Origin of the sequence: Candidatus Protochlamydia naegleriophila, from assembly GCF_001499655.1 — a bacterium.
Lineage (GTDB): Bacteria > Chlamydiota > Chlamydiia > Chlamydiales > Parachlamydiaceae > Protochlamydia > Protochlamydia naegleriophila.
Genome location: NZ_LN879502.1, coordinates 1,557,127 through 1,614,797, shown reverse-complemented (window position 1 = coordinate 1,614,797; position 57,671 = coordinate 1,557,127). Strand labels below are relative to the sequence as shown.

General features: G+C 41.3%; 51 protein-coding genes and 4 tRNA genes (2 of these 55 only partly in view). 28 read left to right on the top strand and 27 right to left on the bottom strand.

Annotated elements, in window-relative coordinates:
• Positions 1-1,250, bottom strand: the 5' portion of a protein-coding gene (rpsA, locus tag PNK_RS06760; RefSeq protein ID WP_032125701.1) for a 30S ribosomal protein S1. Its footprint begins 490 nt before the window's first position; the window shows 1,250 of its 1,740 coding nt (coding positions 1-1,250); its start codon is at positions 1,248-1,250; the stop codon falls past the left edge of the window.
• A 470-nt stretch (positions 1,251-1,720) separates the two neighbouring features.
• Here rpsA and PNK_RS06755 point away from each other — a divergent pair, with 470 nt between their 5' ends.
• Together PNK_RS06755 and PNK_RS06750 are read left to right on the top strand one after the other, a co-directional pair.
• Entirely contained in the window at positions 1,721-2,500 is a 780-nt protein-coding gene (locus PNK_RS06755; RefSeq protein WP_032125700.1) for an aspartate kinase, read from the top strand.
• A 14-nt stretch (positions 2,501-2,514) separates the two neighbouring features.
• Entirely contained in the window at positions 2,515-4,485 is a 1,971-nt protein-coding gene (locus PNK_RS06750) for a hypothetical protein (RefSeq protein WP_051981992.1), read from the top strand.
• 58 nt (positions 4,486-4,543) lie between these two features.
• Here the strand turns inward: PNK_RS06750 and PNK_RS06745 are convergent, their stop codons facing one another.
• The gene (locus PNK_RS06745; RefSeq protein WP_059061135.1) at positions 4,544-6,040 is read right to left on the bottom strand and encodes an MORN repeat-containing protein; all 1,497 of its coding nucleotides are present in this window, start codon (positions 6,038-6,040) and stop codon (positions 4,544-4,546) included.
• A gap of 778 nt (positions 6,041-6,818) precedes the next feature.
• On the opposite strand from PNK_RS06745, the gene PNK_RS06740 reads away from it, so the two are divergent.
• Entirely contained in the window at positions 6,819-7,016 is a 198-nt protein-coding gene (locus PNK_RS06740) for a hypothetical protein (protein WP_059061131.1), read from the top strand.
• Positions 7,017-7,087: 71 nt separating this feature from the next.
• On the opposite strand, the gene brnQ is transcribed toward PNK_RS06740, so the two are convergent.
• Together brnQ and PNK_RS06730 are read right to left on the bottom strand one after the other, a co-directional pair.
• Positions 7,088-8,263 carry a branched-chain amino acid transport system II carrier protein gene (brnQ, locus tag PNK_RS06735; protein WP_079992848.1) on the bottom strand — a complete coding sequence of 392 codons (1,176 nt, stop codon included), beginning with the start codon at positions 8,261-8,263 and terminating at the stop codon, positions 7,088-7,090.
• Between the two features lie 163 nt (positions 8,264-8,426).
• On the bottom strand, positions 8,427-9,548 hold the full coding sequence (locus tag PNK_RS06730) for a branched-chain amino acid transport system II carrier protein (RefSeq protein WP_059062374.1): 1,122 nt from the start codon (positions 9,546-9,548) through the stop codon (positions 8,427-8,429).
• A 466-nt stretch (positions 9,549-10,014) separates the two neighbouring features.
• Between PNK_RS06730 and rpe the strand changes: the two genes are divergently transcribed.
• The 7 genes from rpe (at position 10,015) to PNK_RS06695 (ending at position 16,026) form a co-directional block, all read left to right on the top strand.
• Positions 10,015-10,746, top strand: coding sequence for a ribulose-phosphate 3-epimerase (gene rpe, locus PNK_RS06725; RefSeq protein WP_032125697.1), 732 nt, complete (start codon positions 10,015-10,017; stop codon positions 10,744-10,746).
• A gap of 115 nt (positions 10,747-10,861) precedes the next feature.
• Complete coding sequence (locus tag PNK_RS06720) at positions 10,862-11,416, top strand: elongation factor P (protein WP_059061129.1); 555 nt, start codon at positions 10,862-10,864, stop codon at positions 11,414-11,416.
• A gap of 37 nt (positions 11,417-11,453) precedes the next feature.
• Positions 11,454-12,281 (top strand): DUF924 family protein, encoded by an 828-nt coding sequence (locus tag PNK_RS06715; protein ID WP_158021735.1) that lies wholly within the window; start codon positions 11,454-11,456, stop codon positions 12,279-12,281.
• A 48-nt stretch (positions 12,282-12,329) separates the two neighbouring features.
• On the top strand, positions 12,330-12,839 hold the full coding sequence (gene accB, locus PNK_RS06710; RefSeq protein ID WP_059061126.1) for an acetyl-CoA carboxylase biotin carboxyl carrier protein: 510 nt from the start codon (positions 12,330-12,332) through the stop codon (positions 12,837-12,839).
• A gap of 7 nt (positions 12,840-12,846) precedes the next feature.
• Complete coding sequence (accC, locus tag PNK_RS06705) at positions 12,847-14,205, top strand: acetyl-CoA carboxylase biotin carboxylase subunit (protein ID WP_059061123.1); 1,359 nt, start codon at positions 12,847-12,849, stop codon at positions 14,203-14,205.
• 444 nt (positions 14,206-14,649) lie between these two features.
• The gene (locus tag PNK_RS06700) at positions 14,650-15,393 is read left to right on the top strand and encodes a hypothetical protein (RefSeq protein WP_059061122.1); all 744 of its coding nucleotides are present in this window, start codon (positions 14,650-14,652) and stop codon (positions 15,391-15,393) included.
• Between the two features lie 78 nt (positions 15,394-15,471).
• The gene (locus tag PNK_RS06695) at positions 15,472-16,026 is read left to right on the top strand and encodes a hypothetical protein (RefSeq protein WP_059061120.1); all 555 of its coding nucleotides are present in this window, start codon (positions 15,472-15,474) and stop codon (positions 16,024-16,026) included.
• A 100-nt stretch (positions 16,027-16,126) separates the two neighbouring features.
• Here PNK_RS06695 and PNK_RS06690 read toward each other — a convergent pair whose 3' ends face one another.
• The 4 genes from PNK_RS06690 to PNK_RS06675 form a co-directional block, all read right to left on the bottom strand.
• Positions 16,127-16,813, bottom strand: a complete 687-nt coding sequence (locus tag PNK_RS06690) for an LOG family protein (RefSeq protein ID WP_032125691.1) — start codon at positions 16,811-16,813, stop codon at positions 16,127-16,129.
• A gap of 397 nt (positions 16,814-17,210) precedes the next feature.
• Positions 17,211-18,161: a YitT family protein gene (locus tag PNK_RS06685; RefSeq protein ID WP_032125690.1), complete on the bottom strand. Its 951-nt coding sequence runs from the start codon at positions 18,159-18,161 to the stop codon at positions 17,211-17,213.
• 119 nt (positions 18,162-18,280) lie between these two features.
• A tRNA-Asp gene (locus PNK_RS06680) sits at positions 18,281-18,354 on the bottom strand.
• Positions 18,355-18,369: 15 nt separating this feature from the next.
• A tRNA-Val gene (locus PNK_RS06675) sits at positions 18,370-18,442 on the bottom strand.
• A 222-nt stretch (positions 18,443-18,664) separates the two neighbouring features.
• Between PNK_RS06675 and PNK_RS06670 the strand changes: the two genes are divergently transcribed.
• A complete protein-coding gene (locus tag PNK_RS06670; protein ID WP_158021734.1) occupies positions 18,665-19,075 on the top strand; it encodes a hypothetical protein in 411 nt (136 codons plus the stop codon).
• Between the two features lie 249 nt (positions 19,076-19,324).
• Here PNK_RS06670 and surE read toward each other — a convergent pair whose 3' ends face one another.
• Complete coding sequence (surE, locus tag PNK_RS06660) at positions 19,325-20,116, bottom strand: 5'/3'-nucleotidase SurE (RefSeq protein ID WP_059062373.1); 792 nt, start codon at positions 20,114-20,116, stop codon at positions 19,325-19,327.
• 151 nt (positions 20,117-20,267) lie between these two features.
• Here surE and PNK_RS06655 point away from each other — a divergent pair, with 151 nt between their 5' ends.
• The gene (locus PNK_RS06655) at positions 20,268-21,305 is read left to right on the top strand and encodes a hypothetical protein (RefSeq protein ID WP_059061118.1); all 1,038 of its coding nucleotides are present in this window, start codon (positions 20,268-20,270) and stop codon (positions 21,303-21,305) included.
• Between the two features lie 2 nt (positions 21,306-21,307).
• On the opposite strand, the gene PNK_RS06650 is transcribed toward PNK_RS06655, so the two are convergent.
• Genes PNK_RS06650 through PNK_RS06640 form a run of 3 tightly spaced genes read right to left on the bottom strand, consistent with a single transcriptional unit; the run spans position 21,308 to position 24,751 of the window.
• A complete protein-coding gene (locus PNK_RS06650; protein WP_059061116.1) occupies positions 21,308-23,134 on the bottom strand; it encodes a TraB/GumN family protein in 1,827 nt (608 codons plus the stop codon).
• Between the two features lie 9 nt (positions 23,135-23,143).
• Positions 23,144-23,998 carry an AAA family ATPase gene (locus PNK_RS06645; protein WP_032125685.1) on the bottom strand — a complete coding sequence of 285 codons (855 nt, stop codon included), beginning with the start codon at positions 23,996-23,998 and terminating at the stop codon, positions 23,144-23,146.
• A 12-nt stretch (positions 23,999-24,010) separates the two neighbouring features.
• Positions 24,011-24,751 carry a tRNA lysidine(34) synthetase gene (locus tag PNK_RS06640; protein ID WP_032125684.1) on the bottom strand — a complete coding sequence of 247 codons (741 nt, stop codon included), beginning with the start codon at positions 24,749-24,751 and terminating at the stop codon, positions 24,011-24,013.
• A gap of 178 nt (positions 24,752-24,929) precedes the next feature.
• Here PNK_RS06640 and PNK_RS06635 point away from each other — a divergent pair, with 178 nt between their 5' ends.
• The 6 genes from PNK_RS06635 to PNK_RS13890 all read left to right on the top strand — a co-directional run bounded on the left by PNK_RS06635 (position 24,930) and on the right by PNK_RS13890 (position 26,914).
• Positions 24,930-25,259, top strand: a complete 330-nt coding sequence (locus PNK_RS06635; protein ID WP_059061114.1) for an SEC-C metal-binding domain-containing protein — start codon at positions 24,930-24,932, stop codon at positions 25,257-25,259.
• A gap of 118 nt (positions 25,260-25,377) precedes the next feature.
• Positions 25,378-25,450: transfer RNA gene (locus PNK_RS06630), tRNA-Thr, on the top strand.
• Between the two features lie 14 nt (positions 25,451-25,464).
• Positions 25,465-25,546 (top strand) — tRNA-Tyr (locus PNK_RS06625).
• Between the two features lie 589 nt (positions 25,547-26,135).
• Entirely contained in the window at positions 26,136-26,255 is a 120-nt protein-coding gene (locus PNK_RS13760; RefSeq protein ID WP_079992949.1) for a GNAT family N-acetyltransferase, read from the top strand.
• A gap of 42 nt (positions 26,256-26,297) precedes the next feature.
• Positions 26,298-26,699: an NUDIX domain-containing protein gene (locus PNK_RS13755; protein ID WP_051981991.1), complete on the top strand. Its 402-nt coding sequence runs from the start codon at positions 26,298-26,300 to the stop codon at positions 26,697-26,699.
• Between the two features lie 89 nt (positions 26,700-26,788).
• Entirely contained in the window at positions 26,789-26,914 is a 126-nt protein-coding gene (locus PNK_RS13890) for an NUDIX hydrolase (RefSeq protein ID WP_269446510.1), read from the top strand.
• 655 nt (positions 26,915-27,569) lie between these two features.
• Here the strand turns inward: PNK_RS13890 and PNK_RS06605 are convergent.
• Complete coding sequence (locus PNK_RS06605) at positions 27,570-28,226, bottom strand: P-loop nucleotide/nucleoside kinase family protein (protein WP_032125681.1); 657 nt, start codon at positions 28,224-28,226, stop codon at positions 27,570-27,572.
• A gap of 667 nt (positions 28,227-28,893) precedes the next feature.
• On the opposite strand from PNK_RS06605, the gene PNK_RS06600 reads away from it, so the two are divergent.
• The gene (locus PNK_RS06600) at positions 28,894-29,931 is read left to right on the top strand and encodes an acyltransferase family protein (RefSeq protein ID WP_059061109.1); all 1,038 of its coding nucleotides are present in this window, start codon (positions 28,894-28,896) and stop codon (positions 29,929-29,931) included.
• A gap of 301 nt (positions 29,932-30,232) precedes the next feature.
• Here the strand turns inward: PNK_RS06600 and PNK_RS06595 are convergent, their stop codons facing one another.
• Together PNK_RS06595 and PNK_RS06590 are read right to left on the bottom strand one after the other, a co-directional pair.
• Positions 30,233-30,919: an outer membrane protein gene (locus PNK_RS06595; protein WP_079992845.1), complete on the bottom strand. Its 687-nt coding sequence runs from the start codon at positions 30,917-30,919 to the stop codon at positions 30,233-30,235.
• Entirely contained in the window at positions 30,903-32,645 is a 1,743-nt protein-coding gene (locus PNK_RS06590) for a GMC family oxidoreductase (protein ID WP_032125678.1), read from the bottom strand. Before PNK_RS06590 ends, PNK_RS06595 begins: the two co-directional genes overlap by 17 nt.
• Positions 32,646-33,277: 632 nt before the next feature.
• On the opposite strand from PNK_RS06590, the gene PNK_RS13885 reads away from it, so the two are divergent.
• A complete protein-coding gene (locus PNK_RS13885) occupies positions 33,278-34,375 on the top strand; it encodes an exosporium glycoprotein BclB-related protein (protein WP_079992844.1) in 1,098 nt (365 codons plus the stop codon).
• An 850-nt stretch (positions 34,376-35,225) separates the two neighbouring features.
• On the opposite strand, the gene PNK_RS06580 is transcribed toward PNK_RS13885, so the two are convergent.
• The 5 genes from PNK_RS06580 to PNK_RS06560 form a co-directional block, all read right to left on the bottom strand.
• Positions 35,226-35,693 (bottom strand): hypothetical protein, encoded by a 468-nt coding sequence (locus PNK_RS06580; protein ID WP_032125677.1) that lies wholly within the window; start codon positions 35,691-35,693, stop codon positions 35,226-35,228.
• Between the two features lie 439 nt (positions 35,694-36,132).
• Positions 36,133-36,720, bottom strand: coding sequence for a hypothetical protein (locus PNK_RS06575; RefSeq protein ID WP_059061105.1), 588 nt, complete (start codon positions 36,718-36,720; stop codon positions 36,133-36,135).
• 378 nt (positions 36,721-37,098) lie between these two features.
• On the bottom strand, positions 37,099-37,533 hold the full coding sequence (locus PNK_RS06570) for a hypothetical protein (protein ID WP_158021733.1): 435 nt from the start codon (positions 37,531-37,533) through the stop codon (positions 37,099-37,101).
• Between the two features lie 239 nt (positions 37,534-37,772).
• Positions 37,773-38,363, bottom strand: coding sequence for a hypothetical protein (locus tag PNK_RS06565; RefSeq protein WP_059061101.1), 591 nt, complete (start codon positions 38,361-38,363; stop codon positions 37,773-37,775).
• A gap of 255 nt (positions 38,364-38,618) precedes the next feature.
• Complete coding sequence (locus PNK_RS06560) at positions 38,619-39,656, bottom strand: threonine aldolase family protein (RefSeq protein ID WP_059061099.1); 1,038 nt, start codon at positions 39,654-39,656, stop codon at positions 38,619-38,621.
• 230 nt (positions 39,657-39,886) lie between these two features.
• On the opposite strand from PNK_RS06560, the gene PNK_RS06555 reads away from it, so the two are divergent.
• On the top strand, positions 39,887-40,636 hold the full coding sequence (locus PNK_RS06555; protein ID WP_059061097.1) for an SDR family oxidoreductase: 750 nt from the start codon (positions 39,887-39,889) through the stop codon (positions 40,634-40,636).
• A gap of 152 nt (positions 40,637-40,788) precedes the next feature.
• Here the strand turns inward: PNK_RS06555 and PNK_RS06550 are convergent, their stop codons facing one another.
• Positions 40,789-41,322, bottom strand: a complete 534-nt coding sequence (locus PNK_RS06550) for a hypothetical protein (RefSeq protein ID WP_032125671.1) — start codon at positions 41,320-41,322, stop codon at positions 40,789-40,791.
• A gap of 433 nt (positions 41,323-41,755) precedes the next feature.
• Here PNK_RS06550 and PNK_RS06545 point away from each other — a divergent pair, with 433 nt between their 5' ends.
• From PNK_RS06545 to PNK_RS06535, 3 genes are all read left to right on the top strand, one after another.
• The gene (locus PNK_RS06545) at positions 41,756-42,475 is read left to right on the top strand and encodes a hypothetical protein (protein ID WP_059061095.1); all 720 of its coding nucleotides are present in this window, start codon (positions 41,756-41,758) and stop codon (positions 42,473-42,475) included.
• Between the two features lie 151 nt (positions 42,476-42,626).
• Positions 42,627-43,784 (top strand): serine protease family protein, encoded by a 1,158-nt coding sequence (locus PNK_RS06540; protein WP_059061093.1) that lies wholly within the window; start codon positions 42,627-42,629, stop codon positions 43,782-43,784.
• A gap of 84 nt (positions 43,785-43,868) precedes the next feature.
• Positions 43,869-44,255, top strand: coding sequence for a nuclear transport factor 2 family protein (locus PNK_RS06535; RefSeq protein ID WP_032125668.1), 387 nt, complete (start codon positions 43,869-43,871; stop codon positions 44,253-44,255).
• Positions 44,256-44,597: 342 nt separating this feature from the next.
• On the opposite strand, the gene PNK_RS06530 is transcribed toward PNK_RS06535, so the two are convergent.
• Positions 44,598-45,143 carry a MepB family protein gene (locus tag PNK_RS06530; protein WP_059061091.1) on the bottom strand — a complete coding sequence of 182 codons (546 nt, stop codon included), beginning with the start codon at positions 45,141-45,143 and terminating at the stop codon, positions 44,598-44,600.
• Between the two features lie 261 nt (positions 45,144-45,404).
• On the opposite strand from PNK_RS06530, the gene PNK_RS06525 reads away from it, so the two are divergent.
• The 3 genes from PNK_RS06525 (at position 45,405) to PNK_RS06515 (ending at position 49,122) form a co-directional block, all read left to right on the top strand.
• The gene (locus PNK_RS06525; protein WP_032125666.1) at positions 45,405-45,827 is read left to right on the top strand and encodes a hypothetical protein; all 423 of its coding nucleotides are present in this window, start codon (positions 45,405-45,407) and stop codon (positions 45,825-45,827) included.
• Positions 45,828-46,033: 206 nt separating this feature from the next.
• Positions 46,034-47,788, top strand: a complete 1,755-nt coding sequence (locus PNK_RS06520; protein ID WP_059061090.1) for a hypothetical protein — start codon at positions 46,034-46,036, stop codon at positions 47,786-47,788.
• 143 nt (positions 47,789-47,931) lie between these two features.
• Positions 47,932-49,122 carry a hypothetical protein gene (locus PNK_RS06515; protein WP_059061088.1) on the top strand — a complete coding sequence of 397 codons (1,191 nt, stop codon included), beginning with the start codon at positions 47,932-47,934 and terminating at the stop codon, positions 49,120-49,122.
• Positions 49,123-49,165: 43 nt separating this feature from the next.
• Here PNK_RS06515 and PNK_RS06510 read toward each other — a convergent pair whose 3' ends face one another.
• Complete coding sequence (locus PNK_RS06510) at positions 49,166-50,095, bottom strand: hypothetical protein (protein WP_158021732.1); 930 nt, start codon at positions 50,093-50,095, stop codon at positions 49,166-49,168.
• Between the two features lie 579 nt (positions 50,096-50,674).
• Positions 50,675-50,908: a hypothetical protein gene (locus tag PNK_RS06505; RefSeq protein WP_158021731.1), complete on the bottom strand. Its 234-nt coding sequence runs from the start codon at positions 50,906-50,908 to the stop codon at positions 50,675-50,677.
• On the opposite strand from PNK_RS06505, the gene PNK_RS06500 reads away from it, so the two are divergent.
• On the top strand, positions 50,898-51,053 hold the full coding sequence (locus tag PNK_RS06500; protein WP_158021730.1) for a hypothetical protein: 156 nt from the start codon (positions 50,898-50,900) through the stop codon (positions 51,051-51,053). The two genes, PNK_RS06505 and PNK_RS06500, sit on opposite strands and share 11 nt — an antisense overlap.
• A 43-nt stretch (positions 51,054-51,096) precedes the next feature.
• On the opposite strand, the gene PNK_RS06495 is transcribed toward PNK_RS06500, so the two are convergent.
• The 3 genes from PNK_RS06495 to PNK_RS13125 form a co-directional block, all read right to left on the bottom strand.
• Positions 51,097-51,633 carry a hypothetical protein gene (locus PNK_RS06495; RefSeq protein ID WP_059061078.1) on the bottom strand — a complete coding sequence of 179 codons (537 nt, stop codon included), beginning with the start codon at positions 51,631-51,633 and terminating at the stop codon, positions 51,097-51,099.
• On the bottom strand, positions 51,633-57,218 hold the full coding sequence (locus PNK_RS06490) for an RHS repeat-associated core domain-containing protein (protein WP_059061076.1): 5,586 nt from the start codon (positions 57,216-57,218) through the stop codon (positions 51,633-51,635). Before PNK_RS06490 ends, PNK_RS06495 begins: the two co-directional genes overlap by 1 nt.
• A gap of 348 nt (positions 57,219-57,566) precedes the next feature.
• Positions 57,567-57,671, bottom strand: the 3' portion of a protein-coding gene (locus PNK_RS13125; RefSeq protein WP_079992843.1) for an amino acid permease. 1,119 nt of this gene lie beyond the right edge of the window; 105 of the gene's 1,224 nt are visible here — the last part of the coding sequence; the start codon falls outside the window, past its right edge — the gene reads right to left on this strand; the stop codon is at positions 57,567-57,569.

Below are 57,671 nucleotides of genomic sequence, written 5' to 3'. Positions count from 1 at the left end.
ATGTGGATCAAGCCTTCAACACCTGGCTCTAACTCGACGAATGCGCCGTAATTGGTTAACGTGCGGATTTCAGCCTTAACGTTGTGTCCAACTGGGTACTTTCTTTCAACGTCATCCCATGGATTGTGCTCAGTTTGCTTAATTCCTAAAGAGATTTTACCTTCTTCTTTCTGAACAGACAAGACGATCGCTTCAACTTCATCACCTTTCTTGACAACTTCGCTTGGATCAGTAATGTTTTTTACCCAAGACATTTCAGAAACGTGAATGAGCCCTTCGATGCCTGGTTCGATTTCGATAAATGCACCATAAGGAAGCAGGTTGACGATCTTGCCGTGAACGCGTGTTCCAGGTGGGTATTTCTGCTCGATTTGATCCCAAGGGTTTGGTCCTTTTTGCTTGAGTCCCAATGCAACGCGGCCTTTATCTTTATCCACGCTCAAGATCATGACTTCAAGTTTTTGACCTAATTGAACCATCTCAGAAGGATGCTTAATACGCTTCCATGTCATGTCTGTAATGTGCAAGAGACCGTCAATGCCATCTAAGTCTAAGAACACACCGAAGTCTGTAATGTTTTTCACAACGCCTTCACGAATGTCGCCTGGCTGGATATGCTCAAGCACTTCAGCTTTCTTGGAAATGCGCTCAGCTTCCAACAGTTCACGACGAGAAACAACAACGTTCTTGCGTTCGATATTGATCTTCAAGATTTTGAATTCGTAAGTCTTGCCGAGGTAGTCATCTAGATTCTTGATACGCTTGTTGTCGATCTGTGATCCAGGTAGGAAGGCCTCCATACCGATATCAACCATCAAGCCGCCTTTAACTTTGCGGATAACACGACCTTTAACGATAGAACCTTCTTCACAATGCTCGAGAATGTATTCCCATTGACGGAGACGTTCAGCTTTCTCTCTAGACAAGACAATCTGTCCATTATCATCTTCTGCTTGGTCGAGTAAAACTTCAACTTCTGCATCTAAGTAAACTTGAGATGGATCAGAAAATTCTTCAATAGGTACTAATCCTTCAGACTTCAAACCAACATCAACAACGACGTGATCTTTCGTAATTTCAACGATACGTCCTTTGAGAATGCTACCAGGGCTCATTAAAGAATTTTCTTCAACGGGCTGTGACTCGATTTGAGTTAAAAGATTTTTAAATAATTCTGCATCTTTCTCTTGAAATTGAACGTCATCAACGATGTTGCTCTCGTTCCAAGTGTGTTGAGGGTGTTTAGACATTTAAAGGTTTCTCCTGTTTTCATATAATGGTGATAGATTAACAGATGCAAAAGAAAAAAAGCAATCAAAAGAGTTGACGAATGGGGTATAAAATTTTAAAGGGGGAAATGGTGGGAAAATAGAGAGGTTTTGAGATTATTAAAGTGGAGAGAAATGTAATAATTTAAAATTATTTATGACTAGTTTTGTGAAGTATTCATTAACTTTTTTCTTGACTATTGATAGTCTTCGAAATTTTCAAGACCTTCAAAACAACTTTCACAGGAATTAAATCGCGCGACAAAATCTTATTTTAATAAAAAATGTATCTTGAATAGAAAAATAAATAACTATTGTTTATAACAATCGCATCGATTTTTTGAAGCTTGTTCGGTGTTAGTGCCTATTTAGTGGGCAAGATTCTAAGTTAACTAAAAAACGGCCTCTAAGACTTTAAGGCTTGCAAGATTTAACAATTATTGAAGCGATTTATGAAAACACTAGTCATGAAATTTGGCGGAGCTTCGGTTGCCTCTCCCGATCATTTTTCGCATATTGCCGATCTCATTATTGAAAGACAGAATCATTTTGCTAGATTGGTCATTGTTGTAAGCGCGATGGGGCAGACAACGAATCAATTGATTGAATTGGCCAATCGCGTTCATCCCAATCCTCCTCAACGTGAGTACGACATGCTAATTAGTGCAGGAGAGCGGATTAGTATGTCATTATTAGCCATGGCTTTGTGCCGCAAAGGGAGAGAGGCCGTGAGCTTTACAGGAAGCCAATCAGGGATTTTAACGTGCGCCCAACACACCAATGCTCAAATTATCGACGTGAGGCCGCACCGTTTAACCCAAACCCTAGAGCAAGGAAAGATTGTGATTGTGGCAGGGTTCCAAGGGGTGAGCTTGCATAAAGAAATTACAACGCTTGGAAGAGGGGGATCTGACACTTCCGCAGTCGCTTTAGGGGTAGCGCTTGGGGCTGAAGAAATTGAATTTTTTAAAGACGTTCCAGGGGTTTTCGATCGAGATCCCAAATGCCATAAAGATGCTATCTTGTATTCGCACCTTTCTTATCAGGATGCTTTAGAGATTGTGAGTCAAGGAGCAAAAATTTTGCATCCCCGAGCAATTAGATTGGCTGCTAAAAATGCCTTGCCTTTACACGTAAGATCCTTTATGTGTTCGTATGAAGATAATCCTGGAACTCGGATTGCCGATGCAGCTCGTGAAAGATCCCAAACTCCTCTTTACGAGTTAGCTTAATTAAAGTTGGTAGCATGACAAACCGTTCAAACTTGACCATTTCCACCTTTTTTGAGTCTCCTGAAGGCGATGGAGTAATCAATCAGCATTATCACGATATTATTCTGCGGACTTTGAAAAAGATTTTGCCGGCGGATTTTTTCGATCAGAAAGAGAATGAGGAATCCACTAGATCCCATCAAAGGGAGATTTTTCAGCAATTGATCCCTCTTATCACGTGTTCAGATGCACGTCAATTCCCAGGAAACTTATCTTTTTTTGCAATTTCCAAATATCGGACCAATTCGTTTAAGTTTTTTTTTGAGATGGTTAGCCGCTGGTTATGTCCGGGCAAACGGTTGAACGTCGTCTTAGTCTATGCCTCAGATTTTCGCTTAGCTGAGTTAAGTGACGAAATCTACACCATTTGCGAAGTAATGGTTAGCGTCGAGAATGAGGCAGAATTTGAAGAGATTCAAAGGCATTTTCCGATCATTGGGGCAGAAATTGCTTTGGGAATGCATTCAGAGTTTTATGCTCAGCGCATTTTAGAAATTAAGGGGCTTTCAGCCGATGATAAGACAGCCTTGATTCAAGGCTTTATCGCTTACTTGGTCAAGCGCTTTCCTGCCGTATATGATGCAGACGTGTTTAGCGAAATGCAGCATATCTTGGTTACTTGCCGGGATGATTTCAAGGCTATCCGGCAGCCACGTCACTTAAGCCGCATCATTAGCATTCAGTATCTTTTTCGCAAGTCTCTTCGGGAATCCATCAAGAAAAATTCCCATCGCCGCCATCTAAGCCTAAAAATTTTCCGTTCCTATCTACGCACTCCAACTGGAAGAAAAAGAGTTTTGAGCTTGCTTGTAGGCGTTAATTTTTTTAGAGATCAAGAAACGTTTGGAGAAAAACACTTGTTGAAGGCTATCCAACACTATATTCCCTCTGTCCAGGCTGTTGATCAATCTTTCTTTCTGAATAAATTAGGATCAGAAAATATCTGCATTTCTTATTTGGAAATAGAAAAAAAAGATGGAAGCGATTTTTCAATTGCCGACATTCGCAAGCTGGCAAAAGAGCTGCCGACCCATTTAAAAAATCGCATCGAACACAAGCAGCACCCAGTTTTTATGCCTCGCAATGAAGAGGAAATTATGCGGAATATGCTTATTTTAACTAATCAGATTAAATATTTACGCGATATTCCGCAAGTTTTTATTACTTTTGACGAGCAGGCGTATTCGCATCTTTACTTTACCGTCATTTTGGCTCGCGTGTTAAAGCCAAATAGCCGGTCCTTGCCCGACTTATTTAAAAATCTGGAAACCTTTGCAGAATACATTCCTGATCGCACGAAGGTCATGGGATATATGCGCAAAAAGTATCCAAAAGAGGCTTCTGTCTTTCGCTTGAAGATCTTAAAAGATGCCTTTTTGCGAGGCGATCACTCCATTGATCTATATAAAGCCCGCCAAACAGTTGTTGGAGAGCTTTCTCGCATTATCGGCGAAGTAAGAGATTATAATGGCGGCATGATTTCTAAACAGCATGAGCTTTTATCTGCCATTCGGCGTTTATTAATCGATTGCCGCGATTATGACGAATTGATGCTTGAGAATTTTTTCTATTCTTTATCACCTGTCGTTGTGAGAGCTCTTTTAGATCCTAAGGCTTTCAAAACGCTTTTCTTGATGCTTTTAGAGGGGATACGTGAGTATAAGCAAGAGGGGTACTATCTAAAGCTGCATACAGAGCCATACAATATTTTTGTTTTAGTTATTATTGAAGATGCCCAAATCAAGGACGTTATTAATCGAGCTCTTCAGGAGTTGCATATTCCAGCTACTGAGCTGGCTTACGCTTATGCCAAAGCTGGTGGAAATATGTGCATCGGATACATTTGCTGCACACAGGATCCTAAAAAGAGGGAGCAGCTTTTTCAGATCATTGAGCAGAACTTAAATGCATGGGAAATCAACCGTCTAAAGAGTGTCTCTTATTGATAATAAGAGCAGGCTTAGCCTCAAAGTATTTTGGCAAATAAATGGTTTTGAAGGCCTCTCATACATTGGTGAGGATCATCAGTGTTATAAAAGGGCTTTTTTCCTCCGAATCGGTAGATAAATATTCTTTTGCTAGCCTGGAGAGGTCGAGAGTTGGAATTTCTGGGAGGGCAATGGATTCGGATGATGTAAGACTTCCGTTTGCGAAAAGGCCCTGTTTTAACTGCCCGGTTGGAGAGCCGATCTGTCCCGGTCCATTGAGCAAGCCTCCTTCGAACGATCCTGCGAAGAAAGTTCCGTCTGGGAGGGTGATTTGACCAAGGCCTTGAAGCGCACCATTTTTAAACAAGCCCTCATGAACAGCCCCATCCATCAGTTCAATTCGGCCAATTCCGTTCAGTTCTCCATCAATAAAAAAACCTTGTGCCGTTCTTTGATCGGCGTAGGTGATGGTTGCCGGGCCGTTTAACTCTCCTTGTTTAAAGAATCCTTCTAGCCGAGGCCCTCTTTTGTACGTAATTTGGCCAAGACCCTCAAGCATTCCAGCTTTAAATTCCCCTTCCAAGAAGATGTCATCATCACCGTAGGTGGTTGTGCAGCCGGGGCCCTCTAACAAATGATTCTTAAACGTTCCAGTTAGGGTGCGATCGGCATAAACCATCTCTCCTGAGATCAATTCGTCTGCTTTAAAGCAACCATTAAGATAATGAGGAGACTGAGTAGATGATTGGTGCCGGGGGACGATGATTTCTCCCTTACCTTCCAGCATGCCGTCTGCGAATAGTCCTTTTCTTATCATTCCATCTTTATAAGCCACTTTTCCAAAACCGTTCAATTTGTGGTTGTGAAAGGTTCCTTCAATTATTTCTCCATCCGCATATGAAGCTATTCCTTCGACTAGATTTCCATTGGTAAAATGACCGCTTGCTTCAGTTTGGCAATCGCCATAAAAGACAGATCCTTCCCCGTTCAACTCGCCTTTTTCAAACAGTCCTTTTATCGTGGTTCCATCAGGATAGAGAAGGCTGCCCTGAAAGCTGGAAGAAAGCTGGGAAGGTGAAAGAGGTGCGTTTTCTGTCGGCAAGATCGATCCTTCAAAAGAGATTCCTTCTGGAAGGGTTAGTTTGAGGGCGACTCGAGGCTCTGGAATGGCTTGCTCGCGATCGCTAATGCTTTCGATCACTGAAGTTGGGACTGGGATTTGAGGAAAGCATAGATTGGATGAGGCAGAGTCATCGGGTTCTCTTGGAAAGGCCGCTCGCGATTCGTTAGGATGTTCACTGAAGTTTTGATGAGATAGGCGAAGGGTGCCAGGGGGGGAAGAGATTATTTGAGTGAAAAGGGTTTGAGTAGTTGATGGCTCGCTTTGAGGGACTTTAGTAAATGTGCGGTATTTTAATGACTTACTATAGATCGCAAGAGTTAAAGATAAAAGCGCTAGGGTTGCGATTGACAGTAACAATAAAGCTCGTTCACTTGAGAAAAAAGATCGGGACGTTTTTTGAGCAATCTGTTGGGTAAAAGGAAGCAAGCTAAAAGGGGGGAGGACAATCATGCCTAGTCGTTTTTTTTAAATTTTTTACTTAGGATTTTAGGGGGTGTGGCCAATAAAGTCAAATGGGTTCTCCATTCTTTCGATTGCTTCTATTGATGTATGAAGGGATTAAGTGAAATTGATAACACAAAAAAAGCCCTATGCTAGGTTGAGACGATAGGTGTGGATTAATCATGTTTAACCGCGTATTCAATTGTATTTAGGCGATTGCTTAAATTCATCCAAAATAATTTTTTTAGAGGGGTTGTTAGGGTTGTTATAGTTAATAAGTTAGAAGGGCACATTTTATTTCTCACTGGGATTTAGAAAGGATGCATCTCATTGATGCATTGGATGTTTTAGCAGAGCTAAAGCCAAATGAGAAAATTCGAGTTGTTGATAAAATCTAGGGGAAAATCGCTTCAGATACGCGCCATAGCCATTCTCATTTAATAGCCGGATTGCGCTCATACTCTGCTGATTGCTGGGTGCCAACTCTTAGCGTCATTTCACAAGTCTTCGAAAAAAGTTTGTCGTACGCCTATCTATTATGTGAAATAGTTAGAGAGCCGGAACTTTCTCAGCATCACAAAGAAAGTCTAGAAGCAATGGCGAGGTTCCATTCTCTTTTGCCGCGGGCCTTGGAAAAATTTCAGCAGCTTGGAGACTTTGATGCGTATTAGGTCAAGGCTTATTGAAGGAAATAGATCTGAAGATAAGGACTCTTGTGCCTATAAGGAAGAGATTGCCGAGAGGGCAATAGAAGGCACTTCCACACTGCATTTGGTTTAAAATTTCTATGAATGTCGGTCGCTTGCAAGAGCAAGATCAAAGTTCCTGGAATGAGTTGGTTGATGAACGTGAATGGACAGTCATTCACTCGAGCTTGATGGGCTTGCCTGTTGAAGAAGCTGTGCGAAGTTTAAAGTTGCCAAGGCTGCTTTCATTTACTCCTTTTCTGCCAAGCATTGACGAGGAAAATGAAGATAATTATTAGATAGGCGGCCAGATTTGTTTAAGAATAAAAGCCTTCCCCAGGGCATTATGCCTTGGGGAAGAGAGGCATTTTTATAGGTGAAAAACGTAGTGAAAGAAGGAGAGAGCAAAAGCACCAAAAACGGGAGCTCGAACGGGTTTGAAGTGAAAGAGCTTGTAAGCGATGTTGACTATGCTGAGGACGATTAGCCCAGGATAGCATACCTCTAAGATCGGCGCCAGGAAAGCAATAATGCCAGTAAAGTCGAGCGTCGAAATCACAAATGATACGGCAAGCGTGATAAATAAAGAGGCATGATAAGAAAGTTTTTCTTGCGAGACATCAAGGTGAAGATATTCGGCGAATACAGCGGCCAAGGCAATGGCTGTTGTCAAGCAAGCCAAAGCAACGGCTATAGAGGCAATGATTCCGGCATAAGGACCCAATATCTGGTGCGAAAGTGTTGCTAAAATGAGATCTTTCGAGACTCCTGCCAATGTTTCACTATTGAAAGCAGCCACATAACTAAATCCAACGTAGATGAAGGCGAGTAAAGAAGCTCCAATGCAGCTAGCCTTGAGCGTTTGGATAATCATCTTTTTGTAGTTCACATGTTCGTGCTCGCTTGGCTCTGTTCCTCTTTTTAAGCATGCCAGTACGACGGAGCAAAAGAAAAAGGCACCTAAAAGATCCATTGTCTGATAGCCTTCCTGCAGCCCTTTAAAAAAAATCTCGGCTGGCTGGTGAGAAGTCGTTGGGAGAGTTGTTGCTTCTGAAAATCCTTTGACGATGATGAAGCATAAAGAGAATAATAGGAAGGGGGTTAAAACATATCCCAATACATCGATAATGTTATTTTTGCGCACTGTAAAAAAATAAATGAGCGCGCAAGAAATTAAACTAAAGGGAATTAAGCTGATATCCGGAAGATAAAGTTTGATCGTTGAAAATGAAAGGGCTATGCAGCGCGGCAGGGCGCCAAAAGGGCCAATGAGCCCCATAATCACCAACGCGATCAAAAATCCTGGCGTTTTCCCTAGCCGGCCAAAAAATAAACGGTAGTTTCCATCAAAAAGTGTCATGGCAACTAATCCTAAAAAAGGGACGCCAACAGCGGTTAATAAAAGTCCTAGAATGGCATAAATATTCTGATCTTGTGCATATTGGCCCAAAGCGAGAGGGAATACAACATTGCCAGCTCCAAAAAACATGGAGAACATCGCAAGCCCGGTTGCTAATGTATTGGATTTGGGCGAGGGTTTTTTCATAACCTTCCTTTGCTTTTTTTAAAAGTCGACTTGTTTAACTAATTGTTAAAAAATTATATATAACTAATTTTATTTAGGCAACCTGTTAATTTGTTTGGATTAAAAACAAACTAACAAGTTGGGTTAGGATTTGATTAGTTGACATAGTTGATTTGAACCATGTCTACCACTCGGAGGCTTTTAAATCGGCCGCTTTATACCAGCAATAGGCGATATTGGCGATGGTAAAGGCGATCAAGGCGGGATAGGCAACTTGGAGCAACGGGGCCAAGAGAGAGACGATGCCTGTAAATTCCAAAGTCGAGACGGTATATCCAGTCAGAAGGGTTAAAAGGAGTGCCTGGACATAGGAGATGCGGTTGTTTAAGGTTTTTTGCAGGAATTCGGCAAACACTGTTGCTAGAGCAATTGCTGTCGTTAAACAGGCCAAAGCAATTGTCATAGAGGCAACGATACCTGCATAAGGGCCTAATATGTTGAGAGTCAATGCTCCTAGTAGTTCACCCTGATTGTGTTGGCTTAGACTTGCTGAATGGTAAGCGGCAACGTAGCTAAAGCCAATATAAACGAGGGAGAGCAGGAGGCCGCCTATGCAGCTGGCTTTTAGGGCGATTTGGAAGAGGTAAGGTTCTTGCTTCGGATCGTTAGTCGCCAGATCTTGTTTTAATCCGCTAAAGATGATGGAAGAAAAGAAGAAGGAGGCTAAGAGGTCCATGGTATTGTAGCCTTCTATCAAGCCGTGCACGAACGCATCGCTTTTACTAAAAGTAGAAGCTTCGAGCGTTGAAGTCGAGGAGAGCCCCATGACGACGATGGTAAATAGGCTGAGGAGCAAAAGAGGGGTCAAAAAGTAGCCGAGCAGTCCTAAAATGCGATTTTTTTTCACTGTGCATGCAAAGATCAATAAGCAGGCTGCAACGCTAAAGGCTCCAAACGAAAGTGAAGGAATCGACAATTTTAAAGTCGCGTGGGAAAGGGCGATGCAGCGGGGGAGTCCGCCGAAAGGGCCGATGAGTAGCATGATGGCGGCAGAGAGTAAAAAGCCTGGTATGCGGCCTAAACGGGCAAAAAAGCGCTGATAGCTTCCCTGGAACAGGAAAATTGCTAATAAGCCGAGAAAGGGGACGCCAACAGCTGTTAATAAAAGGCCTGCGATTGCATAGGGAGTTTCCTGGCGGGCCACTTGGCCGATGACTAGAGGAAAGACGACATTGCCGGCGCCAAAAAACATTGAAAACATGGCCAGTCCGGTAGATAATACACGTGAATGGGAAACTGAAAACATAAAACTCTCAATTAATTCAAAATTTAATAAACATAATAATCTGATGGCCATGAACAATGTTCATGCTATAAAGCTTCAAGGTTCTATGGATTGGCCTCGATAGGCTTTTAAATTGGGAGGAGAAAAATGAAAGCAAGCAAAATGGAATGTGCGCTTAGCGCACAATAATAATTGCGACGAGGGTAGAGATATTAGTAAAACTAGGAATTTGATACATTTGAATTGACTATTAAGTTTTCTGCATCATAGCATAGATGCTATATTTTTTTTAGTCAAATCATATGAACAAAGTATGTGCAAAATTAATTGTTAATTTTTTATTTGCTTTGGATTTTAAAAAGGATGATCATCCCTGTTTTAGGTAATCGGTGAAGAACATGCTCAAGTTAAAGAAGAAAACCTAGCTTGACTTTTGATTTACTATCGCGGTATGAACTAAGGAAACTTGAGAGAAAACGGACAAATCATGAAAAAACAACCACAAGCTGTAAAAATTGCTCCTTCCATTTTAGCAGGAGACTTTGGACATTTAGCCGACGAGGCTAAGCGTGTCGAACAAGCAGGGGCCGATTCTTTACATCTTGATATCATGGATGGACACTTCGTTCCAAACCTGACGATGGGGTCACAAGCCGTTGCAGCGATCAATCGCGCGACCGATCTCTTTTTAGATGTCCACTTGATGATTTATAATCCCTTTGACTATATAGAAAGATTTGTTGAGGCTGGTGCTGATAGTATCACCTTTCACATCGAAGCGACAGAAGATGTTGAAGAGACTTTAGCTTATATACGTAAGTGCAATATCCGAGCTGGTTTAGCATTTAATCCAGAAACCTCCCTATCGTTGATTCCCAAATATTTGGATAAGTGTGATATGATTCTTTTGATGACCGTCAATCCAGGATTTGGTGGTCAGGAATTCATTGAAGAGGTGCTGGATAAGGTCAAGTTTACCCGCGATCTGTGTAATCGGCTCAATATCCGTGCCGGCGGAATAACTCCTAAGAGCGGCCATGCAGCTGAGAATCAATTGCCTCCTTTTGACATACAAGTGGACGGCGGGGTAACAAATCAGAATGTTAGACGATGTGTCGAAGCGGGTGCCAATGTGCTTGTAGCGGGAACGAGCCTTTTTAAAGCTCCAAACTTAAGTGATGCCGTGAAAGAGATGCGCTCAATTGCTGAGGGACATTAAAACCCTGCTTGCTACCTATGAATGGGAAGATTCGAATTATGGTTGACTATCCTTCATAGATTTTTGGCTTAAAAGCTGAAGAGTTTCTATTACATAACAGATAATTGTAGGAATTATGGCGACAAGTAATCAATTGACTCCTGGAATGACCCTTTCCCTCAACAACAAGTTGTATCGTGTTGAGTCGAGTGTGAAGGTGACGATTCCCAAAGGAACTCCGTTTATTAAAGCTAAGCTGAAAGATCTTAGCTCGAATGAAATCGTGGAGAAAAGTTTTAAGCTTAATCAGCCCATCAAAGATGTGTCTTTGATTGAAAGGCGTCTAGAGTTTCTTTATCCCGAAGGGGAAGAATTTCTTTTTTTAGATGTTGTCAATTTAGATCAAGTGCTTGTGCCATCCCAGATCGTTGGTACTAAAGTAAACTTTCTGAAAGAAGGGGTGGAGCTCAAAGCCTTTTTTTATGGGGATACCGTCTTTGCTGTTGAGCTGCCTCAATTTTTAGAGTTAATGGTTGCTAAGACTTTAACAGATGAAGAGAGCGATCTGACGAGTGGAGCTAAAATTGCTGTTTTGGAGACCGGAGCTAAAATAGAAGTGCCCCCCTTCATTGAGACGGGCGATATCATTAAAGTTGACACTAAAACAGATGAATATATTCAGCGCGTCTAAGGATTCCCTCAGTGAACTTTAACCTAGGAGAATGGTGATGAAAACAAACGTGTTATATCCACTATTCATGGGCATTTTATTGGGAGTCAATCCGGTGTTATTAGCGCTTCAGACAGATGTGCCGCATGCCTTACCTGCTAAGCAAGTCTCAGCGCAGCAGCTTGAGGCGCAGGCGCCCGCAACGGCGCCTGTGCAAAAAACGGCGACTGTGCCTTTAGAGGCGCCAACGCCTGTACAAGCGGTTGCCATAGCACAGCTTGTTCCAGAAAGGGCTCAACAGATTCTAGATTTTTGGTTTGGGACACTTGCTGATCCGAGTACTTATCCATCCGAAAAAGCAGCTACCTGGTCTGGAGTAAATGCCGAGACAGACCGTATCATCCGAGAGCAATTTTCTTTGGACGTGCAGCAAGCGGCAAGCGGAGAGCTCAATGATTGGAGGACGACTCCGAAGGGGCGCTTAGCTTTAATTATTCTACTCGATCAATTTCCTCGCCATCTTTTCCGCAATACTCCACAATCTATGGCATTGGATGCAATGGCACGAGGACTTGCGATGGAAGGTGTGCAAAAAGGAGATGATAAGAAGCTCTATCCACTTGAGCGAGCTTTTTTTTACCTTCCTTTTCAGCACGCTGAAGATGCAGGCTTTCAAACTCTTTCTGTTGCCTACTACAGTCAACTGGTTGAGCAGTCGCCAGATATCATCAAACCACATATGCAACAATTTTTAAATTTTGCCCTATTACATCAGCAAAATATAGCTCGCTTCGGTCGCTTCCCACATCGTAATGCTATTTTGGGACGCGACTCTACACCTGAAGAGCGAGTTTATTTAAGCCAGCGAGGATCGTCACTTTTTTAAGATGAGGTCCGTTGTCACAAACTTTGTCAATTATAGAGGAAAACTGAAGTGGAATTAAAACACATAAAAGAACTCATGACCGTCATGGGGCGTACAGGAACTAAAAGACTCGAATTAAAACAAAATGAATTCGAATTGATTTTAGAGCGCCAAGATAATGGACAGATACGTTTAATCGATCAATCTTTAATTGAATCTGAGGAGCAACTGAAGCCTCAGTATTTGCAAAATCGAACCGACCATGCCCTTTCTCGTGGAGCAGAAATGCCAACCTCTCGCTATCCATCAGCGCCGGCTGAAGCTCCAAAACCAGATGTCAATAACATCTATGTGACTTCTCCAATGGTTGGAACATTTTATCAGTCTCCTTCACCAGATGACCCAACATTCGTCAAGGTCGGCGATCGTATCGATAAAAACACGGTTGTTTGCATTATTGAAGCGATGAAGGTTATGAATGAAATTAAAGCAAATGTAACCGGAGTTGTGGCTGAGGTGTTAGTGGAATCTGGCCAGCCTGTTGAATTTGGTACTAAACTTTTCCGAATTGTTGAGTAGTCTATTTATGCAAAAAGTTCTGATTGCTAATCGAGGCGAAATTGCAGTTCGCATTATTCGTGCTTGCCATGATTTAGGTCTCCAAACAGTTGCCGTTTATTCTCAAGCTGATGCAGAAGCATTACATGTGTTGCATGCGGATGAGGCGATTTGTATTGGTGAGGCTCCTTCACATAAATCCTATCTCAAAATTCCAAATATTCTCTCCGCGTGTGAGATCACAGGAGCGGATGCGATCCATCCAGGTTATGGTTTTTTAAGCGAAAATGCCAATTTTGCTTCTATCTGCGAAAGCTGTGGGCTCAATTTTATTGGCCCGGCTCCTCAGTCTATCGGATTGCTTGGAGATAAAGCCAAAGCCAAAGCGACTGCCAAAAAAGCCGGCTGTCCTGTGATTCCAGGCTCTGACGGGGTTGTCATTGACATCAAAGACGCTTTGAAAGATGCAAAAAAATTGGGCTTTCCCATTTTTATCAAAGCTGTTGCAGGCGGCGGTGGAAAGGGGATCCGCATTGCGAATAATGAAGAAGAGTTTACCAAGCAGTTTGCTGCTGCCCGTGCAGAAGCTGAAGTGAGCTTTGGTAATCCAGATGTTTATCTTGAAAAGATGATTATGAATCCGCGCCATATCGAGGTGCAAGTCCTCGGTGATAAGCATGGCAATTACATTCACTTGGGAGAGCGTGACTGTACGACGCAAAGAAGGCGACAGAAGCTTATTGAAGAGTCTCCAAGCCCTTCTTTGACGCCCAAAATGAGGCAGAAAATTGGACAGGCGGCAGTCAATGTCGTGAAAGCGGCCAATTACTGCTCAGCCGGAACCGTGGAGTTCTTATTGGATAAGGATGGCAATTTTTATTTCATGGAAGTCAACACTCGCATCCAGGTTGAACATACTGTGACAGAAGAGTTGACAGGAGTTGATTTGGTCATGGAGCAACTGCGGATTGCTCGTGGCGAAAAGCTGATGCTCGATCAAAAGGATGTAGAATTTAGTGGACATGTCATTCAGTTCCGCATTAATGCTGAGAATCCAAGCCATAACTTTGCCCCATCACCTGGAAAATTAGAGTACTACTTGCCTCCTGGAGGGCCTCACGTGCGGGTTGACAGTGCCTGTTATTCTGGCTACTCTATTCCGCCGAACTACGACTCCATGATTGCAAAGTTGATAGTAAAAGGAAAAACACGTTCAGAAGCGATTGCAATCGCTAAAAGAGCCTTAAGAGAATTCCACATTGGCGGAGTCAATTCTACGATTCCATTCCACCTTTACATGTTGGAAGATCCAAGATTCTTAAAGGCTGATTTCGATCTTTTGTATATCGATGGATTGATTGCAGAAGGCTGCAAATTCGAGAAATAATGATCTCGCCCTCTCAAGGAGGTCTTTCAAGACCCCCTTGAGAAATAGATTCTCTATCCAAAAACCACATCAATTGTCTTTCCATCCAGTTAAACATTCATCAGTTTTTGGTTTAGTTGATGCAAAAAAACTTTAACCATGTAAAGTGATCCTAAGCAAGCAGCGCGCGTACAACTAAGAACAGGACGCTGAGATAGAGTTATAATCAGTGGTTGAGAGGGACTGTTTCCTAATGGATCTTCTATCTAAACTATCAATACTGCGTGCTCGTTTACCATTTCTCTACCATTTTTAACTAATTTAATTTCTTTTTTTAAGTTTTTTAAAGCATCTTTATTTTCTCTTAATGACAATCCATCATATACTCTTTACAAATACAAAAGAGGTTGGGGTGCTTGGTTGACCATACACTCCAAAAAAATTACAGATAACTAGGGTAAGGTAATGAAAGTAAAATCAGTATGTTCTATTGCAACTTTTTTCATGATCTGTGTTATGAGCTTAGCGGCTCAAGATCAAGAGGGGGGGGATGCCATTCCTGCATCTAAAGAGCAGCCAGCTTTGGAAAATCAGTTGACGCAGGATGAGCTCATGCTTATTGCCGAGAAGCGTTTGGAAGAAATGCCTGAAGAGGCGAAGCCTTTGTTGCAGTATGCAGGCAAAACTAACTTTTACGATGAAGAGCATCTCTACCGCGTCCACAATGATGCCTATTATGCTCCTTACGCCATCTCTGGCTCGGGCGACATTATTCAATTACACGATGGTTCAAAATGGGCGGTTCATCCCTATCAAAGAAAAACTGTTTTATTTTGGGTGCAAAGCGACTTGATTTTTATTAAGCCCAAGTCTTCTTGTTTCTCCATGTATAGCTATGTGTTGCAAAACCGTACGACTCAAGAGTCTATTGAGGTCAATTTAGTTGGTTCGCCACTCTCTTCTTCAGCGACTCGCTGGATTGTCAACATCGATCCCTATCAGCGCTTCATTCAGTTAAATGACAATACCATTTGGCAGATTGATTCAAGTGATTATGCATTCAGTAAATGGCATATTGGTCACCAGATCATCATTGGGGTTAATAATTATTGGCGCATTGCTAAATTTCCGCATATTTTGATCAATACCAATCTTTATAATACTCCGTACAGCGAAGCCGAATTTATTGGTTTTCCAGCTGGTTATTAATGAGCAGGGAGGCAAGTATGGCTTGGCTTTCCATTATCATTTGCAATCGTTACATTTAAGCTAATAGGAATAATAATCGTGAATCCATTAAATTTTTTTAGGCCCGTTTATCAGCCCTTTGTTGGGCTGCAGCAAAATCGTTACTCACATCTTGTCAAAGATACAGTTGTGGCTGTTGCTGCGAGCGTCTTTGCTTTGATTGGAGCGCAAGCTCTGCAAGGACAGGCTCCTGGATTTGCAGCAGTCTTATCTGTTGTGCCTTGCATAGCAGGCGTCATTTGGTTGTTAAGAAGAAGCTCTTCTTCTTTCAGGCATGGACATCACCACCCTCTCAATCCGCCGGTAATTGTATATCAGCCCCCAGGCTATCAGCCACGTCAATTTACTCCGCCTGCTGCAGTTTATCCGCAACCTACATTTACCCCAAGACCTCAACCTCAGCAGCCTATGCGCCAATTGCCGCAAACCCGAGGTTTCCAGAGCAATGTAAATGATGGGATGCATCAACTGCCGTCGAGTCGCTTCCCGAATGTCGTTCGCGTTCCAGCTCATCAAGCCAATCAAATGCAGCCAGGTCATAGGCCAAATGGCGGAAATGAGGGAGGTTTTCAGCTTCCTTTTGGCAGGCGTTAAGCGGATGATTCGTGCTTCTTACTGCATTTTAAGCCATGCACAAGAAGGAGAGTTTAAGCCTACAGATGTCAATGCGAGGCTGCATGCAGCCTCGCATTGATTAGAAGTTTTTCAGGGCGCGGTCTCGTTGATAATGGCGCTCAATGCCATTTGCCACTTCTTCAGGATCATCGGTAATTTGAAACATATTCAAGTCGCTTGCTGAGATGCATCCATGAGACAGCATTGTGTCTTCCATCCATTTGAGCATTTCAACCCAATACGCTTTTCCCATGAGATAGATTGGAAAGGCTTTAATTTTTTTTGTTTGAATCAGGGTTAAGGCTTCGAAGAGTTCGTCTAGCGTCCCTACACCCCCCGGTAAGAAGACATAGCCTTGGGCATAGCGAATGAACATGACCTTGCGCACAAAAAAGTAGCGGAAGCTTAGGCGGTATTTAGGATCAATAAAGCGATTGGGCTCCGTCTCAAAAGGAAGGTCGATGGCAAGTCCACAGGAATGCCCCTTAACTTCCTGAGCCCCTTTATTGGCAGCTTCCATGATGCCAGGGCCGCCACCTGTGATGATTGCAAAGCCTTTGCGAGAAATGTGGCGGGCTACGTCTACTGCGAGATTGTAATAGATGGAGTCAGGAGCCAGGCGTGCCGAACCGAAAATGGATACGGAAGGACCTAGATTGGTCATGGTTTCAAAGCCATCAACGAATTCAGAAACGATTCGAAAAACGCGCCATGAGTCGTGAGTGAAAACTTGTTTTTCTACTTCGTGGTCTTGATCGTATGTCATATCTCCCTCTCTATCGTTATTTGAGCAAGGTTAAAGAGATATGATTTTGTTTATAAACTATCAAGGTTTTTCTGTAGAAAAGGGGCTGAATTTGAAATTAAACTGGTAAGATTCTTACAGAGGAGGTAGTTTTTTTCACATATTTGTGGGCAAATCGCGCTTTTTGGCTTAATATAGCGGTGCACGATCAATTTTTGCAACGCTAAACCTAAGCGTGGAAGTAAGTTATTGATTGATAGAATCCATATTGCAATTAGACGAACATGCATCTAGAGATTGATACGCTGAGTTGCGTTGGATAGGGGAGGTATTCGGAGGTTTCTTGATTGACAAGCCAGTGATCCGTTAGCAAGAAGGATTAAAGTCTTTTGGTTAACTTTGTGAAAAGAGCCGTGTCTTATTTTGCTTCTTTAATGTTGGTTTTTTGCAAGATGCGTGAAAAAATTCGTTCCATGCGCGTCTGCTTGACCTGTCCTTCTCCGTGATGAGACTTGCCGTTGGCAACTTCGTGGAGATTTTCAATGGCAATAAAGGCATTGGAATCTTCACGTAGAATAAGATCTTTAAGTTCGGCTAATTGAAGTCGTTCGGCAATAACGTAAAGAATTTCGCGCTCGTCGCCTGAAAAACCGCCTCGGCCATACATGATCGTCAAACCTAAGCCTAATTCATGCACAATAGCATCAGCAATGGCTTTTGATTTGGAAGAGATGATTAAAACCGATTTGGTTTCATCTAATCCGACGATGACAGAATCCATGATCTTAATCACTACAATGTAAGTGATCAGCGACATGAGTGGGGGGTGCCAATCTTTAAAGACGAATCCCGCAACACCAAAAACAAAGATATTGCAGACTAAAACAACCTGACCAACCGTAAATCCTGTTTTGCGATTGATGATGATTCCAAGGATTTCGGTTCCATCTAAGCATCCACCCTCCCGGATGATGAGTCCAAGACCAATACCCAGAATGGCACCGCCAATGACTACAACTTCTAAGCTGTCTCCCTTAAATTGGATGTGCATCATGTTATTAATGAAAATCATTGAAGCTGCAAATAAGAAGGTAGCCATTAACATGTGAGCAACAAAGACTTTTCCAATAGAGCGATAGGCAAGAACCAGAAAGGGGAGATTGAGAATAATCAGCAGGTAAGGAATCAAGGATTGTCCAAAGACATTTCCTAAAATCATGGCAACGCCGACAATGCCGCCGTCAATTAGGTTGTTGGGAATGAAAAAGACTTCCAATGCAAATGCTGCCAAAAAAGCTCCAAAAGCTATCCAGAAATAGACAAGAATTTGAGATATAACTGAACGTTTTGACGGTTGTGAGGCATGCATATAGAAGCGTCCTTAATGGATGAAAAATTTGAAATTTTACTCGTAAAAGACAGCCAACAAAAGAAGGGATTGCACTTAATCGAAATGAAAAGAATGGGCGCACTATCTTAAAAATAGGACGCGGGAGACGGGGCTCGAACCCGCAACTTCCGGCGTGACAAGCCGGTGCTCTAACCAATTGAACTACTCCCGCATTCTTTGCAAGTGATGGGCGCAACAGGACTCGAACCTATGACCGCCTGTGTGTAAGACAGGAGCTCTACCAACTGAGCTATACGCCCTTGCAAGAAGTTAAAACTATATGTGATTGAGGAATTAATCGCAAGCGCCTTTTCTTGCTGAAATGAAAATACTTTGTAACATTCAAAAGGCTAGGAGTTTATGTTCTGTTTTCTGCTGTCTAAATTTAAGGTGCCATTAAAGATAATCCGGTTTAAACTACTTTTTCTCGCCTTAGAAAGGAGACAAAAGCGAGGGCAAAAGAGGTGATGGGGGAAAAAGGAATGTATCGGACATGGCAAATGGCAGTTTTATTGGCTTTTTCGCTTTTAATGACTGGGTGTAGTCCAAGATCTTTAGAGGATTTTAAGGAAGAGGGGGAAGGAATTACCCGTTCTTTAATCCAAGAGTTGCAAAAGATTCGCTCGCGCGACCAATTGGTCGCATCGACGGGGCGTTTACAGCGTTTATTTGATGAATTGGTCTTGGTTGCGATTGCAGCGCGCGAGTTTCACCATACACATCAAGAGTTGGAAATGATTGAATTGACGCTAACTGATCATGAGCTAAGTGATCGCTTGCGCGTAGAACTCAATCGGATTTATCGCTTTGAAGGGGGAAGGCAAATTATTGAAAAGTGCCAGGAAGCTGCCTTGAATCGGCTGGATGCATGTGAAAAGCGTTTGTGCAAATAGATAGATCTTTTGGCTTCATCGCGGCCTTTCTCTCATACCCTTTTAGGCTAAGTACAAAGCATAACCCAGCTCTAAACATTAGCCTGGAAATAGCTTGGGGTGTTATCATTAGGCTGCATTTTCTACAGCCTAATCCTGCAATTTTTAAAGAGAATTCATCACCCACAAAATGGCTTAAGAAGAGGCAAGAAGCTCTGCCTTAGACCATATTTTGCGATTTTGGCGATGAAAGCATTTGCCCTTTAGCAATTAGGATAGATTGACAAAGCTTTCGAAATTTTGCTTTTCTGCTGCAATATGTTTGTGAGAGGTTAAGTCTCCGATCTGAATGGGAACTGCCGTTGCATAGCCTTTTTTGAGCCACGTAATATCGCAATCGGTTTGTTCGTCAAATTGTGCAAGTTTTGATCCAAGCCAATAGTAAGGATGATTTTCAGCTGGGTGATGACGCTCTTCTGGGTTTTCGGCCCAGTATTCCTTTCCCTGGTTGGTTAAACGAACTCCCTTAATGGGCCCACATTCGCTTTTGGGAAAGTTGACGTTTAAAAATGTCCCGTCTGGGAGGGGATGTTTCAAAGCATAATCGACAATAAGCGCAATAAAGGATTCAACATGTCCAAAAGTAGGATTGAAATAGTCTCCAAGTGAAAATGCGATGCCTGGAATGCCATGCATCACTCCTTCCATTACTGCTGCCACCGTTCCGCTGTACAAGACATTTCGACCCGCATTTGTGCCTCTGTTTATGCCTGACAAAATGAGCTGCGGACGGCGCGGTAAAATGACGTTTAAAGCCAATTTGACGCAATCGGCAGGTGTTCCATTGACGGACCAGGTTGAGGCTTGCAACGTTGCCCATTCGACTTTGGCGATATGCAGTGGATGTCTAACGGTGATGGATAAACTGACTGCCGATTGTTCTCCAGCTGGAGCGACAACTGCAAGATCTGCCATCCCCTGGACAGCCTGCCATAAATGTTTAATGCCTGTGGCATGCACACCATCATCATTTGTAATTAGAATAAAAGGGCGTTCGGTCATGGCTTGAAGTCTCAATTTGTTTACTGGTGATTTAAAAGATTTTACTCTTTTTTTTTGAAGTTTAATAAGAAAGTGATTTATGGAAATAATAAAATGTTTTAATATAATAGTATAGTTCTTTTGATTCACTACGGTTAATCTTTGAGGTTCTATGACTCACTTATCACAGGAGCCAGATCCAGAAAAAGAGACTTATGCTCCAGAAATGGAGAAGCCGCCTACAGAATCACAAATTAAAGTTTGTATGACAATCGAGAGATTGAGAGATCAGATTCACTCGATCCCCGTTCTTATCCATCAAGCCTTGGTGATCGACCAAGCACTTTCCAATCATTTTAAAAGTTTAAAAGATAGCGCAAATGAAGTCATTGTTCAGTTTAATGAACAAAAAGAGAACATTTTAGCGCAATTTGACAGTTTGCTAATGCCTTTGGCCAAAGAGGTGTTAGAAGAGTTAATACGTGATGCGGAGCGTTTGAAGAGTGATTTGGACAATACTCTTTTGAGTATGCAAAAAATGGTCGACATGGATTGGAAAGGGCATGCTTTGTCTTGGATTGAGCTCCATTCCAAATGGCATGACCGGCATGAGTTGAATCAAAGGATATTAAAGCTTGTTTCCGATCGAACTTCTCAGTTGATTGATAAGGATATTCGGGTCATTCAGGATTATCAAACTCAGTCATTATCCCGTATGAGCCAAAAGGATGACGTCTTTAAAAGCGTAGAGAAAAGATTGGCGAAGGCTACCGAAGAGCCCCTCAAGCATCTGGTCGAATTGAAGCGAGGAGTTGAAGAGACGGCTTCCATGAAACAGGCGTCGGAGTGGATTGCTCAACTTCATCGCCAAAGGGAGAGCTGCTTCGACCAAGTGCTCATGAAAATCGATTTAATCGTGAAGGACCTTGTGTTAACCGAAGAGGAATTCGATGTCGATTTATTTAAGGACCTCGAGGAAGAGATGTTTTTTGTTGAGCAGGAGCTTAAGCACATCCATGACTTGTTACCGAAGCTTCACAAGAACGATGAAAAAGAGTTTTTTTTCACAGAGGCTAGGTTAGAGGGCTTAAGAGATCATTTAGAGCAGTTTGACAACCTCTCACTTCCGAGAATTGTAAGAGAGAGGCTGGAGGGTATTTTTCGAGATATAGAAGACACTCTTATTAAGGTCTCCCGGCGGTCGGCATGACATTAATAGATGTATTCGTCTGCTATCTCGCGCTTGTCATGGCCATCTAAGACGTGAAAGGCGCGCAGTTTATTGAGGGTAATCGGAGAAAGTTGGCCAATTGGAATGTAGACAATTTTTTTACCGAATCTGCGTGCAAAGCTTTTTAATTGACTTCTTGGCGGCGAACTGGCGATGTAAACGATCGTAGGTTTAACCGCATAATCGATAGCAGCCATCAAAAGCACTTCTGATTTCGTTCGGCATTCGTAATAGTCAGAATCGTGCCAAATATTGCCCATTCGTCTTGGAGGGTAGGACATCATGAATCCTCCATATTCACAGCGACTAATGCCAGGGCCGATGATGTGATCCGACAAAGAAGTGGCATAAAAAGACATGTCAGATTCTTGCGCGTGTTCGCCAAGCCAGGTTGTACGCCAAGGATACTTCTCTTGAAAGGGCTTTCCCTCTTCTGGCTTATCTTCGTCAAAAATGACGCAAATCGAGCCAACCCCACCGGGGGGCTTTCCCATGGCTTTGACGTATAGTTTTTTTTCATGCCAATGACGAATCGTTTCTTTCGTGTCGACCCCGTCTTCGAGACTGGTTGAAAAGGGGATGGTCCGGGCCGATTCTTCGGTTAAAATTTGACTCCCTTTCTTCTTCAGGAAATTTCCGAATCGTTCGATGGCGATATCTTCTGGCGGATAAGAACAAATGCTGAATGGGCTTGGAGGGCGGAAGCGAATATTTGAGCGGTCTTTGCGCAGGCGAGGAATTGAATCCTTTCTTCCTTTTTCTTTCAGGTGGAATCGAATGCGCTTGCTGGGCCCCCAGACATCTTCGATGGACAAATCAAGCTCAGGCAATCCGTCAATATTTTTAAGATGGGGATAGGCGGTGGCGAGCTCCCATACTTCATAGGCGTAGTTATGATCTACACATCCTTTGGCGGCGCTTAAAATCTTGTAAAGGTCGGGCATAAGCTGACCGCTAACTAAGGCATAGTTGCGCACAAATTTCATGATATTGCGCAAATTGTATCCTGGAAAGGCATTTCCCGTGCTTGACACATACTTATCAGAGGCTTCTTTGTAGAGCTGTAGAATGATTTTCTGTCTGTCCGGGAGGTCTTCTTTGAATAATCTATTGCGACATTGCTCATATCTGTTTGACAGATATCCCCATTCTGACAACACATCACGAGTCGACTCTGGCGTCAACGTACACAATTCAACTACTTCGCGATCGGCATGATAGAGCTCTGGAAAGGAGCGGTTGTCCATGAGCTTCAAAATGTGCGAAAGATGAGCCATTCCTCCGACAAATAAAACCCGATCGTAGCGCAAAGAGAGCTCTTTCAGTCTGCGAGCCATATACGTCTCTCTTTCTTGGTCCAAATGATTGAAGGGACGCCGGCTGTCGCGCCGGATTTGTTCGTAGACTTCGTAGTAGGCCTTCAGCCCAATGCGATGAATGGCATAAGGGTCTGGAATGGGTTCGCGCACATCTGGATAATGGTCGACATCGAGATCGATGCAAAAGGCGGGAACTTGACAGTCAGAGGCACAGCGCAAGGCTTCGAAAATGGGGTCGCAAGGCTCAGCCATAAAATAGACGGGTTCTTTGTCCTGGCTGTACGTAACGATGACGCTGATATCTGGCAAGCGTGATGCTGCGTGGATCATCTTAGTTTGCATGGTTTCTGGAAGCTCGACTGCCACGCAATCGGGCTTAAGGGTGTCAAATGCCAATTTAACCTGGGCTGCCATTTCCATGTTATAGTGAATGATTGGAACGGCGTGGATGCACTCTTTCTGAATATAGAATAGATCGTTAGATACCATGGAACTCTCTTAGATCACGTGAGTTAAAGCTTCATCTCCTAAAGTCATTAAAATAGCTTCCCTTAGGAGATTTTCAACATTGCCACTATTGCCATTTAGACTCTTGATTCTTTTGGCCGCATAGCGAGCTATGTTGATTCCATCCCTGATCGTGTAGTTTTCGTGATGGGCATGTGCTTTTTGCAAGAAATTGACGACATATTCCATGATGTATTCGTCAACGAAGGGAAGATTTTCCCGTAAAATGCGCCGCTCTTCTTCTGCCTCTGGAAAATCGAGGTGGATCTGCGGTTGGAGTCGGCTATGAATGTACTCAGGGATTTCAAATGTTGAGGCATCATCATTCATTGTGACGCAGATGCGAAATTCGGGATGTGCAGATACCTTGAGGCCGGCAACGATTGATTCAATATAGCGACGCGTGTCCAGAAGCGGAGCCAAAGAGGCCCATGATTTTTCGCTCATCCGATTGGCCTCGTCTAAAATGCATACGCCACCTCGAATCATGGCTGTGACAAGAGCCGAAGCAACATAGCGGATTCCGCCGCCTTGGTCGACGACGGGGGTGATCAATAAGTCTTCCGGGCGCGTGTCCATTGTACATTGAAAAATGTAGACGGGCTTGTTAATTTTTTTTGCGGCCGCATAAGCAAGCGTTGTTTTGCCAACTCCAGGTTTGCCGATCAAGCGGGGATTGAGGGGAATGTCGTTTTTGTCGATGACTAACCAAGCTGCGAGTAGCTGTTCGAGGACGTCGCGCTGACCAATCCAATCAAATTTAAATTCATCAGGAAATCCAAGAGAAATTTCAACACCTTGGATTGAAATGCGGCTTTCGTGTTCGCTTGGAAGAGAATAAGTCATCATTACTCCTAATTATGGGGTCGCAGCTTTTTGTGAACCATAGATCAATCCAGCTTTTGCAATATTTTCGCGGGCATTTGGAAAAAGAGCTTCCATTTCATGGAGCAGCTGATCCACTTGCTTGCGCATTGAATTTTGGCCGACTGGGCAGCGGCACATGATCCTTGCAAAACCTTGCTGTTGAGCAAAAGTTCGAATATCTTGTTCAGCTATATAGATCAAAGGACGAATAATTGTCACACCATATTCTTGCATGCGAATCTTAGGTAAATTGCCGGCAAACTCGGCTTTATGGAGCAAATTCATTAAAACAGTTTGCGTATGGTCGTCTCGATGGTGTCCAAACGCAATCGTATCGGCTCCTTGGCTCTTAGCGGCATCAAAAAGGAGGCGGCGTCTTTCCCTGGAACAGCTATAGCACTCAAGCGTTTCAAGTTTTTGAGTTGAAGTGCGCGTGGTAAAGTGAACTTCAAGTTCATCGCAAATGGCACGTAGATAGTCTTCATTGACACCAGCTCCGCAAGAAAACTCGCCTGACACATGGATGGCATGGATGTCGAGTTTGGGAAAACCCCTTCCTGAAATGGCTTTTAATAAGAAGAGGAGTGTTAGACTGTCTTTACCTCCACTTAAGGCGACAGCAATTTTAGACACGTCTTTAAGCATTTCAAAATCAAACAATGCTTTGCGAAATGTGCTTTCTAATTTTTTACCAAGGGTGGTCCATGGTGGGCGGGCAATTGGGATAGTCATACTTATAGTTTTTACAATTGTTTAAAAAAATATGATTAAATTATACTTAGTTTGTTAGATAACGTAAAGTTTTACAATCGTGAATAATAAAAATTCCTAAAAAATTTTTTTGAAACGCTGTAATGCTCAAAAATTTAGATGAATTTAAAGAGATTCACACCTAGCCATGAGAGGATATATGACAACAGAAAAAATCGGAAGAAATGATCCCTGTTTATGCGGATCGGGGAAAAAATATAAGAATTGCTGTATGCAAAAAGAGCAACAGAAACGGACTAGCATGACGCCTACAGGCAAACGCAAATTTACGGCTAAGGTTTTAAGCGGTGGCGGAATAGCCAAAGCGCAGCCTGTAGAGCAAATGCAAGAAAAGCAAAAACCGGCAGTAGATTATACAAGTTTGATGGAGCGCTCATTCGGTTCTGCCATTCACACCGATGAGAAGCCGCCAGTTCCTGCAAGTTCTGAGCAATATATAGTGAAAGAAAACGAAAATAGCGAAAAATAGATCGAATAAAAATCACCTCCACGGGTATTTTTGGAGGTGATTTCTGGATTATTTTTATTTTTTTTAACAAAATTGTTGTGAAAAAAAAAGACCTTTTGCTATAAATATCCCTTCAAACGCTGGCATAGCTCAACTGGTAGAGCACCCGACTTGTAATCGGACGGTTGTGGGTTCAAGTCCTACTGCCAGCATTTGTTTCCCATAAGGGGGTGTCGCATAGTGGCAATTGCAAGGGACTGTAAATCCCTCGACTCACGTCTCCGCTGGTTCGAGTCCAGCCGCCCCCATTCCCTCATAATCAAAGACTTATATACAGTTGCTAATCAGAAAAAAATTTTGATAGACACTTTTTGTCCAACCCCTGTCCAACTTTTCTGCTACACTATCGATTGAATAAATTAGTTTAGAAATAAAGGAGGATAAAGGCCAACTGATTTTTCCTCCAATCGACTTATAAACTAATAAAATCGATGAAATTCAAAAGGAATTAACCAATCTAAGTTGCCGGTTACATCCCAATATCATCCAATAGTTGCGCTTGTCGTTTTTCAAGAAAAAATGATTCTAGTAGTTTGGTGTCCTGGAGGTCAAACGAGGCCTTATCAAGCGCCTAACACATTAGGTAAGAATGCAGCCTATTCATATTTTATAAGACGCAATTCTACTACTGTTAAGGCTCAGACAAAAGATATTCAACGAATGATTAAAGAAGGGGCATTAAAATACTTATTCCCTGAGGATAAGGATTCTCCTAATTAAGCAATAAAAGTGACAGGAATTGATGGCCTTAATGAAGATCCGCTTTCTTTTGAAGTTTTCGATAATGGTGAACTTGTTGGTGCCATTTTTGTACAGTTATTCTAGAAGCAGCTTCACATCACGTATCTTTTCGTAGAAGAAAGCTATCGCGGACAGGGTATTGCACGTCGATTAATGAATCATGCAGTGGAGCCGGAAAAAAACGAAGATGTTAATTTGCTTTTGTGGAAACGATGAGTTTTCAAGCCCCAGAGTTTTATCAAAAAATGGACTTCAAGATTGAATTTTCAAGGCGCGATTCGCGAACTTTTTGAAGAAACTTCGATTTCGATTGACTCTTCACAAATTCAGTCGGTTGGATCTCTTTATATTCGAAAACCAGAAATTGATTATGTCTACCATTTATTCCGTATTAAAGTAGCTATAAGACCAGAAGTTCGACTGTCTTCGAAACATCAAGAATATCGATGGGTTTCATCTGAGGAAATGGAGATGATACCTATTATGATTGGTGGTCAAGAAGCCTATGCACATTATCGAAGACTGACAGTCAAAAAACGTATAGGCGCCAGTGTCAATGCTTATCTAATTTTGAAACAAGAAGACAAAATTTTGCTGCATTTAAGAAGAAATACAGGTTATTGCGATGAGAGGAAATTGGGATTCCGATCGAACCATTAAAACTAAAAGTTGTTCACGTGATGCACCGAAAAACCAACCGACTTAATGTAGATATCTTTTTCGAATGTGCTTCGTGGAAAGGTAGTATCATGAATAAAGAACCTAATAAATGTGAGCGCATAGACCTTTTCTCATTGGATTCATTACCTGTAAATATGGTGGATTATAATGCTACGGCCTTAAAAGCTGTTATGGAAGGGAATTTTTATTCATAATCTGGGTGGATGCAATGATTTTAAAAAAATAATTTTATTTTATTCGTCATAGACAAACAGATCATAATATTTCAACAGAAGACAAAGTTGATCTCCCAGCTCATATCACTTGCGAAATAGAAGAGCTTGGTGAGTATTCTGGCCTAATATGGAAAGAGGACTTATCTAGAAGCCAAAGATCCGGTACGAAATTTCATGATTCAAGTACTCAAAGGGGTAAATCAAGCATTCGCACAAAATGCCCCAGTACTGATTGCTGCGCATGGAGGTGTGCATTGGGCGTGGAGGTAAACTGTGAATGGGCTATTGACAATTGTATCCCTGTTCATTTCATTGTTGAACATGGACAATAGGGGGCCCGAAGGCTTATATGAATAGCAAACATCACACAATAGCATGGTTGAGCAGGATGCAGGCGCAAAGTATGTTGGTGAAATAGTATTAGGCACTAAACCGCTCTTGGTTATCCAGAAACAGGAAATACTAATCAATCAGCCTTGCATTCACAGCCTTGCATTCAGATTTGGTTTGCGACCTTAGAAAAGATGGCATAGTATAAGCAGATAATGAAAAAAAATTTGAGAATGGAATATATCTACAAAATGATTGGCCTTCATAAGCTTATTTATTTTCAATCCTAATAAAACCTAGGGAGTTATTGCCTGAAATACGAGAAAATAAAATCATTAACTAACTCAAAAACATTGCTTTGACTCAACTTATCCGTATCCACAATCAAATCATAATCTTCAAAGTCAATCTTTGTTGATGAAAGAGCAGCTTCTAAATCGCTTTCAGTTCCTTGGTAACAACCTGATATAGGTTTCCGAGTTTTGATTCTCTCTCTAAGAGTTGCCTCAGATGCGTTTAAAAATATTTTCACTGTTGAATAGTGAGAATTGTTTTCTCTTAATAGTTTCCCCATTTCCGCTATTCGTCTAGAATGTGAATTTGCGTCTAAGATAATATTTGAGTTGATTTTTAGAGATTTCTTAACGAGATTATCAGATATATTGCTTACATATTTTGAAAAGTCTGATGAAACTTTTATTCCTCTATCAAAAAGGCTTTGACGAATGGAATCAGTTGAAATAACATTGGTATCATATATTTCTTTAATGCGTGTTATTAAGGATGACTTTCCAGAGCCTTGAAATCCACCAATTAAAATCAAAATAGACTGTTTTTGAGTCCTGGCTTTAAAATTATTTTTAAACTCATGGGTAATTTCTTGTTCCAGTTCAGAGCTATAACTATTTTCTTCGATGGAGGAAGATATTAATGATGTCGAGCAGCTAAGAGCTGAAAACAATAAAAAAATCCTAAAAAATATAATCACTTAACATATTGAAAAATAAGAAATTGCTGTAGATGATTTTATCCTTGCTGCTCGATAATTGCAATACTCCATCTTGCCATGGAATGAAAAGAACTCATTTCAGCAAATTTCAGATAATTTATTCGTGAAAAATGTGAAAATAAATTTATGATTTTCCCAATCAAAAGTTCTGAATGCGTCCAACCCGTTCAATGGGGAGCATCTAGGGGAGAGCATCTAATGGTTATTTTTGAGATTAATGGATAAACTCAATGAGAAGGCAAAATTTTTACTTAAGAGTCTAATCAAATAATTTAAATTTGTCTATTTTTAGGATAGGCTCCTAGTAACAAAAATTCCAACCCATGATCGCTTTTTTGAAAAGCTTCTTTTAGTTAAATCTATTAATTTATGAATATATAGCTTTGATTTGAACTGATTTTATGAGCGTTAGCAAGTGAAATTCATCCAAACTCCAGAAATGGAGTTTTTTTAATACTTAATTATTTAAACAATTTGTATAGTTAACTTTCTGCATATGGGTTTTAAATTGCCCTTTTTTCTACATATGCATTTGCTAAAATTTCCTTTCTTGCTACGTTCTTTTTTTGGAAAAAAGATCGAAGATATGCACTGGCTGAAATAGAAATGGAATTCTAGAATGCAAACGAAAGATGAAAATATTGAAACCTTACGAGGACTAGCAATCCTCTTAGTTGTGATCGGTCACGCCATTGGAGCCTCTCGAGAGTATGGGTTGAAGATCTCCGATGACTCCTATTATCGTTTCGCCTATTTTTCCCTGCAATATTTGCGGCTGCCTCTTTTTACAACCATTGCAGGATTCGTCTATGCACTTAAACCAGTGCGACAAGGAGAGCTATACAAGTTTATCGTTGGCAAGGGGCGCCGCATCTTAGTGCCCTTCTTTTGCGTGGGAACGTTGCAATTTATCATCGTTAGCGTCGTGCCTTATGTCCATCATCCAACCAACTTCAGCAGTCTTTGGTCAATATATTTCTATCCTTATGCGCAATTTTGGTTTTTACAGGCTCTTACGCTAATGCTGATAACGATTGGCTGCGTAGAAAATAGGATCCCTTTGAACTCATTTTGTTTATGGGCGCTTTGCTTTGCAGCAGCATTTTTAGTCAATTCATTTCCGCTGCATGTGAAACTTTTTAGTTTCACTAATTTTCTCTATCTCTTTCCATTTTTTTTGCTTGGCATAGGTTTAAAGAGATTTGCCACCATTTTTTTTCAGTGGCAGCGCATCTTTCCACTCTTTTTTATCTTCTTGATGAGCTTTACATTTCAGCAGCTGACATGGTTCAAAGTGGTTGATTTTCAATATTTTTTATCTTATCGTTTAAATCTCATCGAAGGCTTTTCAGGGATGATATGTCTCTTTTACATCAAAAGCCAACTCAAGCTCAAATGGCTCGCTTATATTGGAAACTTTGCCTATTCTATTTTCTTATTTCACACTTTTTTTACCTCAGGAAGCCGCATTATTTTGCAACAAATGGGGGTTGCTGACCATTTTCCGCTTTTCGCGATTTCAGTACTGCTAGGCATTTTGCTACCCATCTTAACCGAGAAGGTATTAAGAAAGAATTCCTATACACGATTTTTTTTCTTGGGCCAAAAATTTGGTTGGCAGGAGTCAGCTCACGAAACGGAAAAATTTGCACGTTAAGAAACATTATTTCTTTAATAATCCAAATTTATTAACTTCCGAATTTTTCCTGTTTCGTGAGCTGACCCCTGCAAAATAGGTTAGAGTGTAGTTTGTTTGAGTGCAAAGAAGAAATTGGCTGGCCAGGAAGACGGCTTTCGCGAATTGCAATACTCCATACTTGCCATGGAATGAAAAGAACTTATTTCAACAAATTTCAGATAATTTATTCGTGAAAAATGTATAAATAAGTTTATGACTTTCTCAGTCAAAGTTCTGAATAGGTGCAATTGCTCCACTTTTCACTCCATTCCTTCCAACATTAGCCAAATTTATATGTGAGTCCAACTCCGACAGAGTGGCTATAGAAAAGACAGCTTCCCTGATGGAATTTGTATTCCAGAGTAATCTTTGCATTGCGGAAGATTGGATAAGCTAATCCAGTCATCAATTGCCAAGAAAAATGGTTCCATTTTTGCTTAAAAACAATACGAGAATTTGACGAATGCATTTGTTGGAAATCATAACCAATGCCAGCTCCAATAAAAGGCTGAATATTACAAAATGCGCATCCCAAAGAAGATAAAGACAAATCCCATAATAGGTTGGCCATACACGAAGACCCTTGGAAATATCCATGCTTGGAAGAATCTTCTCCAAAGAAATGGATTTTCCTTATAGCATTTCTTCTATAAGCATATTCACCTTCCAAACGCAAGCCATTACGCCAACAATACCCCAAATAACCCGCAATAATATACCCTGTTTGATATGTAGATTTATTTCTATTGATTGTTGTATTTTGCAGAAAATTAGCACCTGTCAAAAATTTGCCATAGAAATTCGCCTTATTAACATAGCAGTTGCCCTCATAATAGCAGAAGTCTTGAACTCTCCCTTCTTGAGCTTGTGTATGAGCTACTATGAAAAAAAAGAGTGGCATTAAAAGAAATAAAATATTTTTTTTCATTTTGATTGTTTCACTGTTATTTTCATTTACGTAAGACATGTTTTAGGATTTTACTAGTCCGTAATCCGATCATCATAGCTGGTGCTGTAGTATTAATGTCAGGAATCACCGGACAGATAGAGTTATCCGCTACAAAAACGTTCTTTGTGCCATAAACACGTGTGTTGCCATCTACAACACCTCCAGCGTCCAGGGGTGCCATTTTACAATGAGATACAAAGTGGTGTATATCTAGTGATAGATTGCTGTTGTTTTTCACGTACTGCTCAACCACTTCGTCATTATAATTGGAAAGGATGACTAAGTTGATCGGATCACTTAAAATAGGTCTAAAGTAAGGCGATGGAAATGGGTACAAGATATTTAGTTGCTCTAAGAGAGCGCGAATATAGACCGAGACAGCACTTTTCATATTCGCGAGATCTAAAGGATCTTGGTAAAAACCGTCGTCCGCTGCGGCTATCTGAAACGGGTTATCACTTTGAATTGTGACACTACCTTCACTCAGTGGATTCAAAAGGTCAAATCCAATCGCTAATAGTGGAGGTGTCTTTTCGGTAGCAGGTATGTATTCGAACAAGATCTGCAGCATTCGTGGGTCGTTGGCATTACCACCTACGACAGGCAAGTAGACATTATTGATAGTAAATGCATACGGAGCTCCAGATGGTATGCCACTAAGTTTTGGATCCGCTAACATTGTAATAAAGATGAGCGGGTGGTTTTGGAGATGTTTTCCTACGTTCTCATTAATGAAAACGGGTTTAATCCCTGCATTCTTCAAGACTTGAGACGGACCTATGCCTGAAAGCTGTAACAGTTTGCTACTGTTGATCCCGCTTGTCAAAACAACGGCTTTCCGAGCTTTTGCTTGAAAGATTTGACCATCTTTTACATATCTTACTTTTTTGGCCCGTCCATGTTTGTCGAATATTATTTTCACAGCTACCGAATCGAAGAGCATAAACAGTTTGTGTCCATTAACTCCTTGACCTTCTGGCGTCATAACTCTGCTATTTAAATAGGCTGTTGCGCTGCTCACTCGTTTTGTACCGGTAGGGTCAATAAACCATTGTGCACGAGGGTCGATGCAGTTCTGTACACCTGGGCTATTATAGTCCGCTACTATTGGAAGAAAAGGAAACGCTGCTTGTGATGCAGGTAATAGGACTTGCGATGTTACCTGCGACATTGTAGGTGTCTGTAGCACATTGACAGCACCGTTAGCTCCTCGTGCTCTTGGTGTAACTGCCAATCCTTGGTAGTTTTCAAGGGCCTTGAAGGTTTTCAGAATGTTATCTAGACTCCAATTGGCGCTGCCGGAAACTTCTTCCCATCGCGAATACATGGTATTCGAGCCTCGGCCATAGTATAATCCATTAATTGATGAGCCTCCGCCCAATAGCATTCCTGTTGTCCAATCACTTGTTCGCCCATTGAGTCCTGGCATTGGTAAGGATTGAGTCCATCCAGGCCAAAAATACTGGGCCCTTCCTGTCGCAGGCAATAGAAATGCTGGGAGGCCCACTTGCTGTATTGCTGGATCATTTGTTAAATTTAGTCCCCCTTCTATTCCTAATACTGAAAAGAGACCATTCTCCGATAACTCGCTCATCAGTATGCAACCTGCTGCACCACCACCTATTACTATGATATCAGCCTCTAATTCATTTCCCGACATTCTGCATTTATAAGGAGAACTTTGATCGGCAAAAAGATTAATTGTAGCAGTTACTAAAGCGAGAATAATAAATTTTATTTTCACAGTTGATTCCTCCCGGCCCACTTTTCAAGAGGACTATCATTAGAAAGTGTTTTGTTGTCAAAAGAAAATTTTTTGTTGTCAAATTTTATGAGCTACACAATTGAATAATTTTAGAGAATTGGCGTAAAATGGTGCTGCTAAATCGAAATAGGCCAATTTCAGTTTGTTAGCATTCATTCTTATCATGCGATCTTTACCACTGTATTTCACAAGCCTTAGAGTTATCTTAACCAGTTAAAAGTTCTGCGTCCAACGGCCCCCAAACCTTTTCTAGAGCCTTTTCTTCACACAGTCTAGTTAGCTTAAATCCCGCAACGGGACGCTAATGGGACGGTTTTTTTAACTTTTTTCAATCAATTTTTTTATTCATCATTTGCAACTTATTAAAAAAAAGAGATGCCATCTGCTATTGTTGAATTTATAGCAGAGTTAAGAAGCTATCAAATGAGTTAGCTCGAGTATAGCTTTTAGGTATAAAATAGCCGTTTGAAAGCGATTTGCTTTACGTAACTGTACTGATGATTTTGAGAGGGTGTAATGTGATTTTTTGAAAAAAAGACTAAAAAATTTTTTGAGTGTTTTTTTTAATTAAAAATACTTTATAAGGGTTCGAAAGTTAACATGGAGAGACTATGAGCCATCTTAGATCATTGTTTTTTGCAGCAAATCTTTGTTTCTTAACAAATGCTGTTTGTGCTGAAGATTGTAATAAAGAAAAACTTCAAGAAGCTCTCGAAGCCTTTAATAGTGCGCCGGAGAACTTTAATCTTCTGATCAAGAAAGAAGCCCTCGATGGAAGAGAAATTTCTTTATATTACTTGCCAGAACACAATTTGATTTTAAAACAGCAGATGAATGCCGAAGGGGAAGTCAAAAAAAATACCGCCTATTTGCTTGATGAAGATAAAACGGCGATTCAGGCAGTTTCAAATCCTTATGACAATATTGATTCTACATATATTGAAATCAACGAAAATATTGATTCTTCATTTATTGAAGTTAATGAGAATGGTTTGCATAAGTTGGAACAATACTTTCATCCACATGGCTCTTGCGGGGGGAGTAACGGGGCAACAGGTCCAACAGGCCCTGCAGGGGCAATAGGACCGACGGGACCGGCCGGGATACCAGGCCCTGCTGGGCTTCCAGGGGCGATAGGTCCTACCGGAGCTACTGGAACTAGTGGGCCTACAGGAGCAACTGGAGCTCCAGGGGTAGCTGGCGCCGGCGCAATCATTCCTTATGCTTCTGGCACACCTATTGTCATGACTTCCATTGCTGGTGGTTTGGTGGGAACAGGATCCACATTAGGTTTTGGAGGTTCTTTAACCGGTGTTACGCTCACAGGTGGGCTTATCGATCAAACGCTGATCAATGATTTCGCCTTTTCGATGCCGCGCGATGGAACAATCACTTCCATTTCGGCTGATTTCTCTAACACAGTCGCTTTATCCTTAGTGGGCACTACTGTCACGATTACAGCGCAACTGTACAGTTCTCCAACACCTAACAATACCTTTGCTCCTGTTCCTGGTGCGCTTGTCACTTTAACCCCTCCATTAACAGGCGTAGTAGCTATTGGTACTATTAGCAGCGGCATTACGACTGGTTTGAGCATACCTGTGACTGCACAAACGCGTTTGCTGATGGTATACACCATTACAGCAACCGGGGTCACGCTTATCAACACTGTGACGGGTTTTGCGAGTGCTGGTGTGACAATTAACTAATTCTCTGCTTGTTTAGGATCAGCATAGCACGTCTAAGCCTATGATAATGGCTTTAGGCGTGCTTTTTTTTAAGAGCTAATAGATTATCTAAATTGCGGTTCTGTGAAGAAGTCTTGCTAAGGGGCGTGTAGTATTGATTATTATAGAAATAACCTTCGATCCCGTTTATTGGAACTTGAATGCTGCGCTATCAGAGAAAATGATGAATGAAAAGAAGTGCAAGTAGACAGCAAAATCTCTGCATTAATTCTGAATCCCTGCTTTATAGAAAGGAGTAAAGCCAACTGTCCTAAGTAATTGGCAATCAGTTGCTATTCAAGCTCTTCTTGTTCTTTATCTCGCTACCCACAGTTCGCTAATCGCTCAGTATGGGCTCTAAAATCAGCCGGCCTAAAGGCCTCTCACAACATCTGCATCCAAGCACAGACTGCTTGATGGAAATCAATCAAGCTTAATTATTCCTATCCAAGCCCGCTTTTTGTTAACGTCTATAAAGTAAAATGAACGCGTATTTTTTAGAGGCCTTTAGGCCGACTGATTTTAGAGCCCCCAGTAAGCGATTAGCGATCTCGATCTATGTTTCGAGGGGGATGCCCAATTGAAGCATTTCTTGGATGGCTTTAAGATATCTAAATGACACAGAATTATATATTGTTCAATTATAAGGATATGCGAAAGTTGGCTTTACCCCTATTTTGCTTAATAGCTGATATTTCCATAGATCATTCGAAAGCTGACATGCTCATGAACTTATAGCGGGTAATCAAACAACAGGCTTCTAATGGGGAAGATAGATGATCATCGGCTCATGAGTTGTACAACTCATGAGCCGGGATTTTTCGCTTTTAAATTATAGGCGGAATCTTATACGAACTTGAATGGGTAAACTAGTCGCATCAACTATGCGAGTCAAGGTGACTTCTAGATGCTTATCGCTGACTCGTTCCAAAACAATGGTCCCTTCACGGTCAACGCTCGTTCCAAAATATTCATTTCCAACTCGCCCTATAAGAAACTCATGTACGCCAAATAAACTCCCAATGCTAATTCTAGCAAGGCCCTGACCTTTATTGAGGACAGTCAGAGTTGAGTCGGTGTTGGTAATTGTGCCATCCGCGAATATTGCAGCACTTGATGTAGAAAAAATGGTTTTCCCTACACGTGGAAGGATTTTGTCATCATTCCTGCGAGAGCGGGCTTCATTTAGCTCATTGACTTGTTGTATTTCAAATGTTTCAGCAGCTTGATTATCATTGGCAAAAACATCAACAACTTGTGTTGAAAGTAAAAGTGTAAGTCCTAAAAAAATACGTTTCATATTTTTTTCATCCTCTCTTTGTTGGTTGAAAATTTCTATCCCTGGAAAATTGAATCCTAAGGAAAAGGAAAAAAATATTCTAGCTTTTTGTGTAAAAAATATTTTTGATTAAGATTGTGCGAGTCACCAAGCAATGTTCCTGCTCTGTTAAATAGTGCGCCGTAATTCGTTTGCAAGGTTTGGTGCATTCAATAGCATAGAAAGAGTATGAAAGAAGGGGAGAAAACAGATCTAAATTCTTCTTTGCTGCTTACTTTGCAAATGTTACTGGAGATATTTGACCCATGTAACTAGGCGCTTATGGACAAGAGTGAACAAAAAATTAAACTTGTTCATCAAGTCCATAAATGCTGTCGAGTGGGTGGTTTGATTTGCAAGCCTTGCAAGTTTGCCACTATTCTTTGCGGAAAAATTTTATTCTTTTTGATTCGATTATATTTTAGACAATTTGAAATATATTTTTTTGATCATCAGACGAAACAATCATATTGAATGTTTTTCCATAAAAGGGATTAAAACCAACTTTAGTGGACGCTTTAACAATGCATTCGGTAACCATCGAATGGAGAATGCTGTCTAATTCCAAATTGATTAGGGTGGTAGGCGTGAACCAGGTGACGATGAGCCCATTGTCAACCGATAAATAATTAGAGATATCTGTAAATATGCCATCTTCATTTTGCATGCATAAAAATGAAGCGGAGCATGTTCCCACTTTTTCATTTCGCGTGTTATAAATCGGTGCTCTTCCTGCTAAATATTTAGAAGATAGTGTTGTACTGTCAACTGTAACATTAGAGGTGGGTATTTCAATAAAACTTCTTACAAAGTCTGCTATGTATAAATAATAAGACAACTGTTTATGTTTTTTGCAGTTTTTTCTCGATTGGTCAGTTAAATCACCTTCTTTTTTTTGATCGAGTACTCCATAATCTTGCGCACAATTATCACTATACACAAGCGATGGCCCACATATGAGCAAAAACAGAAAGAAAACGCGTCTATATGCATTTTGTAAAACCAACATCACTCTCTCCTTAAATTTTGAATCCGTTTGTTCGTCAATTTTTTTTCGGTCGCCTAAGTCTCTATAGTTAAATTTTAAATTTGTTTTCAATATCTTTATGTTTTCTGAGAAGAGTCTCAAAGAGGGGATTCATCATCCTTTCTTAATTTTAAATAGATCCATGTAGATGGGCTCTTGGGAGATTTTCAAAAATTTAGAGTGGGGATGGATTGTCAGGATCACGATAAAACTTCAGTAGCTGACTAACTTTGAATGTGAAGATTATACATTTGAATGCTTGCAATTTGGAAATGTGAATGTGAATGTGAATAGAGGGAGTCTTTATACGCTTTGCCTCCTTGCCGTTAGATGGTTCTCGGCAAGGAGGTTTCATACGAATTAGTTTGAATTATCTGGAAGATCTGTATCAAAATAGGTATTCATTTGACGATGTCTTTGCGTAATGCTCAAAACGGTCACAATGTTGGGCCCAATTCCAGGATTTGGTGAAACATCAAGCGTTGCAATGTATGTATTATTGTGGTGATGTCTGTGCTTGCGTCTTTCGGACGAGCTTTGGTCTCCCACTCCATCTATGACGCGTGTCACGATTGCATATTTGACTAGTCCGGTAATATCGACACGGCGCGTGATTCTCTTGATATCAATAATAAATTCGTTTGGGCTAATGATATCTTGAAAATTAGGATTTGTGCCTATGGTAGAAGTAATTGCCTCGTATTCCAATAAACTTTCAGTGAGAGCCGAAGTCGCAGCATACGTAGATTGCGTAAATGCTAAGCATGCGATAAGAGAAAAAGCTAATTTTTTCATTTCTTCCTCCTGTTGGTTTAATAAAGAATCAGCCAATTCACGACTCAAGAGAATCTTGAGTATGACTTCCAGTCTGTTTCGATAGTTAGAAAAAGCAACACGTTGAAGAGGGGTATGGGCCAGCATGGTTGGAGCGCTGAAAATGTGATTTTCTGCTTGATATGTTTATGATTTTTAATTATTTTTTTTTGACGCTTTCTTGTCAAAGAAAATATTTTAACCAAAGAAAAAGGATTGCCTTAATGGAAAAAGGCATCTTGATAAAAGGGGATGCCGCTCTCCCATACGACTAAGACTTCGTAATCAATCGGAAGCAATCTTAGAAAATCTATATCGATGTTTGCAAAGGTAGGATCGTCTATTTTTTTCTCTTTCTCCTTTTTTATGGTGACTTTAAGATAAGCAGGCTCAAAAGAGCGATGAATGATCGATTTGGCAGCATTCAGAATCTCTTGATAGAGTTCTTTATTTCTTTTCACTCTCTCGTGCAAATGGCTATTAGTGTAATCGGAAGATAGCGTGATTTCACAATGGATCAACTTTGGATTGATCAGGTCTTTAAAACAGTTGACCGCTTGAACATCGTAAACAGAAACGGATAACTCGAAAGAATAGTCAAATTCATCATCTTTTTTTGAATAGCTTATTTTCCGCTTTCTCTTAATTCCATCTGCTTCATTATTCAAAGAGGCATTCAGTTTGCTGATATTGAAATCAAGCTGAGATACAGGAGTCGTGGACAGGTCGTGAAAAGCCTCTTCATAAGTAACTATAGCAGCAAAAACTTGATGAGTTAACAGCAATCCCAGAAATGCAAATAATCTTATCATTGTCTTCTTTAAATTATTGTTATTGAAATAAGTTAATGGTTTTTAATTAATTAAATTAACAGGATGGATTTAAAATGTATACGTGTAATGTTTTTATCAGCGCTAGTACTATGCCGTAAGGACTGTAGGCTAAGTTGCATGCTATAAGTGTACAAGTCATGAGTTGTTTTAGACTATCGATTCCTGAGGGACTGATAGATCTAAAACAACGTTTCAAATCTTGAACGCAGCCATTATGATTTGACACACCCTAATCTAAGAGTGTGATTGAAGCGTTTGCTTGATGCAGGCGACAAAGTTCTGAATGTCCTCAGCCGTTGTGTCCCAAGACGTCATCCAACGCACTTCAGACAGCGTTTCATTCCAAATATAAAAGTAATACTTTTCCTGCAAGAGAGGAATGAGTTTGGGGTCAAGGCAAGCAAAGACGGCATTGGCTTGGGGTTCCTGACTTAATTTGATAGCCGGAATTTTTTTTATCTCATTTGCTAAAAGTTGCGCCATCGCATTCGCTTGACGAGCATTTTTGAGCCATAAATCATCCTTTAGCAGAGCGATAAACTGTGTGGAGATAAACCGCATCTTAGAAATTAGCTGCATGCCTTGCTTGCGAATGTATGGAAAATCTTCAGCTAGTTCTTTATTAAAGAAAATGACAGCCTCTCCCATCATCATCCCATTCTTTGTCCCGCCAAAGGAGAGGACATCAATGCCAGCTTCTTTTGTCATGGCTGCTAAGTTTGTGTTTAAACTCACAATGGCATTGCTTAGGCGGGATCCATCCATGTGCACAAAAAGATTGTTTGCATGGGCAAAATCTGTGATTTGCTTAATTTCTTCTAGCGTGTAGACAGTGCCCGATTCAGTGCTTTGAGAAATGGAAATTAGTTTAGGCTGCACCTTGTGCTGATTGCCTCGAAGGGTTAAATAATGAGCAATGCCTTCGACCGTAAGCTTGCCATCTTTTGTGGCAACAGTAAGCAATTTGCATCCTGTGTACTTTTCAGCCGATCCGCACTCATCTACATTGATATGAGCCGAATCAGCGCAGATGATGGCTTGGTGGGATTTAAGTAAGGTATTCAAGCTAAGAACATTTGCTGCCGTTCCATTGCAGACAAAATAGACGTCAATAGTCTGGCCCAAATGCTGCTTAAATAAAGCGATCGCATCTTGTGTATAACGATCATTTCCATAGGCTTGAGCGTGCCCTTCATTGGCATCATGAATGGCTTTTAAAATATGAGGATGAATGCCGGCATAGTTATCACTTGCAAAACTTTTTCCTATCATTGGATGACTCCCGAGCTTTTATGTAGAAATAGATGTGTATTATTGAGAATAAAAAGGTTTCAATTCGCTTTATTTATGACTAATTATAAGAAGGGAAAAGTTATATTAAAAGAGATAATCTGCCAATCAAAAGTTCTCAAACGTTCATTCATGCAGAACCTTCTAAAAAAATATTGATGGCAAACATTATCCAATTGTTCAAAAATGTTTTTAAGTAATGGGGAGGTTCTATGCATAAAGACGCAGGTAAAATAGCTTTTATTACAGGGGCTAATCGAGGAATTGGATTTGAAACAGCTCGAAGATTAGGTGAAGAAGGGGTAACTGTTATTTTAGGAGCGAGGGATAAATTAAAAGGAGAGGAGGCTGCTGAAGAGTTGAAAGCAAGGGGAATTTCTGCCATTCCTTTTTTGTTCGACGTCGATACACTTTCAGATCATGATGCCATTCGGAAGTACATCGAAACTAACTATGGTAAGCTCGACATTTTAATCAATAATGCCGGCGTTTTGCTTGAAAATCATGCAGAAAATGATGCGCGCACGGCAAGCTCAGTCCCGGCAGAGCTTTTGCGCAAAACGTTTGACACAAACTTTTTTAATCTAATCAGCCTGACGCAAACACTTCTTCCACTTCTCAAACGCTCTGAAGCAGGCAGAATTGTGAATCTTTCGAGCATTTTGGCTTCGCTAACTCTTCATTCTGATCCTAAGAGTTCCATTTACGATGGCAAATTATTTGCCTATGATGCCTCTAAAACAGCTTTGAATGCTTTTACAGTACATCTTGCGCATGAATTGAGACATACTAAGATTAAGGTCAATTCTGCCCATCCTGGCTGGGTAAAGACTGAAATGGGAGGACCTGATGCACCGCTAGATTTGGAGGAGGGGGGAAAGACGAGTGTAGAACTAGCACTTTTGCCAGAAAATGGCCCCACAGGTGGTTTTTATCACTTAAGTGAAGCTCTTCCCTGGTAAATAATTTTACATCCTTGGGAAGTGAGGGAGTAAAGCCTACGTCGAATTTTGTGGGACGGTATAAGGACTATAAACGGGAATAGAAGAGGTTTTATTGTATGGCAGGGCAGGATTGCCATAGCAGCAATCCTGTTGAAGCGTCATCCAGAAGATTAATGAATGAAAATACTTTCAAAAAAGTATAGTCTGCGATTGGCGTTGGCATCATCACTACCCATTTTAATGAGTCGATCATTCGTCGATAAAAAACGCCAAAAAGCTGTGTCGTTTGAATTGATTGGAATCATGTCCACAGCGTATTTAGCTCCTAGCTTTTTGCATTCGACAATATTAACGAGGTAGTTTGGATTCGCATCTTGAATCATTTTCGCAAATTCTTTAGCAGATTTTTGGGGGGTGAAGCCTGAATTAAAAGAGGTGATAATCACATATCCATCCTCTTTTACATTGCCATTTATGGATACTATCCCATTTTGAAGTGAGGTGCCAGAGTAATTGGGAATGGAAGCTGAGAAGTTTAATCCATTCATATCGAAATAAACACCATTCCAAATAGTTCCTTCATGTTCGCAAATATGATCATTTTTACCCCACCCACCCGCTGTAAGATCAGCTGTTTGCAGTAGTAAAAATAAACTAAAGAAAAACGAAAATAAAATTGCAGTTTTATTTAGCTTGGATTGCATAATAATGGCCTTTTTTTAGGCAGGGAATTTAATTCAGTAATAGGAAAAAGTCAACATTATATTTCTCTAGAGGATTGGACAAACTTTAATACAGAAAAAGAAACAATTCAAAGTTGGCTCTTTTTTTAAAGAGGTCTCACAGTCTGTTATGAGGGTTTTTATGTTTGTTAATAAAGTTTTTTGTTACTTATCCAGTAGACTTAAGCAACCCTTGCAGTCGATGCTTATGTAGACCCATGCGTCTCAAAACTTAAGCTATAGAAAACCTTTTCAAGATATATAGATTAAGATTTTTTTATTCCACTCTTGGTTTTATTAATAACAATTCATTTATTATTATTAATTGATTTGTCCTTTTTGGGTTAATCTACTTGCTAGAATTAGATCTATAATTCATACTCTTCTGCCATTAACATAAAATGGATGTTTTTAAATGAAAACGATCATTGGCAGATTGGCAATTCTTTTCTATCTACTAGCTACTTGCACGAGTTGCAGCTCGCTCGGGATGAGTGTATTGAGTGAGGATCATGTAATCGTTGAAGATTGCAAGGAAGAAAAAAAGCTCGTTTTGCAAGTAAAAAGTCCGCTAGAAGGGAGCTGGCTTGTTTCGAGTGAAGATCAAAAAAAATGGTTTGCTATAAACCTAGTGGCTGAGGATTTGAATGCCTTTGCGGGCTATTTAACCGATAGTGGGTCTCTCGCACTAAAAATAGGGACTAAAGTTTTGGAGTTTCATCAAGTCGGAGATGAGTATTGGGGGAAAATACAAATCGCTGACTATGGCGCTTGTCCATGCAAATTGGTTTTTGATGGATCGCAAAAGATAACGATTAGAGAGCAGCGCAATCCAAATACAAGCTATTCTTATTTCAATCTGTATCATGCAAAGAAGTTTGCTACCGATTCTGGCATTGAAATTAACGCAATCGGCGAAGAGACTAATCTTCTCTCTGGCCATTCAGCAAATTCTTCTGAGCTATTTTCTTCTAAACCTAGCAAAATTGCATCAAATTCTATCAATTCCATATCGAGTGGATATGGTGAAATCAGCTCAATCACTGGTAGGGCAAAAACAGTTGCTGTCAGAGGATATCACAGAAAAGATGGAACGTATGTTCGATCCCACTATAGAAGCTCACCTCGAAGATAGTGTGAGCTTGTCTTAGAGGAATTAAAATCTATTCGAATAACTTTTTTGCAGTCTTTTTGGTATTCCACTGGAAAAAAATACCTTAAAATTTGAGAGAAGACTATTGTGTTGCCATCGAGCCTTTGAAAATAAAATCCATCGCGAGGTTAATATGTTTGGCATCAGTTACTACTCTCCATACACTTCTTTAGAATACAGTCGGCCCATTTCAGGGGCTTTAGATAGCATGTATCGACAGTGGCCGAAATGGCAAACAGCCATGGATGTAGCTCAAAATTGCATGGCATCATTATCCGTGAGCGGATTTTATAAGGGGATGGCGGTATTTATCGGCCCAGATGTTGTGTTGATTCCAAAGCATCTCATCGGAGAATCCAATCGTTTGGTCTGCGGAGCCAATCTCAATGCATTAATGAAAAGCATCGAGGTGCATTACACAAGCGATCAATATTGCTACAAACCAGTGGCTGCGACAAAGGTTATTGAAGATGGCGGAGAAATGGACTATTGCTTGCTTAAGCTTTCTGAACAACTTCCGTGTTATGTTCCACAGATCAGCTTCAATTCAAATCAAGAGTGTCTGTTTGCGGAAATAGCAGACAGTGGGCTTAGGGTCTCTATTGTTTCTCAGTGCCATGGATCGCCAGGATCGATGTGCGCGTCTGTGACAGGATGGACGAGGTCTGGCAGCTCGGGAGGCATTTATCTTGATATGAGCGGGCAATTGATTGGCATACATCTTGGCCAATCGACTGGGCTGTGCTATGGAGAAAGCGGGCAGGAGCGCAAGATTCTTTTGGCTAAAGACTTGGCCAAGCGTTCGTCCTATCTTTGTCCGTTAGATAAGGCGTTTAATCCCATATCGTTGCCTGTATGTCTAAGTCCAACTCAATCTAATGTCTGTTATGTCCAGCAGAAAGATGTTCGGGTCCCACTCATAAAGCCCGATAAACAAGGATATGTTTGCGAATCGCGAGAAATACATATCACCAATGCTGAAAGAGGGATCCAGATTGATATCAAACAGATGGTTCAAAATCCCAAGACCAGAAAATCCCAAACTGTAAAAGTCGCGACGCTTTCTTATCAAATATTTCTAGTTGATGGAGGAAAAGAAAGAGCTAACATTCACAATAATAAGGGATCTCCCTCCTCTTATAGCAAAGAAAGTGCAGCCGCTTTTTATACCCACATTACACAGATGTTTCATGCCAATATCAGTCAGTTTAAAAACGAATCGCAATGGCCCAAATCTTTTAGTTTCACCTTTAAAAAATTTCCCTTTATAGCAAGATCAATCGATCCTTAGCCAAGCAAGAGATGGTATCAGATCACATACCCAATCGCGGGAGTGACTTGGCTAGATCTAAAATGAATAAATGGAGAGAATTGCATGTCAAACGACTTAGAGCTGCGAGGAGTTGTAGAAGACTATATCACTTGCTATAACTCTTTTAACATCAATGAAATGGTTGATTGTTTTACAGAGGGATGCCGATTCGAACATATTAGCAATGCTTCGGATAAGATCATATGTAATGGCAGAGCAGAGCTCAAGGAATTGGCTAGTAAGAGCGCTCTTTCTTTCGACGAGAGAAAACAGACTGTGACAAAGTGGATAATAGCTAAAGATTTCGTGGTCGTTGAAATTGACTATGAGGCAGTGTTAGCGTCAGATTTTCCAGACGGAATGAAAAAAGGAGATACTATAAAGTCCAAAGGCATCTCCATTTATGAAATCGAACAGGGTAAGATTAAGCGTCTCGTCGACTTTAGTTAGACTACTGACTGGCGCGCACTTGGCCTAAAAAGAGAGCTAGTGGACAGCGCCTCATCTCTACAATTTTACTATTGCCTCTTTAGGAGAGCGATTCAATCTCTCGAAGGTCTATCTTTGAAACAAAGTAATTGGGTGTGCACCAGAGACTAAAGGCTGAGTGTTCATCCAATTCTATCATGACATGGGCCGGTTTTTTTCTTCGTCGAAGCATAAAATGATGTCAAAGGGGCTGCCTTCAGATATTTGGGGATCGAAAGGTTGGAAACAGTCGAGCGATATCTCATACTACCGCTCATTATTTTTTTAAGATTTTGTTGTTTTAAAAAGGTGTTAAGGCGTTTGTTATGGCGAGAGAAAAAGATGCGAATGACTGGTTAAGAAAAAGAGCCGCCGAAAGGCAGATAAATCAACATGTTTATCTATGGTGATGAAGAAAGGGGACTGCCATTCTTTTGTTTTTTTTGCTTGTTGATTCGGTGTTTGATCCCAAGGGGCATAGATGCGAAAGGCTCGTTTTCCTTCTTGGCTTTCGTTTGCAAGTATTCCTCTATAGCTTAGAACGGATTTTGGAAAGATGAATTGCCCCAAGTCGTTGCCATTGCGTGCACTAACGACATAGAAGTCGATGGGATCATTGAAACTGCAGGGCGCAATTGGTCCTTGCCCGGTTCGTTTCCAAAGCGTAACAAAAGAGCCGCTTTTCTTAGGAGTCTTCTTTCCAATGCGAAACTTGGTCCGGAAATTATTTACTTCAAATTCTGAAGCACCGTAATCGCTACTTTCATCTTCCAACTGGAAGTTTTTACAAACCAGCCCAGCTGGCGCATAAGCCAATTGCTGTGCCATGCGTAAATCTTCATGCCTTGAGTCAAAAGTGCTGTCTTTCATTTTAATTAGCTATCGTTGCTTGTTTTAACAGTATAGCTCTTTTGTTGAGGCTAGCCAAGAGAAGAGTGAATGATAATCCTACCATAATAATGGCTTTAGAACACTCCTCAAATTTATTCAAAAATTTCCTTGCTTTAATCATTTTTATTTGATTAGCTAATAACTCGATTTCACAGCGGTATGTAAGCTAATCAATTTTGCTCATACACTATCGAGCACGCTACGGTGTACATAAACATGCATAATTTTAAAGGAGAAATCATGAAAATGGCTTTAAAAAGTGCGAGTTTCTTTTTGGCATTTTACCTATCCCTTTTGACTAATTTTACATATGGAGACCAAGCGCAATCCCCTAAAAGATCGGAGGCAACTCAAGCAGCTATCCCGACAGCTGCTCGCATTCACTTTGGACCTGGGCCGCGCTTTATGAAGGTCGAGCATAGCTACAGCAGGGCGCATGGTTCTTCAAGCGATAAACCAGCTTTTAAAAAAACAACTCATTTAAACAGCCTTGTTCGTGCAGGACATAAAAATAGTCATCAGATTCATTTTGGTCCAGGGCCATCTGGATTAGGTGCTTATCATCCAACGATTAATTCTGTGAGAAGAACCTCATACAAAGGTGCTAATCTTTCTATGGCAAAATTGAAGCCTAGCCATGCCGCAATGAAAGGCAAAAAGTAAAGAGAGATAGGGGACTAAGATAGTCGGGTGTCAGTTCCTCACTATCCAAAATCTCCTTACCCCATTATCGAATAGTCTTTTTAAATTAAAAACTTGCCAGCAGTGATAGAAAGGCTTAACTGCTGGCTTTTCATGCAAGATTAACTTGTCTAGCAATATCTAATCTATCAAATAAACCATTGGAACTTAGAAAGAGAATAAGCTTTATGAATTCTGCGACCGAAATAACTCCTTTAACTCATTCTATTGTAACAGAGCAACCAGACAGTTCATCATCCAGCCTATGGACGACCATTTCATCTTGGGGCCGAAAAATAAAACCCATGCTTGTCCCCCTTACAATCGGTGTAGCGACGACGACTTCATTGATTGCTTCGACCGTTTTTCTCGTCAAAAAGCATCAGCATCCAGACTCCGATTCTCCGACGGATCTTGCTCTAGAAGCCCTTTGCTGGAGCAATCTTGGTGTATCTGGCCGGCTGCTATTGGAGGCAATTTCATCACCAAATAATGCCATTTATCGTCGCATTCAGCAGGTGCACAACACGACGACAGGTCTTGCTTTTTGGGGGTTTTTAGCTCTTTGGAATACCTCTTTAAATGTTGATAAATCTGATCAAAGAAATCTCTATGGTGCAATTTCGACTTGGTTTGGCTACAATCTTACAAATGACTGCATTCAAATCATAAAAAGCCTTGGCGAAGAATTTTCTAACCTGAATGAAGAGGGTGAGCAAGAAAAGCAAATTGAGGAAGGGGGGCATTCTATCAATGTCCAGGAAGAAGATCACTCGATTAATCAAAGCTATGAACAGCCGGTCAGCGGCCAGGAGGAGGCGACTCTTCCAAGCGAGAATGAGATTCTTCCAGTTCTTTCACCCACTAGGAGGCGAAGAAGCAAGAAGCCGCGCCCCAATCTCTTATTAGAACCCCTATTTACAGACACCCGGAAAGTCATCCTTTACAATGCTGCCAAGATTGCATTAGGCGTTGGCGCAACGATTTTTAATAACACCTATTTGAATCCAAACGATAAATTTTATCCTATATGCAATACATTGGGATATCTTTTAATGGGGGCAGGGATGGGTGAGATTGGAATGGAAGGGCTTATGCGCATTCTTGAAAAAGTAGAAACGCTCATTAATTCATCTTCCAATCCATCCCACCCACGTGCGAAAAAAATCGGATTAAAAGTAGTCAGGCTAGCTGTCGAGGCTGTCCCCGTAGTTGTTGTCGAGTTGAATATGCTTTTTGAGATTTTTAACGAACATAAGAATTACTTAGGCCTTCCTGTAGGGATCGCCTATAGCATGACAAAGCATCTTGAAAAGCGGAAATTCCAGGCGTTGACTCCGAAGATTGAAAAACATCAAAAAAGGAAAAATCAAGTCCCCCAAGATGGATGTTGGAAGGGACTAGAGGGCAGCCGTATTCTTAAAGCGTTAGATATTGTAGAGGGTGATCGAAGGCTTAGAACCGCGATCATCGTTGATCGCATCATAACGATTCCTTTGTATCTTGGGTTGACAGGTTTTACAATTGCTGTAGCAGTGGATGCAGATTCGATTCAAGACCAAATTGCGATTTCAGCTCTCCTGGTAGCAACTGTTGGAATGACTGGATTTTCCACTTTATTGAAGAAATTCTTTAAGCCAGGTAAGAATAGCCGTCTATTCAATGAAATATACTTTAATGTTTTCGAAAATAAGGAATTTCTTCCATTAGTTTATTCTTTTTTAACTCAGATGAGCAGTATTGATGATGAGAGTATTGCTAAAGATTCTAAATTGCAGTTTGCGTTTGCCTTGCTTGGTATGACGACTTTTGGTTCGATGCTTGCTTTAGATCGGGTTGAAGCTGGTGATTCCAGCCGCAGTCTAGTGCTCCATACAGATCCAGGTTATCGTATGTCCTCTTGGCTTACATTCTTAATGTTGTTTAAAGGTAAAGAGGCATGACAAGTTTGGCGGGCGTAAAGAGGCATGACAAGTTTGGCGGGCAAGGTATTTTGGCAGACCAATCCCATAGAATGGAAGAGAGCAGGATCGTTGGTAGTAAGCAATAAATTTTTCCTATCTATACTTTAATCAAAGGGATTTGTATGCGGTTATTGAGTCTATTCTGGCTTTCGCTTGCTTTGAGTGTCAGCAGCAGTATTCAATCAGAAGAAGTTTTTATTCCTGAGCCATTTCGGAATGGGGAAATGATTGAGCAGATCCTTGTCATCTCAGATGTTGATGGCGTGGTTAGAGACAGCGTTGAAGCAATTGCAGATCCAAGAGTCATCAATGCTGTAAAGTTGTTATTGGAAAATGACATGACAGCTCTTACCTTTATTTCTGGCACGCCAATTGATAATGATTCGAGCTTAGAGCCATGGCGTCGTGGAAGTGTTCCTCTAAATAAAGTCTTTGGATCTTCTTTTGAAAAAGAGCTTTCGGAGAATCGGGTTGCCATTTTTGGTGTCTTAGGTGGTCATCAAATGCAATGCGATGGAAAGTTGGAAGTCGTGGATGAATATTCCCCAGAGATTGCTGTAGAATTGGGATCTCTTTTGATTCATGCTTTTTTAAGAGAAGTGATGAGTATTGGAACGGCGCCGCAAAAAGAATTAGCGCAGGCTCTTCAAGCGGAATTAAATGCATTGCAATTCGAACATTCTTCCTCCCGTGAGACGGCACCAGAATTTAATTCCATTGTATCGGCAATTCGCGAGCACTTAGATCCAGATTTTCGACTCATTAGTAATGGGGCATTAATCGAAACGCATACGACCAATCCTCCTTGGAGTACTTCTTTGTCTTATAAATGGATCCAGGATGAAATAAATCGGCCTCACTATTTAGTATCTAAACTGGCGCTATCGCAAAAACAGATGGCCACTGGACTTGCGAAACGAGGAGATCAAGGATTTAATTATCTTTTAATCAGCAAGACGAACAAAGGGCTGACGACAAGTAAGCACATTGCAGAAAGGCTTAAGCAGTTTCCGAAGGCTTTAATAGTGACTATTGGCGATACCCAAGTTGATTTCCCCATGCATAAAAATGCTCATGTGGCCTTTCATGTCGGACTAGAAGAAGTATGGCGCAATAATCCATTAGCTCAATGCGTTATGATTCGAAATGCAAGTGGCCAAGATAGTCAACATGTTGAAGGCACCCTAAAAGTTTTGAATGTATTGCAAGAGGGGATAGGTAAGTCCTTTTATGAGCTTAAGTATATTCCCAGGCAAGATTCTTCTGGTCGCTGGGATTACTATTCGCTAAATGAACTTCAAGATGAGGACTGATAACTTTGTGCAAGGCATTAGATTTTTGCTGGAGTCTCGCGGCTTAAAATGTCCAGCTCACATTTAAGTTTAGAATATAGTCAGTTTTATTTTGGCGGCCGTTTAACTTTTGTACGAGGGGAATGCCTAAGCCAATTTGAACAACCAAGCTCTCAACCGAAGAAATAAAGAGAGATGGAGTCATTAAAATGACATTACCGCCCGAATCTGGGTTTTGCTCGCCGATTATGCGATCTTTCCACGAGTAGATGCCATTGAATTCTATCATCCAAGCGACTAACCACTCTTTGCTGTTCATGATCCTCCTTCCGAAACCTAACTGATACAAAAATTGATCCCCAATTTTTGTGCGGTGGCTGCTTGTGGTTAATATCCCTCCAGACGAAGTAAAATAAAACCAATCGACTTTCATGCGAGAGTAGGTTCCTCCAATAAAAAAGCTATTGGCTCCAAATCCAGTAGGGGGATTTTTTTTTACCGATCCGGTTGGAATAGAGACATTGGCAACGATGGTGGCTTGATCATAGAAGGTGCGATAAGCCTTTGTGTAGAATGCATATTCTAACTGAACGATGGCGTCTTGAGGCCCTGATGAGCGATGCTCATCTTGTCTATAGCGAACAGCCAATGGGCCAAACAGGGTGACCGAAAGATTGTCGGTTAATCCATAGATGAGGGAGGGGGCAATGTTAATAAAATAGTTGTCTTTGCCTTTAAATTCGTTTGTCAAAACGACGAGCTGTGCTTGTTTCTTATTCAGTACATTTTGTCCGAAAGAGATAAGGGGCGTTGGTTGTTGGGAAACCGGAAAAGACAAATTCCCGGCCTTAATAGTCTGTTCAGCTTCTTGATTGCCGCTTAGATTGGATGAGTCGCTTTTGTTGTTATCGAGAGCCTTCTTGTCTTCATCGGCTTCTAAGCTCAAGCTAAAAATAGTAATCAGAATGGCAATAAAGAATCTTGTAACAAACATTTGATTGCGAAGCCTTAATTGATTAAGCCAGATAAAAGGGCTTTGTCCTGTTTTTTGCAAGAAGCTTTTTTTAGGTTGCATTAAGCAAAATTGAGAAAAAGCTTCAGTCGTTGGTTCCTTCAAGGATCAGTAACTATGCAAAAAAGACGAATCGATACATTTCCACTCTCTTGTAATAAACGGCTTTTTAATTCTTTTTTCTCTGCCTTAAATAAGCAAAAGTAGGGCGCTTAAGTATTCTTGGAAATTCTTTCTGATCACGCATTTTTTATCCAATTAAAGGGATTCGCCCAAGACCTTAGCCCGTGCTTCGGCATATGGTTCGTAATACTTATTTTTATAAGTTATTTTGCTAGGCTCAGATGTACAATAAGAAATCTTATCTGATTCTGCAATCCAGCTAGCTCCTATGTAGGGGTCATACACATCTCCACCTTTAGAAGTACTTGAAAAAATAAAAATTTGCACATTTTTAGTTGTGAAGGGATAATCGCGAAGATAGGGGCGAATTTCCTCGTTAGCATTGACTGCGTTTATTAGTTCCTCTGCACAGTCAACGATCAGATAACGGACTTCGTTTTACTCCAGAGGATGACGCACTTGGAAGCTGAGTCCGATCATGTAGACTGACCCCATCATCCCTCCTCCCACTCCGATCAGGTTCATTCGATGTTTCTTGGAAAGTTTCTTGCCCACATTGCCTCGAATTTCGCGGGCGATATCGACATAATCGCGCGGCTTCGACTTGAAGAAGCTAAAAGACATGCTCAAAATAGCGATTAGAGTGCAAATGGTTATCCCTATGAAGCGCATTATCTCTTTCCATATTGTTGCTGATATTCTTTACAATGATATCTTTGAGCATTCCGATAAGTCGGACTATCGAAAGAATGGTCAAACCAGCGCCTTCGCCATACAAGATACGTGGACATTTATTGATGTTGTTAGAGGCCTTTAGGCTGACTGATTTTAAAGCCCATAGTGAGCGTCTAGTGGACTGTTTAAAGGGATTCGCCTAAGATCTGAGCTCGTGCTTCAGCATATGGTTCATAGCATCGATTTTTATAAGTTGGACTATTGGGTTCTTGAGTGCGATAGCAAATTTCATCACTCTCTGAAACCGATGCCACGCAAATAGCAGGATCGCATACATCTTTTCCATTTGGCTGAACAGAAAAAATGACTATACGAACGTTCTTTGTTGTAAAAGGAAAGTCTCTCAAATAGGGCCGTATGGCTTCATTGCCATTGACTGCTGCCAATAGCTCTTCGGTACAATCGACGACCAAATAACGAGCTTCCTCCCTTTCTAGGGGATGGCGCACTTGAAAGCTGAGTCCAATCATGTAGACCGACCCCATCATCCCTCCTCCTACTCCGATCAGATTCATTCGATGTTTTTTGGAAAGCTTCTTACCTACATTGCCTCGAATCTCGCGGGCGATATCGGCATAATCGCGCGGCTTCGACTTGAAGAAGCTAAAAGACATGCTCAAAACAGTGATTAGAGCACAAATGGTTATCCCTATGAAGCGCATTATCTTTTTCCATATTGTTCTTGATATAGATCTATATGATATTTTCGAGCATCCTGATAAGTCGGACTATCGAAAGAATGGTCAAACCAGCCTGCATCTTGATGGGGATCGAGCACCACTGTCGAGTGGCGGCAACGCGATGCCCCCACAAAATCTAGCATGGGGACAATATCCCTCTTACTCCGATAATGAGTGACTTCCATAGCATACTTATCCTCGATGTAGGCGCCCGGCGCAATTGCCACGACGATGATTCGCTTCCGCAGCTCTTCTGAGTAGGTCATTAAGGCGTTACGCGTAATGATGGCTCCTTCACTGTGACAAAAATGCAGGTAAACGCCCCCAGGCTTCGCATGCGCAAAATAGGCATCCCATACTTTCTGCTGAACTCTAACAGCCTTTGTTTGAGCATGAAAGTAGAGTTCAAAAGCACAGCGTACGAGATCTAAAATAAATCCTCGAGAAGAATTATTATTAATTGTGACAAAGTGATCATTCGCCATCGTTGAAAGCAGCTTCGCACTCGCATAAGCATCGCTCAATTTATTCATGATGCCATGCATGAAGCCGATGCCCATCTCCAGCACCTGATTGAACCCGCAGTACTGCATGCGCGATTTCTTGCCAGTCTTCTTTTCCATGAATCCAAGCGGCGCTTCATTGGGCGAGCCATCTTCCGGCTGCTGGGTATTCGATACACTCTTGTCATTGTAGTCAACGTTGGCAAGTGGATAATTTTTTTCGTCCTGTCCCTCCTTTTCTTCCATCAATCCATATAGATCAAACGCATTCAGAGGCTGGTGATGAAGATAGGCATATAAGTTAGGGCCATCGGCAAATCCTGCCGGATCGGCAGTTGTCCAGCGTCCCGTTTCGGGATCATAATAGCGCCTGCCAAAGAAGACGAATCCCGTCTCTACATCGACTCTCTTACTGGAAAACTGCCAAGGATTGCCGACTGTTGAATGAGGTACGGCTTGCCCTTTGGCATCGTAAATTGCCGACTCGCCAAAAGTGCTATAGCGATAGGTCTCGATGCACTGTCCTTCTAAATCGCTCAGTTGAGCGATGTGCCCAGAAAAATCATGGGTCGGAATAAATACTTTTCCCTTTAGCTCAATTGCAAGGCTCGCCCCAATTTCAGCGCCATGTCCGTGGCCAAGGAGACGCAATTCCTGAATCTCACCCGTTTCGTCGACGCTGCCAATTTCATCTTTGCCAACATAGAGATAGCGAATCGGTTTGCCTTGGGCAATTTTTGCAATTCTGCGATGAAAGGCGTCATATAAGTAATGAATCTCTCCTTCATCGGTTCGCACGCAGGTCAAGCGATTAAATTGATCATAGCTATATGTTTTTAGCTTTCCCTCTTTGCTTTCCGAAGCTAAATTGCCATTCAAATCATAGGTATACGTGCTGCTGCCTTGCTGAATCAGCTGATGCAGCCCATTCAATCGATAAGCTGTAGCATCTTTAAAGAGTCGGTTGTGAAGCGAATCGCAGAGATAGGCATGAGGAAAGGGTCCCGTTTCATGAATGAGGTGATCCAGATTGTCGTAAGCAAAAGCATAATGCATGGAACCTACGCCATCTTCTCTTGCATATTGCAAGAGCCTTCCAGCACGATCAAATGTTACTCCACTTTGTTTATAAAAAGGGCTTTCTTGGCTTGTGGCTCTTTTCGACGAATCGTAGAGGTAATTCACGACTTGTTGGTCGGGGCGGGTCATTTTAAGAGGAAGGCCGGCTAAATCAAACGCCTCATAGCGATGGACATAGAGACTGCGGCCTTTTTTTAAACGCTCGACTTCGCGCAAATTGGCCGCATCATAGAGATAGGCAATGCGGCTTCCATCCGGCAAAATGATGCTCTTGGCTCGATCCAATCCATCATACTCATAAGCTAAGCTTAAACCATTGGAAAGGACTTCTTGGAGCAATCTGCCTCTTGCATCGTAGCTAAAAGAGGAATGAGCCTGATGGATGGCATCAAAGACGTCGACTGGCTGATGCCTTTGATTATAGGTATAGATGTAATGAATCGAACGATCGCTTGCCTCTTGGCTAACCAACCGCCCGAGTGCATCATACCGCTCATGCAACAAAGAGCCGTCGGGCTTAACAGTTAATTCTTTCTGGCCTGCCATATTGTAGTGAAAATAGGTGATTTGCTGTTCAGGCAGCCCCTTGGCTTGTGTTAGGCAAATGAGCTGATTGGTTTCCTGATAGACAAATGTCGTATCAACATGTCCTTGCTTCTGTCCATTTACTATGATGCGATCGCAGATGTGAATGACATTGCCTTTGAGATCATAAGCGAGTTCTTGATGGCTCAATAGGAGGCCATAAGGGTCTAATTGTTGGATACTGGCCGGCTTTTCGAGGGCATCACAAGTCGTCACGGTACGGCGTCCAAGAGGGTCAGTAGACGTGACTTGTAAAACGAGCTGCCCGATTTGGTTGCGATAAGCATAGTTATAGCTGATGTGAGTCTGATTGCCTGCAGGATCAATTGTCACCGCTACTTTCTTATCAGAATTGTAAATGGCAACCCGCGTACTTGGGCCAGCATTCGTCTCTTCGGTTACATGCGTTCGGTTCCCTAAAGGGTCATAGCAATAGCTCGCTTTCCTTAAGACTCTTCCTTGCTCATCTTCAATCCTCTCCTCGATGGTGCGATCGAGCAAGTCGTATTCTAAACAGGTGATTTTGAATTGATTCTCTCCATAGGCTTCCTTCTTTTTGACCATTCTACCGAGCGAATCATAGACATATGTTTCCACTTTGTCCTGACAAATGGTTTGGCGCAAACGGCCCGCCCAATCATAAAGATAGGCCGTAGTTAAGCCAGAGGCATCGGTCGAGGAGGCTTTATGCATGCCGTAATAGGTTTGAGAGCTACCGGCTAATAAGACACCTTGAGCAGAATACATGGTTTCTTTAGTGATCCTACCAAAGCAGTCAACCTCGAAGTGCGTTTGTGTTCCATTAGAGGCTATTTTTTTGGCTAGGGTTCCATCTAAATTGTATTCTGAAGATTCCAATTGACCATCGGGAAGCAAAGTTGAGATGACCTTACCGCGGGTGTTGTAGCGCGTCTTTGTGCATAATTCCCGCTCATCAGTTGCTTGGATAATGTTGCCAACGCAATCATACTCCGTTTTAGTCGTAGGCCTGCTCCATCCCTTTTCACTCCAGACAGTTGGATACGTTGTTTGAATCAAGCGGTTAAGGTCGTCATAGTGATAGGTCGTCTCATTTCCATAACGATCTACTTTGGCAATGCGATTGCCGATGAGGTCGTAGCGATAGCTTGTGATAAATGTTTGACCCGGGTGAACTTCTTTGCTTTGAATGCAACGATTGGAATAGTCATACAGATGTTCGGTATAAAAATCGTAGCGAGGACCTTGTTCCCTCGTGAGATTGCCGCACTTGTCGTAGTTTCTATAAATGGTCTGCCCAAGAGCATTAACCTCTTTGATGACATGCCCATAGGAATCATACTCCCAACCAAGTGAATAGCGATAAACCTCATTAGCATCAAAAATATCTTGCCTAAGCAGCTTTCCATCTTGCGTATAGATCGATAACGTTCGCTTAAGAAGTTTTTCCTGCATGGTATCTACGTCTAGATACATTTCATCCGTTCTTTCTGGCAAACCAACAGGGACTGTTTTTTTGGGGAAGTAATAATTAATATGCCGCTCTGTTACGTATGACAAATCATCTTTCCCTAGTGCAGAGCCATTATCGCTGATCATTTTGACCAGGGCATTGTTTTCGTCATACTCGTAAAATTCTCGCAAGCAAATACGGTCCCTTTCACATAAGAACTTGCTAGCAATTAAATCGGAATTGGGCACATATCGATAAATAATCCTGCGGCCATTGTCTTCTTTTTCTTCTAAAAGCAGGTTGAAATCGTCGTGTGAATACACAAACTGTTTGCGGTAAACTTCAGCCCCTTTGCGAATCGTTTGTTTTTTATGATCAAAAATAAGGGGAGTGAAAGTTTTACCTGTTAGATGTCCATAAAGGGATTCTTCTACGATGTTACCGCGTCGATCATAGTCGAATAATCGGGCGGATACAATGTCTCCCTGTCCATCCTGAATGATGCGTCCTTTCAAATTTGCCTGTTCAAAAGCATTGGCTGGAACCATCGAAGCATTTCCAACGAGGGAATCGATGCATTCTTTCCAACAGTAGAGCGTTTGGTGATAGGGTTTCCCTTGGACAAACTGTACGCACTTTTCGAGGCGCTGGTTGTCATTATAGTGGTAGCAAGTCTTGCGGCGGTAAGCATCGTAAACAGATGTCACTCCACGAAATAATTTAACGGCGTTCTTATTGATCTCGAAATTAAAATCGTAGAAAAATTCATGCGTGATAAGCGGGGTCGCATCGACTCCAACCGGGGCCTTTAAATACCTCACGCGGTTATTGCGCGGATCTGCAAAGTTGTTGATAGATATTTTGAACAGTTCACCCGGGCGATCTCCCATTCCATAATAATCCACTTCAATAAAGCGGTTGTTGCGCCGTTCTTTACGCTTAATGAGCCACGTTTCTTGCTTGACGTCTGGAACGTAGTGATAGATCTCCTTAGCTTGCTCTGGTCTTTGGACGCTTGTAAGGTAGTATCTTTTCCTAAAATCCAGTGAAGATTTTACCTTCACGTCAAATTGACGATATTGATAAATAATAGGCTGCGCATAGTGGCTGGTCACCACTTGCAATTCTTCTTTCGATGCCCACTTAAACTTGTACCAGCTATATAAGACCGATTTTGAGCGATTAAATGCTTCTATTGATTTAGAGCCCTTATAGATTATTTGATTGCCGTTTGCCTTTTTTTCTAGAACAGGGTGGAAAACCCATGAACTTATATGGATATTATTAGAAATCCATTCGAGATCTTTTCCGGCATAATGACGCGTATCCCCCGAACCGAAAGTGACATCGACACTCTTTTCCTTCTTATTAAAATGAGCGATCACATTCTTAGGATTTGTCCGTGCACTGATATTACCAGAGGCACAGTTGGTGACTCCTTTGTGATGAAGAATACTTAAGGCACACGTCTCCGATTCATAATCCTTATCCCTCACACACGATTCATGAAACATTTGGCTATAGGAAGCATGGGGGACAAAAGAGCGCAGCTTTGTGTGTTTGGTGTTCTGAGATGCATCCCTTTGAAAATGAAGCTTTGTAAAGTGATTAAATTGCCAGGCACGATAGGTCGCCCCATTCTGTGGCATCCGATTCTTATCTGTTAAAGGATAATCTAATCCATCCATGCTGCTTGAAGGGTGAGAGGAATAAAAGCGCTGCAAAGTCAGCGGTTCGGGTCCCACCAGCGTACAATCGACCGCTTGATCAATAAAATCGCCGCTGATGGCCGATACGTGATTGGCAATGACTGAAGAAATCAAACCATCCCTTGAGGAGAGTGAAAGGTTTTCCAACGATTCATCCTTGAAGAGATCTGAGATCGATTCAAAACACCAAGCCTGAAGAGGCAAGAAAAGCCAAATCAAGACATAGCAATACGTGAGAAAAGAACGAGAAAGCTTCATTCATTACCCATGAGTAAATTTTATGCTGGATATAGTAATAATTATTTTAAATAACAAGCAAAGATGATCACTTTCGCCAATTTCATTCACAAAGAGTATTAATTCTTAAAGGTATAGGGTGGTATTTTAGTTTGTTGAAAAGCACAGATGCAAGTGCGCTTCTTGCCAAGTAAAAATGAAGCTCGATCTAGAATGGCTTTCAAAAGGGGAGTATGTGTTTTGCTATTTTATCTCCAGAGGACGTGAGATGGCTTCTCATGCTTTCGAAATAGTTTGAGCTAACAGCAGCAGCCCCAGGCATTTTTTGCCTGGAGCTGATTAATCAAAAAATGTTCCGTTGGGAATCAATTAATGAGCACTTATGATGTTAAACAGTTCACTCACAACAACCAAGATGCCGACAGCCGTTGAAAGGGCGATCAGCCACGTTGCCTTTAGCTCTGGATAGTGGAA

Bases quoted from the DNA above. Each gene is read 5' to 3' on its own strand.
- brnQ (WP_079992848.1), bottom strand. From the start codon at position 8,263: ATGAAAAAACCCTCGCCCAAATCCAATACATTAGCAACCGGGCTTGCG.
- PNK_RS13885 (WP_079992844.1), top strand. From the start codon at position 33,278: ATGAGCCATCTTAGATCATTGTTTTTTGCAGCAAATCTTTGTTTCTTA.
- PNK_RS06655 (WP_059061118.1), top strand. From the start codon at position 20,268: ATGACTCACTTATCACAGGAGCCAGATCCAGAAAAAGAGACTTATGCT.
- surE (WP_059062373.1), bottom strand. From the start codon at position 20,116: ATGACCGAACGCCCTTTTATTCTAATTACAAATGATGATGGTGTGCAT.
- PNK_RS06540 (WP_059061093.1), top strand. From the start codon at position 42,627: ATGTTTGGCATCAGTTACTACTCTCCATACACTTCTTTAGAATACAGT.
- PNK_RS06545 (WP_059061095.1), top strand. From the start codon at position 41,756: ATGAAAACGATCATTGGCAGATTGGCAATTCTTTTCTATCTACTAGCT.
- PNK_RS06595 (WP_079992845.1), bottom strand. From the start codon at position 30,919: ATGTCTTACGTAAATGAAAATAACAGTGAAACAATCAAAATGAAAAAA.
- PNK_RS06550 (WP_032125671.1), bottom strand. From the start codon at position 41,322: ATGCAATCCAAGCTAAATAAAACTGCAATTTTATTTTCGTTTTTCTTT.
- PNK_RS06535 (WP_032125668.1), top strand. From the start codon at position 43,869: ATGTCAAACGACTTAGAGCTGCGAGGAGTTGTAGAAGACTATATCACT.
- PNK_RS06645 (WP_032125685.1), bottom strand. From the start codon at position 23,998: ATGACTTATTCTCTTCCAAGCGAACACGAAAGCCGCATTTCAATCCAA.
- PNK_RS13890 (WP_269446510.1), top strand. From the start codon at position 26,789: ATGAATAAAGAACCTAATAAATGTGAGCGCATAGACCTTTTCTCATTG.
- PNK_RS06755 (WP_032125700.1), top strand. From the start codon at position 1,721: ATGAAAACACTAGTCATGAAATTTGGCGGAGCTTCGGTTGCCTCTCCC.
- accC (WP_059061123.1), top strand. From the start codon at position 12,847: ATGCAAAAAGTTCTGATTGCTAATCGAGGCGAAATTGCAGTTCGCATT.
- PNK_RS06515 (WP_059061088.1), top strand. From the start codon at position 47,932: ATGCGGTTATTGAGTCTATTCTGGCTTTCGCTTGCTTTGAGTGTCAGC.
- PNK_RS06635 (WP_059061114.1), top strand. From the start codon at position 24,930: ATGACAACAGAAAAAATCGGAAGAAATGATCCCTGTTTATGCGGATCG.
- PNK_RS06495 (WP_059061078.1), bottom strand. From the start codon at position 51,633: ATGCGCTTCATAGGGATAACCATTTGTGCTCTAATCACTGTTTTGAGC.
- PNK_RS06520 (WP_059061090.1), top strand. From the start codon at position 46,034: ATGAATTCTGCGACCGAAATAACTCCTTTAACTCATTCTATTGTAACA.
- PNK_RS06740 (WP_059061131.1), top strand. From the start codon at position 6,819: ATGAATGTCGGTCGCTTGCAAGAGCAAGATCAAAGTTCCTGGAATGAG.
- PNK_RS06685 (WP_032125690.1), bottom strand. From the start codon at position 18,161: ATGCATGCCTCACAACCGTCAAAACGTTCAGTTATATCTCAAATTCTT.
- PNK_RS06730 (WP_059062374.1), bottom strand. From the start codon at position 9,548: ATGTTTTCAGTTTCCCATTCACGTGTATTATCTACCGGACTGGCCATG.
- PNK_RS06505 (WP_158021731.1), bottom strand. From the start codon at position 50,908: ATGCGCTTCATAGGGATAACCATTTGCACTCTAATCGCTATTTTGAGC.
- PNK_RS06500 (WP_158021730.1), top strand. From the start codon at position 50,898: ATGAAGCGCATTATCTCTTTCCATATTGTTGCTGATATTCTTTACAAT.
- PNK_RS06575 (WP_059061105.1), bottom strand. From the start codon at position 36,720: ATGTTGGTTTTACAAAATGCATATAGACGCGTTTTCTTTCTGTTTTTG.
- PNK_RS06490 (WP_059061076.1), bottom strand. From the start codon at position 57,218: ATGAAGCTTTCTCGTTCTTTTCTCACGTATTGCTATGTCTTGATTTGG.
- PNK_RS06580 (WP_032125677.1), bottom strand. From the start codon at position 35,693: ATGAAACGTATTTTTTTAGGACTTACACTTTTACTTTCAACACAAGTT.
- PNK_RS06720 (WP_059061129.1), top strand. From the start codon at position 10,862: ATGGCGACAAGTAATCAATTGACTCCTGGAATGACCCTTTCCCTCAAC.
- PNK_RS06555 (WP_059061097.1), top strand. From the start codon at position 39,887: ATGCATAAAGACGCAGGTAAAATAGCTTTTATTACAGGGGCTAATCGA.
- PNK_RS06700 (WP_059061122.1), top strand. From the start codon at position 14,650: ATGAAAGTAAAATCAGTATGTTCTATTGCAACTTTTTTCATGATCTGT.
- PNK_RS06530 (WP_059061091.1), bottom strand. From the start codon at position 45,143: ATGAAAGACAGCACTTTTGACTCAAGGCATGAAGATTTACGCATGGCA.
- rpe (WP_032125697.1), top strand. From the start codon at position 10,015: ATGAAAAAACAACCACAAGCTGTAAAAATTGCTCCTTCCATTTTAGCA.
- PNK_RS06640 (WP_032125684.1), bottom strand. From the start codon at position 24,751: ATGACTATCCCAATTGCCCGCCCACCATGGACCACCCTTGGTAAAAAA.
- PNK_RS06745 (WP_059061135.1), bottom strand. From the start codon at position 6,040: ATGATTGTCCTCCCCCCTTTTAGCTTGCTTCCTTTTACCCAACAGATT.
- PNK_RS06565 (WP_059061101.1), bottom strand. From the start codon at position 38,363: ATGATAAGATTATTTGCATTTCTGGGATTGCTGTTAACTCATCAAGTT.
- PNK_RS06600 (WP_059061109.1), top strand. From the start codon at position 28,894: ATGCAAACGAAAGATGAAAATATTGAAACCTTACGAGGACTAGCAATC.
- PNK_RS06715 (WP_158021735.1), top strand. From the start codon at position 11,454: ATGAAAACAAACGTGTTATATCCACTATTCATGGGCATTTTATTGGGA.
- PNK_RS06690 (WP_032125691.1), bottom strand. From the start codon at position 16,813: ATGACATACGATCAAGACCACGAAGTAGAAAAACAAGTTTTCACTCAC.
- PNK_RS06670 (WP_158021734.1), top strand. From the start codon at position 18,665: ATGTATCGGACATGGCAAATGGCAGTTTTATTGGCTTTTTCGCTTTTA.
- PNK_RS06525 (WP_032125666.1), top strand. From the start codon at position 45,405: ATGAAAATGGCTTTAAAAAGTGCGAGTTTCTTTTTGGCATTTTACCTA.
- PNK_RS06510 (WP_158021732.1), bottom strand. From the start codon at position 50,095: ATGTTTGTTACAAGATTCTTTATTGCCATTCTGATTACTATTTTTAGC.
- PNK_RS06750 (WP_051981992.1), top strand. From the start codon at position 2,515: ATGACAAACCGTTCAAACTTGACCATTTCCACCTTTTTTGAGTCTCCT.
- PNK_RS06570 (WP_158021733.1), bottom strand. From the start codon at position 37,533: ATGAAAAAATTAGCTTTTTCTCTTATCGCATGCTTAGCATTTACGCAA.
- PNK_RS06560 (WP_059061099.1), bottom strand. From the start codon at position 39,656: ATGATAGGAAAAAGTTTTGCAAGTGATAACTATGCCGGCATTCATCCT.
- PNK_RS06650 (WP_059061116.1), bottom strand. From the start codon at position 23,134: ATGGTATCTAACGATCTATTCTATATTCAGAAAGAGTGCATCCACGCC.